General features: G+C 64.3%; 49 protein-coding genes and 4 pseudogenes (1 of these 53 running past the window's edge). 30 read left to right on the forward strand and 23 right to left on the reverse strand.

Annotation, left to right across the window (positions count from 1 at the left end; genetic code table 11):
• The 10 genes from EAX62_RS16160 to EAX62_RS16205 all read left to right on the forward strand — a co-directional run.
• On the forward strand, positions 1-659 hold a 659-nt coding region (locus EAX62_RS16160; protein WP_199711353.1), incomplete at its 5' end, for an ATPase, T2SS/T4P/T4SS family.
• Entirely contained in the window at positions 656-1,504 is an 849-nt protein-coding gene (locus EAX62_RS16165; RefSeq protein WP_121902774.1) for a type II secretion system F family protein, read from the forward strand. The genes EAX62_RS16160 and EAX62_RS16165, both read left to right, overlap by 4 nt.
• Entirely contained in the window at positions 1,501-2,400 is a 900-nt protein-coding gene (locus tag EAX62_RS16170; RefSeq protein ID WP_158600715.1) for a type II secretion system F family protein, read from the forward strand. The genes EAX62_RS16165 and EAX62_RS16170 overlap by 4 nt, the downstream gene beginning before the upstream one ends.
• A 20-nt stretch (positions 2,401-2,420) precedes the next feature.
• On the forward strand, positions 2,421-2,597 hold the full coding sequence (locus EAX62_RS16990) for a hypothetical protein (protein WP_199711354.1): 177 nt from the start codon (positions 2,421-2,423) through the stop codon (positions 2,595-2,597).
• 25 nt (positions 2,598-2,622) lie between these two features.
• Complete coding sequence (locus EAX62_RS16175) at positions 2,623-2,970, forward strand: TadE/TadG family type IV pilus assembly protein (protein ID WP_158600716.1); 348 nt, start codon at positions 2,623-2,625, stop codon at positions 2,968-2,970.
• A gap of 26 nt (positions 2,971-2,996) precedes the next feature.
• Entirely contained in the window at positions 2,997-3,629 is a 633-nt protein-coding gene (locus tag EAX62_RS16790) for a hypothetical protein (protein WP_158600717.1), read from the forward strand.
• A 530-nt stretch (positions 3,630-4,159) separates the two neighbouring features.
• Entirely contained in the window at positions 4,160-4,525 is a 366-nt protein-coding gene (locus tag EAX62_RS16190; protein WP_147454156.1) for a hypothetical protein, read from the forward strand.
• A gap of 14 nt (positions 4,526-4,539) precedes the next feature.
• Positions 4,540-4,965: a TadE/TadG family type IV pilus assembly protein gene (locus EAX62_RS16195; RefSeq protein WP_121902780.1), complete on the forward strand. Its 426-nt coding sequence runs from the start codon at positions 4,540-4,542 to the stop codon at positions 4,963-4,965.
• A gap of 124 nt (positions 4,966-5,089) precedes the next feature.
• Positions 5,090-5,443 carry a pilus assembly protein gene (locus EAX62_RS16200; RefSeq protein ID WP_147454157.1) on the forward strand — a complete coding sequence of 118 codons (354 nt, stop codon included), beginning with the start codon at positions 5,090-5,092 and terminating at the stop codon, positions 5,441-5,443.
• Positions 5,440-8,607: a LysM peptidoglycan-binding domain-containing protein gene (locus EAX62_RS16205; RefSeq protein WP_147454158.1), complete on the forward strand. Its 3,168-nt coding sequence runs from the start codon at positions 5,440-5,442 to the stop codon at positions 8,605-8,607. Before EAX62_RS16200 ends, EAX62_RS16205 begins: the two co-directional genes overlap by 4 nt.
• Before the next feature lie 379 nt (positions 8,608-8,986).
• Here EAX62_RS16205 and EAX62_RS16210 read toward each other — a convergent pair whose 3' ends face one another.
• A complete protein-coding gene (locus EAX62_RS16210; RefSeq protein ID WP_121902783.1) occupies positions 8,987-11,152 on the reverse strand; it encodes a heavy metal translocating P-type ATPase in 2,166 nt (721 codons plus the stop codon).
• A 270-nt stretch (positions 11,153-11,422) separates the two neighbouring features.
• On the opposite strand from EAX62_RS16210, the gene EAX62_RS16215 reads away from it, so the two are divergent.
• Positions 11,423-11,677, forward strand: a complete 255-nt coding sequence (locus tag EAX62_RS16215; RefSeq protein ID WP_121902820.1) for an SHOCT domain-containing protein — start codon at positions 11,423-11,425, stop codon at positions 11,675-11,677.
• Positions 11,678-11,856: 179 nt separating this feature from the next.
• Positions 11,857-13,143: a multicopper oxidase family protein gene (locus EAX62_RS16220; protein ID WP_199711355.1), complete on the forward strand. Its 1,287-nt coding sequence runs from the start codon at positions 11,857-11,859 to the stop codon at positions 13,141-13,143.
• A 5-nt stretch (positions 13,144-13,148) separates the two neighbouring features.
• Here EAX62_RS16220 and EAX62_RS16225 read toward each other — a convergent pair whose 3' ends face one another.
• Complete coding sequence (locus EAX62_RS16225; protein WP_121902785.1) at positions 13,149-13,673, reverse strand: DUF2127 domain-containing protein; 525 nt, start codon at positions 13,671-13,673, stop codon at positions 13,149-13,151.
• 110 nt (positions 13,674-13,783) lie between these two features.
• Here EAX62_RS16225 and EAX62_RS16230 point away from each other — a divergent pair, with 110 nt between their 5' ends.
• From EAX62_RS16230 to EAX62_RS16245, 4 genes are all read left to right on the forward strand, one after another.
• Positions 13,784-14,305 carry a Chromate resistance protein ChrB gene (locus EAX62_RS16230; RefSeq protein WP_325048844.1) on the forward strand — a complete coding sequence of 174 codons (522 nt, stop codon included), beginning with the start codon at positions 13,784-13,786 and terminating at the stop codon, positions 14,303-14,305.
• Positions 14,298-15,494 carry an MFS transporter gene (locus tag EAX62_RS16235; protein ID WP_121902787.1) on the forward strand — a complete coding sequence of 399 codons (1,197 nt, stop codon included), beginning with the start codon at positions 14,298-14,300 and terminating at the stop codon, positions 15,492-15,494. The genes EAX62_RS16230 and EAX62_RS16235 overlap by 8 nt, the downstream gene beginning before the upstream one ends.
• Before the next feature lie 102 nt (positions 15,495-15,596).
• Positions 15,597-16,835 (forward strand): MFS transporter, encoded by a 1,239-nt coding sequence (locus EAX62_RS16240; RefSeq protein WP_121902788.1) that lies wholly within the window; start codon positions 15,597-15,599, stop codon positions 16,833-16,835.
• Positions 16,832-17,176, forward strand: a complete 345-nt coding sequence (locus EAX62_RS16245; protein ID WP_121902789.1) for an ArsR/SmtB family transcription factor — start codon at positions 16,832-16,834, stop codon at positions 17,174-17,176. Before EAX62_RS16240 ends, EAX62_RS16245 begins: the two co-directional genes overlap by 4 nt.
• A 45-nt stretch (positions 17,177-17,221) precedes the next feature.
• Here the strand turns inward: EAX62_RS16245 and EAX62_RS16250 are convergent, their stop codons facing one another.
• Both EAX62_RS16250 and efeU read right to left on the reverse strand, forming a co-directional pair.
• Positions 17,222-17,617 (reverse strand): cupredoxin domain-containing protein, encoded by a 396-nt coding sequence (locus EAX62_RS16250; RefSeq protein ID WP_121902790.1) that lies wholly within the window; start codon positions 17,615-17,617, stop codon positions 17,222-17,224.
• Between the two features lie 29 nt (positions 17,618-17,646).
• Positions 17,647-18,510: an iron uptake transporter permease EfeU gene (gene efeU / locus EAX62_RS16255; protein WP_121902791.1), complete on the reverse strand. Its 864-nt coding sequence runs from the start codon at positions 18,508-18,510 to the stop codon at positions 17,647-17,649.
• Between the two features lie 422 nt (positions 18,511-18,932).
• On the opposite strand from efeU, the gene EAX62_RS16260 reads away from it, so the two are divergent.
• A complete protein-coding gene (locus EAX62_RS16260) occupies positions 18,933-19,583 on the forward strand; it encodes a vitamin K epoxide reductase family protein (RefSeq protein WP_121902792.1) in 651 nt (216 codons plus the stop codon).
• Positions 19,584-20,163: 580 nt separating this feature from the next.
• On the opposite strand, the gene EAX62_RS16265 is transcribed toward EAX62_RS16260, so the two are convergent.
• Complete coding sequence (locus tag EAX62_RS16265) at positions 20,164-20,961, reverse strand: DsbA family protein (protein ID WP_121902793.1); 798 nt, start codon at positions 20,959-20,961, stop codon at positions 20,164-20,166.
• Between the two features lie 472 nt (positions 20,962-21,433).
• Here EAX62_RS16265 and EAX62_RS16270 point away from each other — a divergent pair, with 472 nt between their 5' ends.
• The 5 genes from EAX62_RS16270 (at position 21,434) to EAX62_RS16290 (ending at position 25,475) form a co-directional block, all read left to right on the forward strand.
• Complete coding sequence (locus EAX62_RS16270; protein ID WP_121902794.1) at positions 21,434-22,132, forward strand: response regulator transcription factor; 699 nt, start codon at positions 21,434-21,436, stop codon at positions 22,130-22,132.
• Positions 22,129-23,247: a HAMP domain-containing sensor histidine kinase gene (locus EAX62_RS16275; protein ID WP_121902795.1), complete on the forward strand. Its 1,119-nt coding sequence runs from the start codon at positions 22,129-22,131 to the stop codon at positions 23,245-23,247. Before EAX62_RS16270 ends, EAX62_RS16275 begins: the two co-directional genes overlap by 4 nt.
• Before the next feature lie 65 nt (positions 23,248-23,312).
• Positions 23,313-23,936 (forward strand): DUF305 domain-containing protein, encoded by a 624-nt coding sequence (locus tag EAX62_RS16280; protein ID WP_121902796.1) that lies wholly within the window; start codon positions 23,313-23,315, stop codon positions 23,934-23,936.
• A 32-nt stretch (positions 23,937-23,968) separates the two neighbouring features.
• Positions 23,969-24,568, forward strand: a complete 600-nt coding sequence (locus EAX62_RS16285; RefSeq protein WP_199711356.1) for a CueP family metal-binding protein — start codon at positions 23,969-23,971, stop codon at positions 24,566-24,568.
• Between the two features lie 199 nt (positions 24,569-24,767).
• Positions 24,768-25,475 (forward strand): response regulator transcription factor, encoded by a 708-nt coding sequence (locus EAX62_RS16290; protein ID WP_121902797.1) that lies wholly within the window; start codon positions 24,768-24,770, stop codon positions 25,473-25,475.
• Positions 25,476-25,507: 32 nt separating this feature from the next.
• On the opposite strand, the gene EAX62_RS16295 is transcribed toward EAX62_RS16290, so the two are convergent.
• Genes EAX62_RS16295 through EAX62_RS16995 form a run of 4 tightly spaced genes read right to left on the reverse strand, consistent with a single transcriptional unit; the run spans position 25,508 to position 29,905 of the window.
• Positions 25,508-28,177, reverse strand: coding sequence for an ABC transporter permease (locus EAX62_RS16295; protein WP_199711357.1), 2,670 nt, complete (start codon positions 28,175-28,177; stop codon positions 25,508-25,510).
• Positions 28,178-28,182: 5 nt separating this feature from the next.
• A complete protein-coding gene (locus tag EAX62_RS16300; RefSeq protein WP_199711358.1) occupies positions 28,183-28,878 on the reverse strand; it encodes an ABC transporter ATP-binding protein in 696 nt (231 codons plus the stop codon).
• A complete protein-coding gene (locus EAX62_RS16305; protein ID WP_233558023.1) occupies positions 28,875-29,615 on the reverse strand; it encodes an ABC transporter ATP-binding protein in 741 nt (246 codons plus the stop codon). The genes EAX62_RS16300 and EAX62_RS16305 overlap by 4 nt, the downstream gene beginning before the upstream one ends.
• Positions 29,579-29,905: a hypothetical protein gene (locus tag EAX62_RS16995; RefSeq protein ID WP_199711359.1), complete on the reverse strand. Its 327-nt coding sequence runs from the start codon at positions 29,903-29,905 to the stop codon at positions 29,579-29,581. The genes EAX62_RS16305 and EAX62_RS16995 overlap by 37 nt, the downstream gene beginning before the upstream one ends.
• 178 nt (positions 29,906-30,083) lie before the next feature.
• Here EAX62_RS16995 and EAX62_RS17000 point away from each other — a divergent pair, with 178 nt between their 5' ends.
• The gene (locus tag EAX62_RS17000) at positions 30,084-30,365 is read left to right on the forward strand and encodes a hypothetical protein (protein ID WP_199711360.1); all 282 of its coding nucleotides are present in this window, start codon (positions 30,084-30,086) and stop codon (positions 30,363-30,365) included.
• Between the two features lie 99 nt (positions 30,366-30,464).
• Positions 30,465-31,805, forward strand: coding sequence for a sensor histidine kinase (locus tag EAX62_RS16315; RefSeq protein WP_147454159.1), 1,341 nt, complete (start codon positions 30,465-30,467; stop codon positions 31,803-31,805).
• Between the two features lie 226 nt (positions 31,806-32,031).
• Here the strand turns inward: EAX62_RS16315 and EAX62_RS16320 are convergent, their stop codons facing one another.
• Genes EAX62_RS16320 through EAX62_RS16330 form a run of 3 tightly spaced genes read right to left on the reverse strand, consistent with a single transcriptional unit; the run spans position 32,032 to position 35,286 of the window.
• Complete coding sequence (locus EAX62_RS16320) at positions 32,032-33,303, reverse strand: sensor histidine kinase (RefSeq protein WP_158600718.1); 1,272 nt, start codon at positions 33,301-33,303, stop codon at positions 32,032-32,034.
• Positions 33,300-33,977, reverse strand: a complete 678-nt coding sequence (locus tag EAX62_RS16325) for a response regulator (protein ID WP_121902803.1) — start codon at positions 33,975-33,977, stop codon at positions 33,300-33,302. Before EAX62_RS16325 ends, EAX62_RS16320 begins: the two co-directional genes overlap by 4 nt.
• A 37-nt stretch (positions 33,978-34,014) precedes the next feature.
• On the reverse strand, positions 34,015-35,286 hold the full coding sequence (locus tag EAX62_RS16330; protein WP_233558024.1) for a COG4705 family protein: 1,272 nt from the start codon (positions 35,284-35,286) through the stop codon (positions 34,015-34,017).
• A 517-nt stretch (positions 35,287-35,803) separates the two neighbouring features.
• Here EAX62_RS16330 and mobF point away from each other — a divergent pair.
• The gene (gene mobF, locus EAX62_RS16335) at positions 35,804-41,197 is read left to right on the forward strand and encodes a MobF family relaxase (protein WP_147454160.1); all 5,394 of its coding nucleotides are present in this window, start codon (positions 35,804-35,806) and stop codon (positions 41,195-41,197) included.
• Positions 41,198-41,287: 90 nt separating this feature from the next.
• On the opposite strand, the pseudogene EAX62_RS16340 reads toward mobF, so the two are convergent.
• A pseudogene (locus EAX62_RS16340) lies at positions 41,288-41,557 on the reverse strand (IS3 family transposase); the annotation flags it as partial.
• A 67-nt stretch (positions 41,558-41,624) separates the two neighbouring features.
• Here EAX62_RS16340 and EAX62_RS16345 point away from each other — a divergent pair.
• Positions 41,625-42,473 (forward strand): annotated as a pseudogene (locus tag EAX62_RS16345) (transposase); the annotation flags it as partial.
• Positions 42,474-42,487: 14 nt separating this feature from the next.
• On the opposite strand, the gene EAX62_RS16350 reads toward EAX62_RS16345, so the two are convergent.
• Positions 42,488-43,693 (reverse strand): IS110 family RNA-guided transposase, encoded by a 1,206-nt coding sequence (locus EAX62_RS16350; RefSeq protein ID WP_121902824.1) that lies wholly within the window; start codon positions 43,691-43,693, stop codon positions 42,488-42,490.
• 243 nt (positions 43,694-43,936) lie between these two features.
• Between EAX62_RS16350 and EAX62_RS16355 the strand changes: the two are divergent.
• A pseudogene (locus EAX62_RS16355) lies at positions 43,937-44,464 on the forward strand (IS30 family transposase); the annotation flags it as partial.
• A 7-nt stretch (positions 44,465-44,471) separates the two neighbouring features.
• Here the strand turns inward: EAX62_RS16355 and EAX62_RS17260 are convergent.
• Positions 44,472-45,345, reverse strand: a pseudogene (locus EAX62_RS17260) (IS3 family transposase); the annotation flags it as partial.
• A gap of 569 nt (positions 45,346-45,914) precedes the next feature.
• Here EAX62_RS17260 and EAX62_RS16380 point away from each other — a divergent pair.
• A complete protein-coding gene (locus EAX62_RS16380) occupies positions 45,915-46,166 on the forward strand; it encodes a hypothetical protein (RefSeq protein ID WP_121902808.1) in 252 nt (83 codons plus the stop codon).
• Positions 46,167-46,518: 352 nt separating this feature from the next.
• On the opposite strand, the gene EAX62_RS16385 is transcribed toward EAX62_RS16380, so the two are convergent.
• Positions 46,519-46,800 (reverse strand): winged helix-turn-helix transcriptional regulator, encoded by a 282-nt coding sequence (locus EAX62_RS16385; RefSeq protein ID WP_121902809.1) that lies wholly within the window; start codon positions 46,798-46,800, stop codon positions 46,519-46,521.
• Positions 46,797-47,201: a VOC family protein gene (locus tag EAX62_RS16390; protein WP_121902810.1), complete on the reverse strand. Its 405-nt coding sequence runs from the start codon at positions 47,199-47,201 to the stop codon at positions 46,797-46,799. The genes EAX62_RS16385 and EAX62_RS16390 overlap by 4 nt, the downstream gene beginning before the upstream one ends.
• 420 nt (positions 47,202-47,621) lie before the next feature.
• Between EAX62_RS16390 and EAX62_RS16395 the strand changes: the two genes are divergently transcribed.
• On the forward strand, positions 47,622-48,281 hold the full coding sequence (locus tag EAX62_RS16395) for a Type 1 glutamine amidotransferase-like domain-containing protein (RefSeq protein WP_121902811.1): 660 nt from the start codon (positions 47,622-47,624) through the stop codon (positions 48,279-48,281).
• A gap of 606 nt (positions 48,282-48,887) precedes the next feature.
• Here EAX62_RS16395 and EAX62_RS16400 read toward each other — a convergent pair.
• A complete protein-coding gene (locus EAX62_RS16400) occupies positions 48,888-49,277 on the reverse strand; it encodes a MerR family transcriptional regulator (protein ID WP_199711362.1) in 390 nt (129 codons plus the stop codon).
• Between the two features lie 191 nt (positions 49,278-49,468).
• Between EAX62_RS16400 and EAX62_RS16405 the strand changes: the two genes are divergently transcribed.
• On the forward strand, positions 49,469-50,992 hold the full coding sequence (locus EAX62_RS16405; protein WP_121902812.1) for a SulP family inorganic anion transporter: 1,524 nt from the start codon (positions 49,469-49,471) through the stop codon (positions 50,990-50,992).
• A gap of 746 nt (positions 50,993-51,738) precedes the next feature.
• On the opposite strand, the gene EAX62_RS16590 is transcribed toward EAX62_RS16405, so the two are convergent.
• The 5 genes from EAX62_RS16590 to EAX62_RS16440 all read right to left on the reverse strand — a co-directional run.
• Positions 51,739-52,863, reverse strand: coding sequence for a hypothetical protein (locus EAX62_RS16590; protein ID WP_147454161.1), 1,125 nt, complete (start codon positions 52,861-52,863; stop codon positions 51,739-51,741).
• A gap of 186 nt (positions 52,864-53,049) precedes the next feature.
• Positions 53,050-54,108 (reverse strand): PDDEXK nuclease domain-containing protein, encoded by a 1,059-nt coding sequence (locus EAX62_RS16415; protein ID WP_121902814.1) that lies wholly within the window; start codon positions 54,106-54,108, stop codon positions 53,050-53,052.
• A gap of 1,649 nt (positions 54,109-55,757) precedes the next feature.
• Entirely contained in the window at positions 55,758-56,216 is a 459-nt protein-coding gene (locus EAX62_RS16430) for a hypothetical protein (RefSeq protein ID WP_121902817.1), read from the reverse strand.
• A 317-nt stretch (positions 56,217-56,533) separates the two neighbouring features.
• Complete coding sequence (locus EAX62_RS16435; protein WP_121902818.1) at positions 56,534-57,145, reverse strand: recombinase family protein; 612 nt, start codon at positions 57,143-57,145, stop codon at positions 56,534-56,536.
• A 41-nt stretch (positions 57,146-57,186) separates the two neighbouring features.
• On the reverse strand, positions 57,187-57,671 hold part of the coding region annotated (locus tag EAX62_RS16440; protein ID WP_121902819.1) for an IS3 family transposase (this coding region is incomplete at its 5' end). 288 nt of the annotated region lie beyond the right edge of the window; 485 of 773 annotated nt are visible.

Here is a 57,671-nt window from a genome sequence, read left to right on the forward strand (position 1 = left end):
GGGCACTTGCCCACGAGTTACCTGCCCATGTGCAGATCGGCACCATCGAAACCGAGTTCGAGCTGTTCCTGCGCGATACCGGCCACCATCAGGTGGTTCACGAGTGGCAGGCCAACCCCGGCACCGGCGAGTTGGGCCCCACAGGGCGCAGGGCGGGGGAGTACACCGTCCGTGACGCCCTGGAGGACTCGCTGCGGGCGAACCTGGCCTACACCATCGTGGGGGAGGTCCGCGGCGACGAAGTGGTGACCATGTTCAAGTGCATGCAATCCGGATCCGGATCGATGTCGACCACCCACGCGAAAACCGCTGAAGGTGCCATCCGGAAACTTGTCACCTGCGCAACCCAGGCCGGAGCCAACATCACCCGCGACTATGCCCTCAACGTCATCGCCGAAGACATCGACATCATCATCCAACTCCAGGTCGAATCCGAACCCATGCCGGATGGGTCCTGGCGCAAACACCGCTGGGTCTCCGAAATCATCGCCGTCGAGGCCGGTGAACAGGCCAAGGGCTACGCCACCACTACCCTCTTCACCACGGCACCCGGCAGTCGCTACGCCATGGCCCAGCAACTGCCCACCCGGCTACACGACCTGACCCGGTACGGCTTTGATCTCGACGCCTTCAACGCCGAGCGGGGGGCCACGCCATGATGCTTGTCGCAGCCTTGGCCGGCGCCCTCCTGGCCGCCGGAATCGTCACCGCGGTCTGGGCGTTCCAACCGGCCCCACTCACGGTGCGGCGGCCCCGCAAGGTGTGGGGGGTGAAGGCCAGAACCCGGGTTTTGCTGATGGTTGGCGGCGCAGCAGGTGCCGGCATCGCCGCCACCACCGGATGGCTGGTCGCCATCGTCGCCATCCCCGCCGGATTGGTGATGGGGGACAGGTTGCTGCGGCGCCGCACACGCCCGGTGATTGCCCGTCTCGACGCCTTGGCCGAGTTCGCACGTGGCATCGCCGGGGTGCTCGGTGCGGGCCGGGGTATTGAGCAGGCAATCCTCCAGGCCTCCCGCTCCACACCAAAAGCCATCGAACCCGAGGTGGCGAAGCTGGCTGCCCGACTCCGCGCGAACTTCGACATTGCCCGTGCGCTACGTCTTTTTGCTGATGAATTCGACGATGCCACCGCCGACCTGTTCGTCGCCACCCTCCTCCTCGCATCACAACGAAGAGGCCCAGGCCTGGCATCGGTGATGACGGACATGGCCGCCTCTGTTGACGCTGAAGTCAGAGCCCGCCGCGCGGTGGATGCCGAGCAGCAGAAACCCCGCACAGCCGCCCGCATCATCACCGCCATCACCGCCGCTCTCCTGGCGGGGCTGGCCCTGTCTGGGGACTACATTGCCCCCTACACAACCCCGATCGGGCAGGTCCTGCTGACCGCCTACCTGACCGCATGGGCACTGATCTTGTGGTGGATGGCACGCATGACCAAAGACCAACCCATCCCACGCTTCATCGGCACCACCACCACACCCGAGACGGGAGTGTCGTCATGATGACCGGGCTGCAGCTGGCTATCCTCTCCGGCGCCATGATGGCTACCGGTATCTCGGTGCTGGTGTGGCGGCTCGCCCCAGCCCCCACCCACCTGGGAGACGCCATCGCCAGGCTGAGGCCCGGGACTGCAGAGATCACCACCACAGGCCAATTCCACCGGCCCGACACTGAAACCCGTGTCGGGGCCTGGGCACAGAAACACCTCCCCGCCGGGGTGTGGGGGACACCGCCCGAGCATGATCTGGCGATCCTGCAACGCACCCGCACATCCTTCTACGGCTCCAAAATCATCGCCGCCACCATCGGCCTGATCATCGGCCCCCTCCTCACACTCACCGCCATGGCCCTGGGTGTCAGTGTTCCGTTCGCCATCCCCGTCATCGGATCCATCGGGCTCGGTGCGGTCCTGTGGCTGATGCCCGGCGCCGAAGTCAAAGACAAAGCCCGCCGCGCCCGCGCCGAGTTCTCCTACGCCCTCGGCGCGTTCGTCGAAATGGTCGCCCTCGAACGCCTCTCCGGCTCCGGAGTCCCCCAAGCACTGCAACGGGCCGCCGACATCGGCGACTCATGGGCCTTCCAACGCATCTCAGCCACCCTGAAACGCACCGAATACACCGGCCACAACCCCTGGGACGCCCTCGAAGACCTCGGCAACGAACTCAACCTCACAGACCTAGTCGACCTGGCCGACATCATGCGACTGGCCGGCGCCGACGGCACCCAGATCTACAACTCACTCAGAGCCAGGGCCGCCACCATGCGCAACGCACTCCTGACCAACCACATCGCCGCAGCCAACCGCACAGGCGAACGCATCGCCATCCCCGTCGGCCTACTCGTCATCGTCTTGGCCATCACCCTCATCACACCCGCATTCCTACGAATGCTCACCTAACACCCAGCAAGGAGACAATCATGACAACCATCATCACCACCCTCCTGACAGCACTCCTCACCCCACCCCCACGCAGGGATGAGCGAGGCCTGTCGCAATCCGTCGAAAACGCCATCCTGCTGGCCGGTGCCGTCGTCATCGCCGGAATCGTCATCGCTGTCATCACCGCCTATGTCCGCGCCAACCTGCCCACCTAACCCCCGCCGACACGGGGAGAGGGGGATGAGCAACACCATCCAGATGACACTGCTGTTCCCCCTGGTCTTTGCGGTCCTGCTGTCCACGTTGCAGTGGGCCATGGTGTCCTGGGCTGATGCCACGGCGTTGGCCGCCGCCCAAGACGCAGCCCGCATCACCGCCGCACACAACTCCACCACCGCCGCCGGCAACACAGCTGCCACCAGCGCCGCAGGCAACGGTTCCATCACCGGCATCCAGATCAGCATCCAGCGCGGGGCTACCGCTACCACGGCTACCGTCACTGGAACCGCTCTCACCGTCATCCCCGGCTTTCACCACACCATAACCAAGACCGCACAAGCCCCCACCCAACGCATCACGCAGTCCTAAAATCCCGACCGGCAGGAGCACCCATCATGAGAACCACCACCACCGCCATCACTGTGCTGGCGCTCGGACTGGGAGCCCTCAACGCCTGCACCACCACCCAACCCGAACCCAGCCCAACCCCGACAACCGTGATAACCACGCCAACGCCGTCGCCCACACCCAGCCCGACGCAGACCGCCCAGTCTCCAACACCGACCACCGCCTCGCCTTCGCACACGCCAACACAAACACTGGACGCGGATCAGAGCGCGGCCCGCGATGTGGTGCTTCATCTGTATCAACTTCAAAACAGGTTCAGCATGGACGACTCACTCAAGGACCTGACACCGCTGACAGACATCACGACCGGGGCAGCTCAACAGCAGGTCGTAGCGGCACTGGATGACTACCGGGCACTTGGCGCCACCCAGACAGCGCCCGTGGCAGTCAGCGTCGAAAAGGTCGGGTCGCTAGCCATAGGCGCCCCGGGCACAAGAATGATCGAGGTTGTTGCGTGCGTCGACGCCACCGGCGTTGACATGGTTAACAAAAAGACTGGGAAATCGGTCTTGGCCGGAGAACGAAACCAGGTGAACCTTTTCACCTTGGAAGTTGTCAATGAGGACAACAGCTGGCTCGTCAGTGACATTGCTGCCAAGCCAACGAAGGCATGTTCATGAAGGTCCAACAGCGTTTAGCCTTCATGACTTGCCTGTCCATGCTCCTGGCCACAACCGTGTTCTCCGGCACCGCGCGGGCAGACTGCGAAGGCGGAGTGACGATTCAGTCTTCTGACTGGCTGGGAACGGTTCGTACCATCGTGCAATGTCCCAGCAGCTCAGGTACGCCGTCGAAACGGACAGAAAGTCGAACGTGCAACAGTCCGGCCGGTGCCACTATCCCCTGTCGAACCGGACAAGGTAGCTGGAATGCTGATAAGTCCTGCTATAGCCAACAAACCTCTCCCGACGTTCTCGTCCCAGATGATCCATCGGGCGACCGCGCAGGCATTGTGATGCTCTGCACAACCTTGGCCGGCAGCACCTTCAACTATCTGGCACCCCCGGGACAACCTCAACCCCCGGACCCTCGACAGCTGGCACAGACCGCGATCGATCGGATGAATCTGCATGCCATTCGGATTGGGTCGTTCCCTCACACGGTGGAGAAGTCTCCGATGTCGCTCGGGGTCGTTGGGTGGAATGTGTGGATGTGGGTTGATGCCGCCTCCGCCACCACCTACGGCCCGGTCGCCAAATCTGTGTCTGCTGGCGGCTACACCGTCACCGCCACCGCCGAGGTGGCCGAGGTTGTGTGGGACATGGGCAACGGCGACACCATCAGCTGCGGCAAGGGCACCCCCTATCCAGCCACTACAGAGAAGGACCCGGAATCCCCGGACTGCGGCTACCACTACACCCACGACGGCCGATACACGATCACCGCCACCACCCACTGGAACATCACCTGGACCGGGATCGGACAATCCGGGGTGATCCCCATGGAACTCACCGCTACCGGGCACCTGGCGATCGCCGAGATCCAGGTACTCAACATCCCTGTCGAACAACACTGAGGGGGAGGCAGACCATGCGGCCGACGAGCGATGAGCGGGGGTACATGGTGGCGATCGAAGCCGCACTGCTGTTGCCTGTGTTGCTGCTCGTGGTCGGGCTGGTGATCGTGCTCGGACGTAGCGCCCTGGCTGAGCAGGCAGTCGGGGCAGCTGCTGCGAATGCAGCCCGAGCCGCCTCCATGGAGCGCACCATCCCCGGCGCAACTGCGTCAGCCACCACCACTGCCCGGGTGTCGCTGGGGGAGTCCTCCATCACCTGCGCCCACCAGTCCGTATCGGTCAACGCGGCAGGTCTTGCATCCGCGCCCGGGGTGCCAGCGTCGGTGTCGGTAACCGTGACCTGCCAAGTCATCTTCAAGCTGTCTCTGCCCGGATTCCCTTCCCAGAGCGACGTAAGTGCCACCCGTTCCTCGCCCGTCGACACGTTTCGGAGCCGATGACATGACATCGTCAGACACCCGGGATACAGGGTCCGACCGGCAGGCCATCCCACCGCGCAGGTCGTGGAGGAGTGGGGGTGGTGGTGAGCGTGGCGCGATCAGTGTGTGGGTCAGCATCTCCTTGGTGGCGTTCATGATCTGCGTCGGGATCGGTGTCGACTTCGCGGGCCACGCCACTGCCGAACAACACGCCCGCGCAGTGGCAGCAGAAGCCGCCCGCGCCGGGGGCCAATTCCTGCAGGTCCAACCCGGACTGCGACCCCGACCCGATGTGTACGCAGCAACCCAAGCCGCACAGGCCTACGTTGCCCGCTCCAACTTCACCGGTGCCGCCACCGTCCAAGCCGGGACGATTCGGGTCAGCGTTACCGGTACCTACCGGTGCCAATTCCTCGGGATCATCGGCATCAACACCCTGCCCCTCCACGGGGACGGGGCCGCGACAGTGACACCCGTCATCGCAGGGGAGGAAGCATGAGAACTCTCCAACGGCTCCAAGGGCTCGCCGCCACCCTTCTCCTGCTGGCCATTCTGGCTGGCGTCCCGGTAGTGCTCATAGGTTTGGCAACGAGGCCAGGTTTCCTTCCGACTTGGCTGCGACTCACGTCGGTCCTGACCGCACCTGATGACGGTCGGCTGCTGGTCGTGGTGATTTGGGCCGCTGCATGGGTTGTTTGGACGATGACGGCGTGGCTGATCCTCCGCGAGATCGCCGCCACCATCCGCGGCATCCAGACTCCACACCTGCCCGCCGTCTCCCTACCCCAAGGTGCGGCCAAACACCTCGTCGCTGCTGCGGCGTTGCTTTTCATCGCACTGCCCACCGCCCCGGCCCCTCAAATCGCCCACGCCGACCCCGGGCCCGTCGCCACCGACACCACGCCGCCGACCGCCCCCGCTGATATCCACACCCCCCGATCGCCGGCGATGAACCAAGCCGAGGTGGTCGTCGGCCCCGGTGACACCTTGTGGAGGTACGCGAAGACCTACCTGGGGGATGGGACCCGGTGGCCCGAGATCTACCAAGCGAATCGTGGAGTACCCCAGACGGACGGGGCCAGCCTCACCCACCCAGATCTGATCCTTGATGGCTGGCACCTCACCATCCCGACCGGGTCGCCTATCCCCACCCCGCCAACGGCCACGGCCACCATGCAGGAGGTCATCGTCGGACCCGGCGACACCTTGTGGGGCTACGCGAAGACCTACCTGGGAGATGGGAACCGGTGGCCCGAGATTTACCACGCCAACCAGGGCCTACCCCAAGAGGAGGGGGGTGCGCTCACCAACCCAGACCTGATCCTCGATGGCTGGCACCTCACCATCCCCACCGGGTCGCCTACCCCCACTCCCACAACGCACGATACCCAGCCCGCCACACCTACACCCGCTCCACCTACCCCCCTACCCCTGGCCGGTGACGACACCCCACCCGGTCCAGATTCGGCTACCCCCACGAGCCTGTCCGGCCAGGAACCCACCCAGAATCCTCCGGCGGTGGTTATCCCCCCGACACCACCACTCGCCTCCCCCTCACCGACGCCGATCGTGACAGCCGTCCCCACGACCGCCGAGCCACCTGTTGTGGGGGAGAACGCGGAGGGTGTGGGGGAGTCGGAGTCGTCGCCGGTGTGGCAGGTCGCAGGGCTGGCCGGGGCGGGACTCTTCCTCGGCGCCGGGGTGTTCGCGGTGCTGCGCCGACGACGCCGCGATCAGTTCCGGCACCGCCAACCTGGGCTGATGATCACCATCCCCGACCCGATCGTGGCCCCGATAGAGATGACGGCCACCCTGGCCGCCGACCTGTCAGCCCGTCTGCTGGCCCGTATCGATGACGTGCTGCGCATCACTGTCGCAACGCTCATCGACGTCCCTGAGATTTCAGCGGTCGGGGTCGGCGGGGACGGCACCATCACCCTTCACACCTCCACCGAACTGCCCGAGCCCTGGCAGCCTGTAAGTGGCGGCTGTTCCCTGCCCGCCGGGACCACACCGGAGCCGGTTGGCCCCCGCAACCCCGGTACGCCGGCCCCGTACCCGCTGTTGGTCACCATCGGCGTCGACGACACCGGCACCACGTGGCTGCTGAACCTGGAGCATCAAGGCACGCTGACGGTCGGCGGGGATGAGGTGATGCGCGACGACTTCCTCCGCTACGTGGCGGCTGAACTAGCCGTCAACCCCTGGTCCCGCGACGTCCGTATCGCCTGCCTCGGCATCGCCGCCGAAACCCTGCCCATGGCACCGGACAAGTTCGACGCAACGGATGAACGTGTCACCGCGCTGGCCACGAGCAATGTGGAGCGTGCTTCACGCTCCCGCACCACCGCCGCCACCGGCCGCCTCCACCAACTCGAGGACGAAGCGTGGCCGGCCGTCGCGGCAATGATTGCCGCCAACACCACCGCTGCACAGGAACTGCAGCACCTCATCGAAGTCCACCCCCACCGCAGCGGAGCGGCCCTGCTGCGCTGCACCACCATCGGGGATCTGAATCTCACCACGGGGGGTCGGCTCACCGGGTACGGGTTCGATCTGGTCCCCGTCGGCCTCACCGCCGACGAAGCTGCAGGGTGTGCCGCCCTCCTTAGGGCAGCAAACGACACCGGCCCCGGCCAACCAGCCCAGCCGGCCGACACCATCACCGACAAGACCGGCAACCTCCTGCCCAGTACCAGCGTTGATCGGAACGACAACCACACGCCGGCCGCCGAGCCGATCCTCGCAGCACCCGACGTCGAGTACATCGAGGTTGCCCCCGTCACCCCTGTAGACCTGCAGCTCCTCGCACCGAGGGTCCGCGATGGGATTGCGGACCAGCTCCTGGCCGCCGACCCTGGCTTGGACCGCGACGTCGCCGCGTGGTTCTCTTCACGCTGCCCACAGCCGCGACTGACGTGGCTCGGGCCGGTCACCGCACGCTGCCACGGCACACCCCCCGCGAAGTCCAAGGGTTACTACGTTGAAGTCCTGTCCTTCCTCGCCGCCCATCCCAACGGGGTCACCAACGACCAACTCGTAGAAGCGTTCACCATCACCCGCGAACGGGTACACACCATCATCTCCAACCTTCGGCAATGGGTCGGCGTCAACCCCGCCACCCAACAACCCCATATCCCGGAGGCCAAAGGCTCTCTCCAAGCTGCCGCCCGCGGTGTTGGCCTCTACCTCGTCGAGAGCCTCCTCGTGGACGCCGACCTCTTCCGGAGACTCCGCACCCGCGCCCACGCCAAAGGGGCAGATGGCATTCAGGATTTAGAAACCGCACTCACCCTGGTCACTGGACGCCCCTTCGACCAACTCCGCCCCACAGGGTGGTCATGGCTCGCCCACGGTGACCGCATCGACCACCACATGACCTGCGCCATCGGTGACGTCGCCCACACCCTCGTTACCCACCACCTGCACGCCGGCGACCTTCCCGCCGCCCGGAAAGCAGCGGAAGCCGGGCTTACAGTGTGCCCGGAATCTGAAACTGCATGCATGGATCTGGCGCACATCATGGTCAACGAAGGCAACACCCAAGCAGCCCATCAACTCCTCACCGACGCACTCGCCGATGGCTCCGAAGGAGACCCCATCGACCCCAGCGACCGCGCCAGCCAGATTTTCCTTAACAAGCACTTCCGCCAAACCGCCTGACCGAAGGTTGGTACCCGATTAATGCGTGCCGCCTTCGATTAAAGCCTCGACAGCGGCGGATTCAAGTCCCTTCTTCGGCACGTAGAAGTATCCCTTTGACTAGGTGTTTTGTTACCAGTGTCAATTCCTTACGCCTCTTCGTGCGTCTTGCGTGCAACAGTGCGGTACTCACGTTGGTGACGCCGTTGTCTTCATTGATCCCGGCCAGCATGGGCCCCATGATCCGATCCGCGCCTCCCGCCGTGTCTCCACGGGGAGCACTTGAACGAATCTCGTAGCGGCTCTGGCTCCGCACGGTGGCAGATATGACACGGTCTGGTCGCAATCCCTCCCGTTCTCGATAGCGGCGTGTCATCCATTCGCGGAGATCTGTTGAGGGCTATTTGATGTCTTGGCGACCCAGGATCCTTGCTGTGCTGGCTGCGGGAGTCAGGTCGAGGCGTCGGAGCAGTTGTGCGTTGAGGGCCACTACGACAGTGGATGCGGACATGAGGAGTGCGCCAACGCTCATGGGCAGAACGAACCCGATTGGTGCCAGTACGCCAGCGGCCAGGGGCACCGCGAGGAGGTTGTAGCCCGCAGCCCACCACAGATTCTGTTTCATCTTGCGGTAGGAGGCGCGTGAAAGGACGATGACCGAGAGCACGGAGCGTGGGTCCGAGCTGGCCAGGATCACACCGGCCGATCCGATCGCAACGTCCGTGCCAGCGCCGATCGCGATACCGACGTCGGCACGGGCAAGGGCGGGAGCGTCATTCACGCCGTCACCGACCATGGCCACCATAAGGCCCTCAGCTTGCAGTGCGGCGACCTTTGCTGCCTTGTCCTCAGGTCGAACGCCGGCGAAGACGCGGTCGATGCCCAGCTCGGCGGCGACGGTGTCGGCGACGGCTTGGGCATCGCCGGTGATCATCACAACCTGCACACCAGCCGCGTGCAGGGCGTCGACGGCATCGCGGGACTCGGGGCGGATTTCATCGGCGAGCCGCAGCGCGCCGATCACTGCACCATCTGCGAGAACATGCAGGATGATCGCCCCGTGTTTTCGCCAGTCATCGGCGACGGCCAACTCCTCAAGCCGGTGCTGTTCCAGCAAGTAGGGGCCCCCGACTTCCACCACTTCTCCGTCCACGGTTGCCTTGACGCCCACAGCGGGGGACGAGGAGAAGTCGGTGGAAGTGGGCACGTCCAGCCCACGGCTCCGTGCTGCGCCGACGATGGCCCTTGCGAGGGGGTGCTCACTGTCGGCCTCGGCCGCTGCGGCCAGAGCCAGCACCGAGTTTTCGTCGTGCCCGTCGATGGGGTCGATTCCGGTGACCGTGGGTTCGCCCTTGGTCAGGGTGCCCGTCTTGTCGAACAGCACCGCACCGACCTTGCGCATGGATTCCAGCGCGAGCCGGTCCTTGACCAGGACTCCGCCGCGCGCGGCACGCTCAGTGGCGATGGAGACCACCAGAGGGATGGCGAGGCCAAGGGCGTGGGGGCAGGCGATGACCAGCACGGTGATGGTTCGCACCACGGCCATGTCAGGAAGGCCGAGGAGTGACCAGACGACAGCCGTGATTGCTGCGGAGCCCAGAGCGAACCAGAACAACCAGGCTGCGGCTCTGTCGGCGATGAGTTGTGCACGGGAAGTGGATGCCTGGGCGTCGGCGACAAGTTTTTGGATCCCTGCCAGCGCAGTGTCATCGCCGATAGCGGTCACCTCGACGCGCAGGCCGGAATCGGTCGCGACGGTACCGGCGACCACATGGTCCCCGGTCTGGCGACGGACCGTTCGGGACTCGCCCGTGACCATCGATTCGTCCATGCTCGCGGAGCCATCGACGATTCTGCCGTCGGCAGGCACCGATGCTCCCGGACGGACGATGACCACGTCGCCGAGGATCAAATCCGCAGGGGAAACGGTGATCACGTCGTCACCGTCGACCTTCTCCGCCTCATCGGGGAGCAGTGCGGCGAGGGAGTCCAGGGCGGAGGTGGTTTGGGCGAGGGAACGCATCTCGATCCAGTGCCCCAGCAGCATGATCACCACGAGCAGGGCGAGTTCCCACCAGAAATTCAGTTCAGGATCGAGCACTTGCAGGCTTGAGCCCAGGGAGGAGGTGAACGCCACGGTGATAGCAAGGGCGATGAGCAGCATCATCCCCGGTTTGCGGGAGCGGAGCTCCGAGATCCCACCGGTCAGAAATGGTGAGCCGCCCCAGAAGTACATGATTGTGCCCAGAAGCGGTGAGACCCATCCCACCCACGCGGCATCGGGCAGCTGGTAGCCCACCAGGTGGGCGAACATGTCGTTGAATCCCACGACGGGGACCGCGAGAGCGAGCATGATCCAGAACAGGCGTCGGAACTGCCCGACGTGATCACCATGACCCGTGTGTCCGCCATGGCCGCCATGGGCAGGATCCCCACCGTGGTCGGTGTTCTCGCCCTGCTGTGGGGAGTTCACGTCGTGCCCGGCCTCGTGTGGCGCGACGTGCTCGTCGGGATGATCGTGCGTGCCAGATGCAGCCTCTGGGGTGTGCTCGTGATCGTGGCGCATTGTCTCATTCCTCTTTCTGGTGCCCCGTGTGGCCGACTTGCCCTCTTGTCTTGTGTATCAGCGTGGACGGTCGGGCCAGGAGTCTGGGACACCCCAGTGTGGATGGCGCTCAGGGTATGAAGTGAATTGAAGCAGTGCCGGCAGGTCCGTGCCCCGGTTCTTCATGAAGATCTGGTGAAGCTGCGCCGCGGGCCTTGTTCTGACGAAAATTGAGGCCTACTGTCGAAGGTGGGGATACCCACTGGGGTATCCGGGGCGGGGGAGTTGATCATGTTCGGTGGCTATGGAATGGGGGGCGGCATGGGTTGGGGGTGGTTGTTCCTTGTCATCCTTGTCGTGGGGGTGGTGGTGCTCGTGGTGCTGCTCGTGATGGTGGTGGTACGCGGTGCGAGTGGTGGGAGGGCGGAGCCACGATCGACGGGCCCGAGCCGTGCCCGGGAGATCCTTGACGAGCGGTATGCCCGGGGTGAGATTGATACTGCCGAGTACCAGGACCGTCTCCAGCAACTGGGCGAGCGCCGGTGAGCGGAGGGATCAATCGCCGCCAATCGCTACAGATGGGTGCCGTCGGGGTTGCCGGAACCATCATTGGTGGCGTGGGGCTGTCCCGGACTGGCCTTCCTTGGGCGGCCAGGTCGGTGGGGAGCAACACGGATCCAGGGCTGGAGTTGCGGCAGCCGGCAGCGCTACGGAGCCAGAATGGCGTGTTCCGGACCGAACTCGTTGTCGCGCGGACAGAGGTGGAAGTAGCCGGAATCAAGGCGCACATGCTGACCTACAACGGTTCGGTTCCAGGGCCGACGTGGCTGCTGCGGGCGGGGGACCGGCTCGAAATACGGCTGGTGAACAACCTCGTCGAGCCCACCAACCTGCACACGCACGGACTCGCTGTGTCGCCCGAGGGCAATGGGGACAATCCATTCCTCACCATCGGAGGTGGCGAGAGTTTTGACTACCGAATGGAGTTGCCGGAGGATCACCCCGCCGGAGTGTTCTGGTACCACCCGCACCATCACGGCATGGTGGCGGACCAGGTCTTCGGTGGACTGTACGGCGCCATCGTCGTTGAAGGTGACGACGAGATACCGGTGTCGCGAGACCGGGTGCTGGTCGTCTCCGACACCACCCTCATGACTGACGGGACTGTCGCCCAGGGCTCGCATAGCCAGGTCATGAACGGGAGGGAGGGCGAACTCCTGCTGGTGAATGGTCAGACGCAGCCTCTGTTTGCGGCCCGGCCGGGTGAGCGCGAACGGTGGCGGGTGGTGAACGCCTGCGCCTCCCGCTACCTGCGCTTGGCGCTCCCGGGACAAGACATGCTGCTTCTGGGCGTGGATGCGGGCCACGAGAGTCCACCTCGGGGAGTCGAGGATGTGCTGCTCATGCCGGGCAACCGTGCTGACCTGCTGGTGACCATGCGACGGGGGACCAGCACGTTCGTCTCCCTGGGGCACAACCGTGGGAGCGGGATGATGGGGATGATGGGCAACGCCGATCTGTCCGGCCCCGCCACCCTGGCGACGGTGGTGGTGGAGGGTGAGGAGACCCCCGCCGACGCAGGTGTCGTCCCTGACCGGGTGGCGGACCCGGACCTGCGTGATCGCGACCCGGGCAATCGGCGCGAGATGACCATGACGATGGGTATGGGAGGCATGGGCGGTGGCATGGCGTTTGGCTTCGACGATCGGCCCTTCGATGGCGAGCGCATCGATCAGAGCGTGACCACCGGCGCTGTGGAGGAGTGGACAATCCGCAACTCGACGACGATGGACCATCCATTCCACTTGCACGTCTGGCCGATGCAGGTTGTCGAGGAGAGTGGCACGCGTGTGGCGGAACCGATGTGGCGTGACGTCGTCAATGTGCCGGCAGGTGGATCGATCAAGGTGCTCGTGGACTTCGCCCGCCACCCTGGGCGCAGCGTGTATCACTGCCACATCCTCGACCATGAGGACGCCGGCATGATGGCCGTCGTCGACGTGGGTGGATGACAGGGCTAGCGGGATGGGGCCGAGGCCCTTCGGGCCTTGTGCGCTCGGTATTCATGGAGCGTGAGCCAGACAATGAAGATGTCGAAGGCCGTCAGCAGGGCCATCCCTATTGTGAAGCCAACCACCAGTTGGTAGCTCTGATAGGCGATGAAGACCAGCAGGAACGCCACCATCCACGGGTAGGCCCACAGCTTGTCCTTGAGCACCGCCCAGACCAACACGATCTTCACGAGCCCATGGAGAAGCAGGTACACGGCCCCGAACAGAGAGGCCGACACGCTCAGGGTGCTCGTGTAGTGCCGCAGGGCATTGGCAATGAGGTCCTTGGGATCCTCTGAGAGTTCGTGCTGTGTCAGGAACCGGATCAGGGAGTCCAGTCGGAATGGCGAGATCACGAGGAGCAGGACCCCGCCGATGAGTTCGAGGACCCCGTCCAGGCCCTTGAGAAGGAGGCTGATCTGAAACGTGCGGTCGAGCAGTGTGGGTGCGGCGTCGGCCCCGTGGGCCGGATCGCTTGCTGTTTGACTCATGCCACTCCCTATTCGTAACGGCTGTTACAGTTTGCATTGTGTCACACCGTTTTCCATGGGTCCTGATTGTCGTCCAGATCTCTTCTGAGCCCTCGCGCCACAGGGTGGCTGTGTGGCGGCAGTTGCGCAGGACGGGGGCCGTGCCTGTTTCCCCCGGTGTCTGGACTCTCCCGGCAGGTCCTGCGTTCGAGGCGGGACTCGATCGTGCCGGGCAGTTGTGCCGCAGGGGTGGCGGCGTCCTCGCCGTGATGGACGCGGCGCCGCGCGACGCGGACTCGGAAGCCGTGCTCCGGGATGCCTTCACGGCCGCCCGTGTTGACGAATGGGCAGAGTTCACAGCCGACTGCGGCAAGTTCGACGCCGAGATCGCCAAGGAGATCGGGAAGCGAAAGTTCACCTTTGCCGAACTGGAGGAGGAGGAGCAGAGCCTCGACCGGTTGCGGAGGTGGTACCGGGGCCTGAAGAAGCGCGATGTCCTGGAACTGCCCGAGGCACGGGACGCCGAACAGCGTCTCCGAGTGTGCGTCGCCGCTCTCGATCACTACTCCGACTTGGTGTACCGGGCCGTCCACGGACCGGAGGTGGGGGAGGCGGGGCCGCTCGACATTGCCGAGACGGACCGACATGTCTGAACTTCCTGTCGCCGTCGACGATGGGAGTCGTGCGGTGCGAATCCGTGGCCTGGCGCCCTTGTATTGCGCAGGCTTCACCACGGCCTTTGGTGCGCACAGTATCGCCGCTGGCATCGGGGCCGAGTCAAGTGACCTCGGCATCGCGCTCTTGACTTTCGGGGCGCTGCTGGCCGTCTACGACGTGGCCGAGATCGTCCTGAAGCCCCTCTTTGGATCGTTCAGCGACAGGGTGGGTGCCAAGCCCGTCATCGTCGGCGGCCTGCTCGCCTTCGCGTTCCTCTCGCTGCCTGGGGCGTTCGCCACCACTCCCACGGCGCTGGGTCTGGTCCGCCTGGGCCAGGGCGCCGCTGCGTCGGCGTTCTCCCCGGCGTCCTCGGCTGCCGTGGCCCGCATCGCCGGACCTGCGGTGGCGGGGCGGTACTTCGGCGCCTACGGATCCTGGAAAGCGCTGGGCTACATTCTGGGACCGCTGATCGGGGCCGGACTCATCCTGTGTGGCGGGTTGCCGGCCCTCTTCCTGACGCTGGCAGCTGTCTCGAGCGCGGGGGCGCTGTGGGTGTTCATGGCGATGCCGGAGCTGCCCGTGCTGCCACGCCCCCAGTACTCCATCGTCGACGTTGCCCGCCAGGTGTCCCAGCGAGGTTTTCTGGTCCCGACGATGGCGCTGGCGGGAGCCACCGGTGCCCTCGGTGTCGCCGTCGGATTCCTTCCACTGCTCGGCACCTCGCTGCACCTTCCTGTGCTCGCAAGCATGTCTGTTGTCGCGGTCCTGGCCCTTGCCTCCGCACTCACCCAGCCGTGGGTGGGTCGGCTCCGGGACGCAGGTCGCATCTCCACGGGCCTGGGCCTTGCCGTCGGCTTGGCACTGATTGCCGGGGGTGTCGCAGTGCTCGCCGTGGTGCCGACGCCCGCGACTCTCTACGCCGCCGCCGTCGTGCTCGGCGTCGGGATGGGTGTCACCACCCCGCTGGGCTTCGCCCACCTCGCAGCCACCACGCCGGCGCAACGCATTGGCAGGACCATGGGGGCTGCGGACGTGCTGCGGGAGATCGGGGACGCGGGCGGCCCGCTGCTGGTGGGCGGAGTCGCGGCCGCTGCCAGCCTGGCTGCGGGACTCGGCACCCTCGCGGGTCTCCTGGCCTGCATGGCCGTGCTGTGCGCTGTGGTCCTGCGTCACCCTGGATCCTGACCGTCACGAGCTCACCTTGTGGCGCTGGCCTCGCGATGCGCCACTTCCATCCAGGTTGATGCCTACTTGCGCAACTCTGCAAGTATAGGAGATCGTGGACACATGCTCCGTGTCCTGATCCACCCGGCCTATCGTCGCCTCTTCCTCGCCCAGATAGTTGCGTTGTCGGGGACCGGCCTGGCGACGGTGGCCCTGGGGCTGCTGGCCTACCAACTCGATCCGGGGAACGCGGGGGGTGTCCTGGGGACGGCCCTGGCTGTCAAGATGGTGGCCTACGTCTTCGTCGCCCCGTTGGCGGCCGCGGCCGTGGTGCGGTTGCCGCGCCGCGCGGTGATGGTGGGTGCGGACCTGGTGCGGTTGGTGGTGGCAGCGTCGTTGCCGTTCGTCGGGCAGGTGTGGCAGGTGTACGCGTTGATCTTTGTCATGCAGGCCGCTTCGGCCACGTTCACCCCCACGTTCCAGTCCGTGATCCCGGACATCCTGCCCGAGGAGGAGGACTACACGTCAGCCCTGTCGCTGTCCCGACTGGCTTATGACCTGGAGGCGGTCCTGTCCCCGATGCTCGCGGCGGCGCTGCTGCTGGTGGTGCCCTCAACGGCGTTGTTCTTCGGAACCGCCATCGGGTTCGCCGGCTCCGCGGCGCTCGTGGTGTCCACAGTGATACCTCTACGCGACACACCTGGGGACGGGGCGCCCGAGATGCCGTTCGGTCAGCGGGCACGTCACGGCATCGTGTTGTTCCTGCAGACCCCGGGGTTGCGTCCCGTCCTGGCGCTGAACCTGGTGGTGGCCGCGGCCGGGGCGTTCGTCCTGGTCCAGACCGTCGTGATCGCCCGCAGCACCTTTGGGCAGGGCGGTGCTGTTGTCGCGCTGCTGCTGGCCGCCAACGGTGCAGGGTCCATGAGTGCTGCGATCGCGCTGCCGCGTGTGTTGCGACGATGGTCGGAGCGGTGGGTGATGATCGGTGGTGCGGTGCTCCTGACACTGGCCACGGCAATGATCCCCGTCGCCCTGTCCGCGCCGACATCCACTGCGGGCCTCGTGGCGATCGCCGGGTTGTGGATCCTGGTGGGTATCGGCTGGGCCGCTGTCGAGACCCCTGTGGGTCGACTGATCCGACGCGGCGTCGAATCCCGTGACCTGGCGGCAGCGTTCGCGGCCCAGTTCTCCCTCTCTCACGCCTGCTGGTTGGTCACCTACCCCGTGGCGGGGTGGCTGGGTGGGATCAGCCTCAGCGGCACCGCCCTCGCGCTGGCCGGTGTCGCGGGTTCTGCCACGCTGCTGGCGGCGTGGCTGTGGCAGAGGACCCCGGTGGGCGAGCGTGGCAAGGTGGGGTCATGACATTCGTCGCCACACCACGGCAAGGGACCCCGCGCGATGCTGACCTCGATGTCGCCGTCGATGTCCTGCGTCTGCTCGCGGACCGGACGCGATTGGCGATTCTGGCCATGCTGGAGGGCAGCGAGATGTCCGTCACCGCCATTGCTGAAGCCCTGAACCGGCCCGGCCCTGCTGTGTCCCAGCACCTGGCGAAGCTGCGCACCGGCGGCCTCGTGGTGGCTCGCCGGGACGGCACCACCATCTATTACGGTCAGCCCGACGAACACGTCGCAGCGCTGGTTGCCAACGTCCTCCAGCACACCGAACACGTCCTCTACGACGCGCCGCCACACCACCGATGAACATCGACGCAGGGGCTGGCTGTCGGCTGCCGAAGGGTGCGTCGTTCAGGGTGATACCGGCTCGGTAACCGTGAACGTATTGCGGATGCCCTGGCCCACCATGCCGGGCTTGCAGGCAGTGACGTAGTCCCCGGCGATGACCTGCACGACGAGGTCGCGAGTCAGCCCGGGCCCGATATTCTCGACCTCGCCGACGGTGCGCAGCCCGTCGGATGCGTACAGGTAGAACTCAGTGGCCTCGGTGCCCTCGTTCTTCACCCGGAATGTCAGCGTTCCTGAACTGGCCTCGGTGGCGGACAGGGTGCAGGCGTCACTGGTGGAGGAGACGCTGATCTCCCCGTTCCCACCAGAGCTGACAGGGGTGGTGGTTTCAGTCAGACCACAGGCGCTGAGCGTCAGGGCAAAGGCGGAGCAGGCGAGGGCAAACAGGGGTGTCTTCATGGAAGGGTCCTTGCGTTGTAGCTGGGATGTCAGGCGGTGGCGGGGGATGGCACGCGAGCCACGCCGGCAGAGGCGGATGCGGGCCGGTGGATGTGACGGACGAAGAGGATGAGCGTCGGCACCACGTACAGGGTCCAGATGATCGCCTCCAACCAGGTGGTGGCCGGCGAGAAGTTGAAGACGCCCTTCAGGAGCGTGCCGTACCAGGAGGACGGCGGAATGGCGGCGCTGACGTCGAACGCCAGGTTGTTGAGGCCGGGCAGGATGCCCGCCTCCTGCAGATCATGGACCCCGTAGGCAAGCACACCCCCGGCCACAATGATCAGGATCACCCCTGTCCAGGTGAAGAACTTCGAGAGGTTGATCCGGAGGAAGCCCTTGTAGAAGGCGAAACCCATGGCGACTGATGTCAAGATCCCCAACAGCGCGCCGATGAGAGGTGCGACGGTGGATCCGGCTGATCCGGCAGCTGCCTGCGTGGCCGCCCAGAGGAACAGGGCGGTCTCGAGTCCTTCGCGGCCAACTGCCAGGAACGCGACGATCACCAGGCCAAGTCCACCTGCCTCGGCTGCAACATCGAGCCTGCCCCGCAACTCGGCGGAGAGCCCTCTGGCATGGCTGGCCATCCAGAACACCATCCACGTCACGAAGGCGACCGCGGCGATCGACAGGATCCCGCCGATGGCCTCCTGTGAATGGAAGGTCAACCGTCGGGGCCCCCATGTCAGGAGTGCCCCGAGGGCGAGCGACACGACAACGGCGCCAGCGACACCCACCCAAACCCGGGAGAGGAGGGCCCGACGTCCACTGCGGACCAGATACGCGCTGAGGATCACCACCATGAGGCTGGCTTCCAGGCCTTCACGCAGACCGATCAGGTAATTCGCGAACACGTCGCCTCCCTAATGTCTTAGGCATGCCTTACCTAACAAGTACACCTGTGTCGTGTAGTTTGTGCAAGCAGGGGACTGCTGCATCTCAGAACGTGGGCCCAGCCTTGTTGCGGCGTTCCTGCCGGATCCGAGGCCTGCGTCGCTTGAGAGACCGCGCGCATCCGTAGTCGCGCGGGCGGTTGGCGCGGTCATTGGGGGTCAGGGGTCTCCTTGACTGAATCTTCATGATGACGCCGCCACTCCGCGATTTCGTCTTGATATTCTCAAGGTCGCGAAGCGGTCCGAGTGGCTCGGGGTTCGCGACATCCTCCCAGTGCGCGGGTTGGCGCCAAGACTGTTCGCGGGCTGGAAACTGGCTGCTCATCGGGTGTGGGGTGTACATCCGCTCGGGGCCAAAGTGCCGCTTCATGGAGAGGAAATGAATGCAGGACATCGGTACGGCCACTGCTCAAGAAGAGGTCATCGAACCGGCGTCGACTCCCTCGCATCGCTCACGGCGGTGGCTGTTCGGCGAGATGCTGATTTTTGCGACGCTCAGTCTTGTCGCCTCTTTCGTCTTGTCCTGGGATGCGATCCTGATCGCCAAGAATCCCGATGTTGTCCTGAGCTGCTCTATCAACCCGATTCTGGATTGTGTGAAGGTGGGCTCCACCTGGCAAGCCAGCATCTTCGGCTTCCCCAACGCCTTCTTGGGGCTGATCTCCGAGCCGGTGGTCATGACGGTCGCGGTGGCGTCCTTGGCGGGGGTCAGGTTCCCGCGCTGGTTCATGTTCACCGCGAACGTGGTTTACCTGTTGGGTGTGATCTTTGCCTACTGGCTGCTCTTCCAGTCGACGTTCGTGATCGGCGCGCTGTGCCCGTGGTGTTTGCTGGTCACCGTGTCCACCACGTTTGTCTTCGTCTCGATGACGCAGTGGAACATTCTGGAGAACAACTTATTCCTCTCCCCGCGCCAACACCTCAGAGCGTTGGCCTTCGTTCGCGGCGGCTGGCTGACCATTTCGCTGGTGGTGTGGTTGACGGCCATTGCACTGATCGAGATCGTCAAGTGGGGCCCCAGACTGTTTGCCTGAGCTGAGGTAGTCGACGTGTCGTCGGGTTCAGTTGGTGCCGGGTGCCCAGTGGTTGGTTCCCGGGTAGCGGGATGGTGATGGTGGAACTCTGGCGCTGGCCGCGTGGATGTGGCCTCCGTGCCGCCTCGACGAGTGCCCGCGTCATGGCCAGCCCGATGCCGCTGCCGCCAACAGGCCTGGAGCGGCCTGAGTCGATGCGGTAGAACCGCTCAGCAGTCAGGCGGGCTGGCTCAGGTCAAGGTCACGCCGTGCTCCTGGAAGGACTAGGCAGCGGAGGACTCGGCAGTGATGAGTATCTCCTTGACGTGGACCCGCTGACGTCAGCGGGGTCCGGAGCTCGTGGGCCAGAACCTGCAATTTAATGCGCCCTCGGTGATGTTCGATGCCTCACGTGCCATAGCGGTGAGGGCCCACTTCGCGGCAGGTGATGCACCAGCTGACCGCTGGCCGACAGCAGAAATCCACGCATTTAAATTGCCAGAAACACAGTTTACGAGTCAGTCTCGACGAGTGGCAGCGCGGGAGACGGAGAAGACGGGCCCCCCGTAGTGGAGGCCCGTCTGCCGGAGGGGTCAGTGGATTACTTGTTGGCTTCGGTGATGGCGCGCAGCAGGTCCTTTGCCATCGGCTGTATGAGGATGTCTCCCTGTGCGGTGGCGAACTCCAGTTTGGTGGAACCCACCATGTAGGTGGGGGTGCCAGTGATGCCCTCGTCGCGGAAGGTTGTGTCGCCGACCTTCACGAAGTCCCTGAACGCCCCGGAGTCGTAGAGTTCTTGGAACTTGGTGAGGTCCTCTCCTGTGATGCCGGCTTGGGTGGGGAAGTCCACACGAAGTTGCTGGTCGGTGTAGCCGACGCCCTCTTGAGTGGGTTGGTTCTTGTAGATCACGGCGTGGTACTCCCGGTACTTACCGACCGCGTCTGCGGCAGCAGCGGCCATGGCTGCACGCTCGGAGGAGTCATTGCGCAGCATGTTGTCGAGGAAGAAGGCGGTGCGGATCTCCACCGTGATGTCGCCCTTGTCGATCAGTTCCAGAGTCGCGGCACCAAAGGCCGCCTCCCGGCTTGCGCACGCAGGACATTGGTAGTCCTCGTAGACGATCAGGTGTGGTATGTCGCCGGCAGGCTCAGCCCCTTGGCTGTTGATCATGAAACCACCCCGTTCGGTGGCGTTGGGAGGCGTCTGCTGATTGGCGCTGCTGGCCTGCTTGTCCCCGAGAGCCTGGACGATCACCACCGCCCCGATGGCGACGACGACCAGGGCCACGGCTGTCAGTGCCGCGAAAAGAATCCGGCGGTTGCGTTTCGCTGTCTCCTCCTCCCTCTCCTGTTGTTGACGAAGGACTTCTCGCCTGCTCATGCTGGACGTGTTCGCCATCTGGAAACTCCTCACGGGGCAGCGTCAGGTCTGAGTCCAAGTGACTGGACTCAGCACGCGCTGTGCTGGATCGATTCTCCGGTCCACTTCACGCAAGCCGGGCTGGAGATTGCCGTCGCCATGGTGCGCGACAGCTCGCGTCAGTTTAGGTTCGCGTTGTGAGTCCGACTCTCCGGTGGCAACGCCCGCCAGGGACGTATTCATGCCTCAGCCAGTTACTAGGATGCGGGGCAAATACGGCATGACAAGCGGTTCAAGGAGCACAATCCTGGCTCCAGGCCTGTGTGGTGCCAGCTCCCGTTCTTCACCGAACCTTGAGGAGGGAGACCAGATTCGGGCCACGGCATCGCCGAGCCCGGGTGCGTGCCGCTGCGCAACAAGCACCCGGGAATGGAGACAGGGTGGTCGAGAGTACGGGTCTTCGTGGTGTGGTGCGCCCCGGCTCCTTGTCGCGTTCGGCAAGAATGAACTCATGAACAACGACCCCACTCCTCCTCGCGTTCTGGTCGTGGAGGACGAACTCGTGCTTGCAGGCGTGGTGGTGAACTACCTGCTGCGAGCCGGATTCGACGCGCGCGCAGTGCATGAGGGTTCCAGGGCGGTCTCGGCGGTGCGGGAGTGGTCGCCTGACGTGGTGGTGCTGGACCTTGGACTCCCCGGGCTGGATGGCTTGGAAGTGTGCCGCCAGTTGCGCGTGTTCTCGGATTGCTACGTCATCATGCTCACGGCGAGAGCCGATGAGGAGGACACCCTGACGGGACTGTCGGTGGGGGCCGACGACTACATGACGAAGCCCTTCAGCGTCCGGGAGCTCGTAGCACGGGTCAGGACGCAGCTGCGACGCCCGCGGGGGACCACGGCAGGGGTCAGCCGGACGTTCGGTTTGCTCCTGGTCGACCCTGTGGCGCGACAGGTGTTGTTGGGGGATTGCGCAGTCGAGCTGACACCGACCGAGTTCGACGTCTTGGAGGCACTGTCAGCCCGACCCTCGATGGCTTTTTCCCGGCGTCAGCTCATCGATTCAGTCTGGGGCAGCCACTGGGTGGGCGATGAGCACCTCGTCGACGTGCACATCGGCAACTTGCGCCGGAAGCTGGGCGACTCGGCGACTGATCCTCGCTACGTCGTCACCGTCCGGGGGCACGGGTACCGCATGGGGCAGGGGTCATGAGACAGGGCCGAGGGTCCCTCGCGCGCCGGCTGCTGGTGGGCCAGACGCTGGTGGTGCTGGGAATGACAGTGAGCATTGTCGTCGTGGCGGCGCTGGTGGGGCCGGCGGTGTTCAACGATCACATGCGCCGGGCAGGTCACGGCGGTCAGCCCGACGTGCTGGAACATGCGCAGGAAGCCTTCTACTCAGCCGGGTTGCAGTCCATCGGGGTCGGGCTCCTCGTGGCCGCCGCCGGAGCCCTGCTGGTGAGTCTGGTCACCACACGTCGCCTCGGGAAATGGCTGGACGCGCTCAGCAGGGGCGCGGTACGCGTGTCTGCAGGCCGCTACGATCAGCCGGTGCAGCTCGCAGGGTCAAGCCCGGAACTGGAGCGCGTGGCCGACGCCTTCAACGGCATGGCCGCCCAGATCCAGACAACCGAAGCCCGACGTCGGACACTGCTCACCGACGTTGCGCACGAACTCCGGACCCCGATCGCCACCATCGACGTTACACTGGAGGCCCTCGAGGATGGCGTGCTCGCGCCCGGCCCCGACACCTATGCCACGCTGCGGGCGCAATCCGCTCGGCTAGCGCGGCTCGCCTCGGATATTCGTGACGTCAGCGCCGCAGAAGAGGGTCGTCTACGCCTGTCCACGGAGGTCACCAGCATCTGGGATGTGGTCGAGGCCTCTGCCAGCCAGTGGAGACAGCGCTTCGAGGAGGCAGGCGTGACGCTGATTCACACTGCCGGGCCGGACATTGCACTTCACGCGGACCGGGCCCGCATCGGACAAGCAATGGACAACCTCTTGGCCAACGCGCTGCGGCACACCCCGGCCGGGGGGCACGTCGAGATCCGGAGCTCCCATTCCCGTGGGCACGTCGCGATTGAGGTGGTTGACGACGGCGAGGGCATCGCCCCGGAGGCACTGCCCCATGTCATGGAGCGCTTCTACCGCGCCGACCCCGCACGGCCCCGCACCGACGGCTCCGGCACGGGTGTGGGACTCGCCATCGCGCACGCCGTCGCCCGAGCCCACGACGGCGACCTCCAGGCAGCCAGCCAAGGCCCCGGACGAGGCGCCACCTTCACCCTGTCCCTGCCTTCTTCACCAAACCTTCACCGTTCCTGACAAGGAGCCGACGCAGGGGTGGGCATGCTGGGGAACACCCAGTCATCCGCTCCGGAGGAATCCTTGTGAAGTCACCCACCCGTGTCGCCGCCGTGCTCGGCGGCACCCTGCTCGCCATCAGCCTGGCCGGATGCGCCGCCACAACTGCCTCCCCGGAGGCAACCACCAGCGCCCCGTCGACCGCGGTCGCCGCACCTTCTGATCCCGGCGTGGCCGCTGAGCACAATGACGCCGACGTCACGTTCGCGCAGATGATGACGGTTCATCACCAGGGAGCCCTGGAGATGTCGGAGTTGGCCGCTCAGCAGGCCACGTCGCCGGATGTGAAGGACGTCGCTGCGACGATCGAGGCGGCCCAGCTGCCGGAGATCCAGCTGATGGAGAGCTGGCTGACGGCGTGGGGTGAGCCGCTGCAGGCCAGCGACCACGCCGGTATGGACCATGGGGGCATGGACATGAACGGGATGTCCCAGGAGCAGGTCATGACCGAGCTGCGGAAGGGGACCGGCGCTGACTTTGACAACCAGTTCCTCACGGCCATGATTGCTCACCATGAGGGCGCCGTCGTGATGGCAGAGGAACAACTGAGGGACGGCAGCAACCCCGAAGCCCTCGATCTCGCGCAACGCATCATCGACGCCCAGAAGACCGAGATTCAGCAGATGCAGCAACTCCTGCAAGACCTGTGACCATGCAACGACCACGCAAGGACTTGAAAACAATGAACCGCGCACGCACCGCCCTCCTGACTGCTGTGTCCCTGCTCGCACTGGGAGGCCTTGCCGGGTGCTCCGCCGCGACCCAGTCGGCGCCGGTGGCGACCGCGACCCAGGCGGTGACTGGAGATGCCGAGGCTCTCCTGTCGGCCCACGGACTCGCGGGCAAGAGCCCACGCGAGGTCGTCGAAGCGCTCGACCAGGATCCGTCCGCCCGCCCGCTTCCCTTGAGGGCATCCGTCCGCTACGACGAGGTGATGCTTGACGACGGCACTACGCAGGCCTCCCTGCCACTCGGCGGGGACGAGTTCTACCTCTCGGTGGCGCCCTACGAGAACGGCACCCACGACTGCTACTTCCACAACCTGGGCACCTGCCAGGGCGAGCTGGCCCAGACCGACGTCCACATCACGGTCGTGTCCGAGGACGGCACGACGCTCGTGGACAAGGAAGCCACCACGTATGCCAACGGGTTCGTGGCGGTCTGGATCCCGAAGGACATCAAGGGCACTGTGACAGTCACCAAGGACGGCAGGACGGGCGAGGTGGCGTTCTCCTCCGACAAGGAAGGCGCCACCTGCGTCACCACACTGCAGATGGTCTGACTGCGGTCGACACTCGGTCCCACGTCCATGCGCGTAGCGTTGACGAGGTTCGGTCGACGAAACGCATCACGTCGGCAGGCATGTCAAAGACGTTGCCCGCCGGTCCGTCGGGCGTGTCTCGCAGTGGTCGGTGGCTTCTCAGGTTGTCCTCAGCGCATCGCCCGCAAAATGGTCGGGGACAGACAGAAAGGGCGGTCGGGTGGAAACACTCAAAGGAAGCCGACTGCTGCTGGTGGAAGACGACGTCCGGATCGGGTCGTTGTTGCGCTCGGAGTTGCAGGCCAAGGGCCTCGCAGTCACTTGGGCGCAAAACCTTGCAGAGGCGCGTGCAACAACGCACGATCAGTTTGATTTGGTCATGATCGACCTCGGGCTCCCGGATGGCGACGGAACTGAACTGGTCCGTGAGTGGCGCAACGCCCAGGCCGAGATTGTCATTGTGATCCTCACTGCACGTGGTGAGGAGATCGATGTTCTGGTTGGGCTGGACGCAGGCGCCGATGATTACTTGGTCAAGCCGGTACGCCTGGCGGAGCTGACGGCCCGTGTTCAGGCGCATCTGCGACGATCATCGGCTGCCTTGGGGCGTGGTGACTCGTTCCTTCGCGTGGGTGAACTGGGACTCGACCTTGCGGCGCGTCGGGTAAACCTCGGATCGAAGGAGCTGAAGCTGCGATCAAGGGAGTACGACCTGCTTGTTCGCCTCGCTGACGACTGTGGGGAGGCTGTGCGTCGCGAGACGTTGATGGATGACGTGTGGGATGTGAACTGGTTCGGGTCGACCAAAACACTCGATGTCCACATTGCCGCACTGCGCCGGGTCCTTGCTGAGGCGGCGCAGCAAACGCGGGTCGTGGCTCCGACCATTACTGCACTGCGCGGTTTCGGGTATCGACTGGATCCGTGACGCAATGCTGTGCCCGGATGCTGCACGGGTCGTCACAGCTCACGCAGGGCCGTCACGTCGACGGTCCGCAAACGGCGCATCATCCCGGCGACCACAACCAGTACCAGACCAAGGACCACGGCAGCCACAGCGGCCAGATAGCCCCACGGAACCGAGACCGCCGCGGGCGGTGGGTCGAAGACACCGGTGAGGACCTTGACAAGCATCCCGGTCAGCAGGCTGCCGATTGCAGCCCCGAAGGTGATCCCGGCGACCAGCACAACTGTGGCCTCAGCCACCAGAAATCCAGCCAGCTGGCCGGGTCTCGCTCCCAGCGCGACAGCGATCGCGAACGTGCGCCGTCGCTCTGCGAACCCCAGGGCCAGGAGCAGGCCGCTGGCTGCGGCAGCCAGTAGTCCTGCGAACCCCAGCTCGATCCGGGTGAGGCCGGCCAGATCGACGGAGGTCAGGCTGGAGCCGATGGCTGCGCGACTGGTGCCAATCTCGGACACCTTCGCCGTCGGCCCGACAACTCCGGACACCCCGGCCGCCACTGCGCCGGTGTTCGTCCCGCCGGTGTTCACCAGAAACGCTCCAACAGCGTCACTGCCGGTCTGCTGTGCCACGTAGTCGGCGTTCGCGACGAGGAAGCTGTCCCGGGGGGCGGTCGGGAACTCCCGAACGATGCCGGCGTAGTGGAACAGGACATTTGTGTATGCCTTGGTGCGGCCGTCCTGTAGGCGAAGGGACAGCTGGTCCCCGGGCTGCAGTTGGAAATCCTTGACCGTCTCTTCCGAGACCAGGATCGAATCGGGGCGGGCAGCGAGGGTGGCCATCAACTGATTCGTGGTGCCACCCCGAAAGTAGGCGTCCTGCAACGCGGTTGCCTTCGCGACCGTGCCCGGCCGCACACCGTAGAGATCCTGCAGGTCAGCGCCCACGTAGGCGTAGCGATGCTGGAGAGGTTCGACGGCGCGGACGCCGGGTACCTCGGCGATCTTCTGGGCCTGGTCGGGGCCGACCGCCGCCCCCGGTGACTCGGTCACCGCCACGTCAGCGCCGTTGGTAAGTACGGCGTCCACCTCGGCCTGGTGCCGGTAGGTCGCGTTGAACGAAGCGGTCGACGCCGCGAAGGCAACGGCGAGAGTGAGCATGACCACGGTGCCGGCGACGAGCCGCCGCTGTCGTCGCAGTGTGGCCACCACGGGTCCAGCCAGGGTTCCGGCCAGTGGGCGCGCCAACGTCGTCAGGATGCGCGTGCCTCGACGCAGGAGGAGGTCAGTCAGTCGCCACGTGAGCAGGGCGCAGCCAAGCCAGAGAAGGGCGGGCCCGGCGAACGCCCAGTAGCTCACGGACAGTGTCGGCACCCCCTCGGGGACCAGCACCAGGGTGTAGCCACTGCGGCTGGTGACCCAGAAGACGGCGCCGGAGACTGCCAGGACCAGAAAGTCCAGACCCCACCGGGCCCACAGGGGTGCCCGGTCCTGGCGCCGGACGCTCATCCTGGAGGCGGTGATCGCTTGGTCGGTCAGATCTCGGCGGGCTGGTAGGACAATGCTCAGCCCTGCCAGTAGGACGGCAAGAGCGGCGGCTCCCAGAACCCAGCCGAACGTCATGGATGGGCTTGAGGTGTTGCCTCCGAGTGGAGTCGTGGAAAGCAGCCAGGCTATCCCCAGGCCGAGCGTTGCGCCGACACCGGCTGCAGTGCCGGCTTCGGCGAAGGCCAGCCAGAGCACCTGTTTGCGTGTGGCGCCACGTGTGCGAAGCAGGGCCTGGTCCTGGCGGCGACGGGTCGCACCGGCACGCGCCACCGAGACGGTGAGCAGGCTGGCCAGCACGGCCCCGGGCAACCCGAGGAACAGGAACAGGATTTGGGCGTAGAGGGAGTCCTGCCGGGCCGCGTCCAGGGTGGCGCCCAGGTTGTCGCCGACCTGTCCTGCGCCCGCAAGGGTGACCTCCATGTTGCGGGCGGCACCAGCTTCCTGGGCGTAGGCCACCGACGGGTCGGGCGGTAGTTCGTGAGAGCGGATGGCGTGGACCTGGTGAATGACCGGGTTGTTTCCGGACGCGACGGCCGGGCCAATGATCTTGTCGAAGACGGAGGCGGGTAGCAGAATCACGTTGTCCGGAGGGGCGACGGGCTGGGACTGCGGTGGAGCCCCCACCTTCTGGAAAAAGGAGTCCGCCTGGGGAAGGTCTACCACGCCGTTGACCGTGACGTTCACAGGGGTGCCAGCAATGAGGATGGTGACGGTGTCCCCGACGGCAGCTCTCAGGTTTGCCGCGGTCTGCTGGGACAGGAGGACGCCTGCATCCGAGCCGACCAACGTGCGCAGGGATGCCGGGAAGGTGGACCGGTAATCAGTGGGCAGGCCGATGACCTGACCGGCCCCGGTCTTCTGCTGGGATCCGCCGGTGTTGGCGGAGAAGCCGTCGACGGTGGCGAAGGATACGGGCAGCGCCTTCACCGTACCGGGCTGCGCCCCCACCGCCTTCTCGACGGCGGCGCTGCTCGCCTCCGGTGCGGCTTGGACCTGCCAATCCACCGCGACGCTGGATGTGGCTCGATCCGTCATGGTGGCCTTCGACATGACCAGGAACGACCCGAGGCTGGCCAGCAGTGCGACTGCCAGCGCGATTCCGACGGTGACCCCGAGTAGCCGGCCGGGTCGTTGACGAACCAGGCCGTGTAGCCACAGGGTGGAGATGGGTGATCGGTGCATGGGTGTCACCTGTCCTGCTCGGGGGCGGTGTGGATCGTGGCGGCAGCGTCGGTGCGGAGGCGCCCGTCCTCGATGGACCAGCGGTGTGGGTAGCGGTCGGCGACGACCGGGTCATGCGTGGCCACCACCAGAGCGGCCCCACTGGAGTCAGCGGCGGCTTCAAGGATGTCCAACACGTGAGCAGCGGTGTCGCGATCCAGCTGGCCTGTGGGTTCGTCGGCCAGAATGAGGCGGGGTTCCCCGGCGAGGACCCTGGCGATTGCGACGCGCTGGGCCTGTCCACCAGACAGCTCTTCCGGCAGTTGGTCAGCCAGCGACATCAGACCCAAGATCGACAGGGCGGCGGTCGCCCGTGCACGTGCCTGGACGGGACTGACGCCCGCGATCAAGGAGACCAGTTCGACGTTCTCAACGACGTCGAGGGCAGGGATCAGGCTGGGGGACTGGAAGACCACGCCCACCAGGCCTGGGTGATGCTCTGGGTTGTCCAGCCCGGGCCAACTCAGGATCCCGGACGAGGGGCGGTCCAGACCTGCGACCAAGTGCAGCACGGTGGATTTGCCGGAGCCGGAGGGCCCGGTCAGGGCGATGCGCGCGCCCTGATGGATGGTCAGGTCGGTGTCGTGCAGGGCGACGAATGCCGTGGATCCTGTGCCGAAGCGACGCGCCAGTTTGGTGCCCTGAACAAGCGGCGAATTCACGATGCCTCCCTGGTGAGCCCGTGGACCGGACGGCCGTCGGCGAGATGCAGAACCCTGTCAGCCCAACGCAGCACTACCGGGGAGTGCGAGGCGACAACCACTGCGAGGCCTTCGGTTGCGCGTTGTCGCAGCAGGGCCAGAAGACGTTTCTCACTGCCGGAGTCCAACTCCCCGGTGGGCTCGTCGGCCAGAAGCACGCGCGGCTCGTTGACCACAGCCACGGCCACGCCCGCGCGGGCGGCCTCGCCGCCGGAGAGGTGCGCCGGCAGGGCGTGTGCTCGGTGACCGATACCAAGCTCATCCAGCAGTTGGGTCGGGTCGATGCCAGTGGTGCTGCCTGCAAGCCGCCGAACGAGCTCAAGATTGTCGATCACACTCAGATGCGGCAGCAGGTTTGAGGACTGATAGAGGATGCCCACGACCTCCCGGCGAAGCCGTGCCCTGATGGCTTCGGGCTGCCGTGACATCCGGGTGCCGTCGATGCGGACGGTGCCGCCGTCCGGGTCATCCAGACCTCCCAGGCAGGCGAGGAGGGTGGACTTGCCGGACCCGGAGGGTCCGGCGACGGCAACCACTTCACCTTTGCTGACAGTGAGACTGACCCCCTGCAGCGCGAGAACCTCCTCGTCGCCAGCATGGTAGAAGCGGTAGAGATTCTCGGCGATCATCACGGGGTCCGCCGCCCGTAGCCCAGAGGTGATCATGACCAGGAGAAACTGTCGGTGATCTTCTTCCACGGATCTACGTTGTCGGCACCCACCGGCCCGGAAAGGGTAAGGACCACCTCGGTGCCTGCTTTGTAATAGACATAGCGCTGTACGTCGTCGTGGACGGATTTTCCTGTGACCGGGTTTGGCGCCGAGTCCGCCTTGTAGGTCGTCAGGATCACCGGACCGCTGCTCCGCGTGACCTCGGTCGTTTCCCCCGCTTGGTAGCCGGGTGACGACGCCTGGACCTGCGCCATTTCGGCCTTTGTGACACTCGCGAGAGTCGGTGCCGTCGTGGCCTTCTTCGCCTCGATCGTCACCGAGTTGAGCTTGTCGGTGAAGGTGGTCAGGGTGGGAGCTCCCGTGCGTGCCCACCCCTCAGGGACCGAGACCGTGAAGGACTGTCCTTGCGGGGAGAATGGGACGAATGCCTGATTGTCCGGGATGTCCCCGGGCGGATTGATTTCGGGGCTGCCGGTGGTTGTGGGTGGTTGGCTGATGGATGTGCTCTGTGTCGGTGCGGGTGACGCTGGGGCCCCGTGGGTTTCGCTGGGCGTGGGTGAGTGGCTGATGGCAGAGCCCGGCGCCGGTATGGCTGACGTGGGGGGTTCCGGGTTGTCGACAGCGTTGGAGCACCCGGACAGTACGGCGACGCTCATGAGCACCCCGACGCTCGCCGTGAATATCCGGGACCGTGGGATTGTGGTCGTTCGCTTCATGGGGATGGGCTCCTACCGGGTTGATCCGGACCCGGTGTGGATCCGACTTCTCCGACGCTAGAAGCCGCAAGGCCAGCCCTTGGCCAGCCGTTGGTTAACGGACGGTAAGGGCATCGCGGACACCGTCCGTCGCATGGGGGTCTCGTGCCAAGCTGTGGTTGTGCGCACCAAAGATCTGGCCTTCCGTGTCCGTGAGGTTGCCCTGAGCACGGCGGTGGTGGCGGTGCTGTGCCTGGGGCTCCCTCTCGCCCTGACCATCAGGGTCTTGGTTTTCGACGACCAAGCCAAAGAGGTGGAGCAGATCGCTGTGACGACGGCGGCCAAGCTGTCCGTCGATCCCCCAACCGCACTGGACCGGCCCGAGCTCCCCAGGCAAGCCAGCCAGATTGACCTCGCCTTCTACGGACCCCAAGGCCAACGCATCGTCGGGACCGGCCCGAACGGTGCAGACCCGGTGGCGAAGAGGGCTGCCGGGGGCGTCGTCGCCACGCAGGGCGGGCCATGGACCTTGGCGCTGAGCGGCCCGGCAGTGATTGCGGCTGCGCCGGTCACTGATGGATCGACCGTGGTGGGTGTCGTCTGGGTCTCCTCGGATGCAGCTCCCATCTGGCTGCGCACACTGGGGGCCTGGGCGGCCTTGGTCTCCATCTGCCTGGTGGCCCTCGCTGCTTCCCTGGCTTTGGCCCGACGATCGGCCGCCAGACTCGGCGACTCCGTCGAGCGGTTGCGCGACACCGCTGTTGCCATCGGCGACGGCGACTTGTCTCGCTGCTCTCCGCCCAGCGGGATCCTGGAACTGGATGAGGTTGGCGAGGCACTCACCACGACGGCGATGCGGTTGAGTGAACTCCTGCACCGCGAACGCGCCCTCGGCGCCGCCGCCTCGCACCAGTTGCGCACACCGCTGATGCGACTGCAGCTCCTGCTCGACTCGGCGGACATCACTCTGGGTGGATCCGGACAGCCCGACCGGGCTGATCTCATTCGCGAGGCGGCCCATGAAGTCCAAACGCTAAGGACCCAACTCGAGGAACTGCTATCCCTCACACGGGAGCGATCTGAGAACGACCACGAACGACACGCACTGGACCTGGCGGCCGTGCTGGAGCAGGTGTGTCAACGGCACAACGCCATCGCCGCCGCTCACGAGCGCCGCCTCGTTGTGGGCCTCGACGAAGGCCTCCCAGCGGTCGTGGGCTCCACCTCAGCTGTCGGGCACGCGCTGGACGTGTTGGTGGACAACGCCGTGCAGCACGGGCAAGGGACCGTACGGGTGTGGGCACGGGAGACGGTGGGAACTGTGGCCATCGACGTCACCGACGAGGGGCAGGGTTTCGCCGCGAGGACGGACGACGAACAAACCGGCTCGCAGTCATCTGCCGGCTTGGGTTTGGGTCTGGCGGCGGCTCTGGTACAAGCGCAGTCCGGTCGACTTGTGCTACCCGGCGCCGGCCACGCTCCGTGCGTCAGTATCATCCTGAGCCCGTATTTGCAGGACTGAGTCGGTATTCATCAAGGTCCGACGTGTTTGACCAACAGCAGCAATTCTGGATGATTGATTTCCAAGCCCACGCACGGCCTTCCAACGCCCACGATTCCGGTTCCGCGCGCCTGGATCAAAGGACCGAGCCTCGACCAACTCACACTGTGACGCAGATCAATACACGCATGTGTGCTACCCCAAGGTCGAGGTGCGATACGGGTTCCAAAAGCGCCCGTGGCGCCACTTACAGCGTGATTCGGGCCTCGGTGCCGTGAGGGAACCGGGTGGTGGGTAGCAGTTCAAGCCGGCCATGGAGGTGGCGGACCTGTTCGGACACGATGGCCAGGCCGAGGCCGCTGCCTTGGGTGTCCTGCCCAGCCTCCCGAGCGAAAGGTCGCAGGACAGCCTCCGGGGAGGCGATGCCGGGGCCGTTGTCGTCGATGCTGATGGTCACTCGCCCGGCCACCAGGTGGGCGCTGAGGCGGATCTGAGTTCCGGTTCCGCTGTACCGCACGGCGTTGTCGAGGAGGTTACGAAGGATGGAAGTGGTGGCGGCCACAGGGAGATTTTCATGGGCAGCGTCGGTGAGGTCTACGTCAAGGTCCACCTGCGAGCCGTCCAGGAGTGGCAATATGTCGCCGGCCACGTGTCGCACGATGGTCTTCAGCGTCTGTTCAGGACGGGGGTCGGTGGTTCCGGCTTGTGCCTGGGCGAGGTCGAGCAACTGGTTGATCAGGTGTCGGGATCTCTCCATGCCCCCCTTGAGTTCGTCGAGTCTCTCGCGCACGTGGGAACTGTCGGGCGCGATCGCTGCACGCTCAAGCTGCAACGACATGGCAGTCAGGGGGGTGCGCAGTTCGTGGGCAGCTGCGGCTATGAACAGTCTTTCGTGGGTGACGGCGGCATCAACCCGGTCGAACTGCGAGTTGAGGGCGATAATGAATCCCCGCAGCTCGTCCGGAGCCTGCTGCACATCCAGGGGGCTGAGGTCGGTGGCGTCACGGCTGTTCACCTGCTTCGCGAGCTCATTGACGGGGCGCATGACATTCCTGACCACCAGGTAGATGGCCAGCAGGAGCGCGGGCAGGAGGAGCAGCAGGGGGAAGGTCGTGGCCAAGGCTGTTGTGCGGGCAATCTGATCACGCACCTCAACGGATTGGGACACGACCACCCGGGTGCCTGTGGAGGTGGTGACGACAAAGATCCGCCTGGGCTGGCCGCCGATCTGGGCCGTTCCGATGCCGTTGGGGGTTGAGCGGGGCAGTGCGGCCTTTGCGAGCGTAGTGACGTCTATGTCTGATGATGTGTCGCCGAGCGGGATCTCGTCGACGGGGATGGCACCGGGCGTGGTTGTTGCTGCGGCGATCGATGCCACTTGGGCCAGAACGTCGTCCTGCAGGTTCCTTGCCCCCTGCAGCGCTTGGACATATGCTCCGACACCAGCGGCGCTTGCCATGACGATGGTGACAAGGGCCACGAGCAGGCTCATTCTTCTGGTCAGGGAGCGCCGGGTCATGGCTTCCGGTCTTCTCTGGTCACGGTCCATCCGACTCCGCGGACGTTGCGTACGGCGTCGGCTCCGAGCTTGGCTCGTACCCGGTGGATCAGGTAGTCGATGGCGTTGCTCTCCACTTCGTTGCCCCACCCGTAGACGCGGTGTTCCAGTTCCTCACGGGACAGAATGATTCCTGGTCGGGTCATGAGGGCGCGGATGACGGCGAACTCGCGCCTGGAGAGTGCGACTTCCTCGCCGTCGGCGAGCCATGCACGGTGGGAAGCCACGTCGAGGCTGACCTGGCCGTTGGAGAGGACTGCATCCATGTGGTCGGCGCCCCTGCGGCGAAGGACGGCGCGGATTCGCGCCATCAACTCGTCAGCCTCGAAAGGCTTTACCAGGTAGTCGTCAGCGCCCAGGTCGAGGCCTGTGATCCTTGATTCCACCTCGGAGCGGGCGGTGACAACAAGGACGGGGGTGTCGTCGCCGCGGCCGCGCAATTTGGCGAGGAAGCCGGCGCCGTCGAGTCCGGGCAGCCCAAGGTCCAGCAGCACCACGTCGTAGGCATGGGTCAGCATGCTCTCCAGCCCCGGTTGGGCCCGGCGCACCCAGTCAACGGCGTAGGCGTCGTCCTCGAGACGTCCGACGAGCGCGGCCCCAACCATGAGATCATCCTCGACGAGAAGAATCCTCATGGTTGTTGCCGCATCGACTGCTCCCGGGGTGGTGTGGTTACTTCTTCTGATCAAGTGTGCCAATGACAGTCTGCAGGTTGGTGAGCGCTGACGTGACGTCGGACGCGGAAGGCTGTCCCGCCCTCAGTGATGTGAGGACGTCGTCTACCGCCGAATCCATGAGGTGCCAATCCTCGGGCGAAGCTGGCTTGATGGCCGCCTCCGCAGTGTCCCACGCGACCTCGAGATCTTTGACCCGTGCGGTTCCTCCGGGGATGTCACCTGCGCTGACTTTGACGGCCACGTCGTCCACGATGATTGCAAACGGCCGCAGATCGCCGAGGGGTGACGTGGCGTCGGCCTCGATCCCGGTCGCGGGCTTCCCAGCCGTCACTGGTCCCGATTGCGAGTCCGCCGGTGAGGTGGCCGCAGCGGCCGGATTGACCACAGGACCCAGCATGGCGGCAGCCACGGCCACTACAGCTGCGCCCGAAACAGCCCAGGCGTAGTCCCGGGCTGGCGCAACAGCAGGGGCTTGGCCCTTGGTCCGTACCCCGTGCCGGTTCGCATTGACTTGTTCCCGTACGACGATCCCCACGATGACAGCGAGGAAGAGCACACTCGTCAGTCCGGCGCCCAGCCCGATACCGCCGTAGGACGCGGCCTGGGTCAGCAGGTCTCCGAGAGATGCACCCAGCGGCCGGGTGAGGATGTAGGCGATCCAGAAGGTGAGGACGCTGTTGGCGCCTGCCCTGCGGGCTACCCAGACCACGAGGATGAGCCCGCCGAAGATCAGGACACCGGAGCGGAAGCCCAACGAGAGCGCCTCGGTGGCGAGATCGCCAGCAGCCGTGCCGAGAGCGAAGGTCGTCAGGATTGCGGCCCAGTAGAATCGCTCTCGCTTGGGCGTGTCGATGGCAGTGATTGCCAGGGTGCGCTCCTGCTGCCACCACACCGCGAACATGACCGCGAGCACGACGGCGAAGACCGCGGTGCTGACGTAGAGGCTGACGCCGAGGGTGTCGGTGAAGAAGTCGGTGATCTGGGTGCCGACGATGCTCACCAGCACCACGGTGAGCCAGTACAGCCAGGGCACGTGGTGGCGGGTCCGCAGCTGCGCAACCAGCGTGACCGCCAAGACTGCGATCATCGCGCCGTCGGTCACAGCCGTGCCCAGACCCACCTGCACGGCGAGGAAGTCGGCGAAGGTCTCGCCGATGGTGGTGGAAAGGATCTTGATCAGCCAGAACGTTGCGGTGACTGCGGGGACTTTGTTGAGGAAGTCCGCCGCCGAACTCTGGCGCGTGGTGATGTCTTGGGTTGTGTTCACCACGCCAGTCAAGGGCTCCAAACTTAGCTGGGCATTAGGCAAAGGAATTGATCAGGATGACCGCACCAGCGTCAGGGGCTGAGGGTCTGAACCATCAAGCACCCCACCCTGCGCGTCGAGCTCCCATGAGGCGCCAGTGCCTCTCGGCCGGGCGGGGGGATGACTCGGTGCGGGCACGGAGGCCTACCAAACGCTCGGCGTGAACCGTTAGGTCCGCGGAGAGAAGGTAGGTGATCCCGGTTTTTCAACTCGAAGGACGGGGGTTATCGAGATGGCAATTCCAGCGCCAGGTTTCATGCGGTGGTTGTCTTATCGACACGGCTAGAGATTCTTCGAGGATCATCCAGAGACCCCGGTCACCTCTCCCTACGAGCCGATCCCGCTCTACGCCGCACCAAAGACTTGCCTACCCCAGCCACCGTTGGTCATGATCAGTGACGACTATCTGGCACCTACCCGCGACGCAATGAAGTCCCACACACCTGGTGCATTCCGGATCTTTTCACTGTGACCTCTGTTGGGTGGGCTGTCTCTGGGTATGACGGCGTCGTTGCACAAGCTGACGGCTGGGTCTGGGTATGACTACCTGACCCGGCAGGTCGCTGCCCAGGACTCGACGGAGAAGGGACACGCCACCTTGGCGTCGTACTACTCCGAGAAGGGAGAAACCCCAGGTACCTGGTGGGGGAGTGGACTGGCCGGATTGGGCGATGTGGCCGTGGGGGATCAGGTTTCGGCGGAGCAGATGAAGGCCCTGTTCGGTGCTGGCCTGCATCCGAACATGGCCTCCCGGCTGGCCGCCTTGCCGATCGATGCGTCACCTACGGAGATTCGGGAGGCTTCGCGTTTGGGGGCGCCGTTCAAGGTGTTCTCCGGGGCAACAGGTTTTCAGAAAGAGGTGGCGATCCGCTGTGGCGTGTGGGAGGCGGCGCATCCGGGGGTGGGGGAGGTGCCGGTGGGGGTGAGGGCTGAGTTCCGCAACGACATTGTCCGGGAGGAGTTCGTCGAGCGGTTCGGTCGTGCGCCGAGCGTGTTGGAGTTGTCGTCTCAGGTGGCGCGGTTGTCGCGGGATCCGTCGACGGCGTGTGCCGGATTCGACCTCACGTTCACGCCGGTGAAGTCGGTCTCGGCGTTGTGGGCGGTGGCCCCGGTTCAGTTGGCGGCCCGGATCGAGGACGCCCACCATGCGGCTGTGGCGGATGCTTTGCGGTTTCTGGAGCAGCGGGCGTTGTTCACCCGCTGCGGGGCTGATGGGGTGCGGCAGGTCGACGTCACCGGCCTGGTGGCCGGGATGTTTGTGCATCGGGATTCCAGGGCGGGGGATCCGAACCTTCACACTCATGTCGCTGTGGCGAACAAGGTTCAAACCTTGGAGGGGAAGTGGTTGGCGATCGATGGCAGGTTGATCTTCAAGGCGAAGGTGGCTGTCAGTGAGACCTACAACACTCAACTCGAAGCACATCTCGCCAAGCTCGGGATCCGGTTCGCGGAGCGTGCCGACACGGAGCTGGGGAAGCGTCCGGTGCGGGAGGTGGTGGGTGTGCCGGGGGAGTTGTTGCAGCGGTGGTCGTCTCGGCGGGTGGCGATCGTGGCCAGGCAGGCGAAATTGGCGGCCAGGTTCCAGGACGAGCATGGGCGGCCGCCGACACCGGTGGAGGCGATCAAGTTGGCGCAGCAGGCCACGCTGGAGACCCGCGACGCCAAACACGAACCCCGAAGCCTCGATCAGCAGCGGGCCACGTGGCGGGCTGAGGCAGTCCAGGTGGTGGGGGAGGAGGGCATCAACGACTTGGTGGCGGCTGCCACCACACCGAACCAGGGGGTCCAGCCGATCACTTCGGAGTGGGTGTCGTCGACGGCCCGTGAGGTGGTCGCTGCTGTGGAGGGGTCCCGGGCGACGTGGCAGGTGTGGCATCTGCGTGCTGAGGCCTCCAGGCGTGTCCGGGAACGGGCCATCACCCCCGACACGGCGAGGGTGGTGACCGAGCAGCTGTTGCAGGAGGCGATCCGGCTGAGTGAACCTGTCGGTGACGCCGGCGGTGACGGAATTCACGAGCCCAATGTGCTGAGGCGTCGGGATGGGGCGTCGGTCTACACCGTGGCCGGGGCGCAGCTCTACACCTCCGAAACCATGCTCTCGGCCGAAAGCGACATTGTCGAGCTCGCCGGACAAACCGATGGGCGCCGGGTGGGAGAGATGGAGGTTTCACTGGCGCTGTTGGCTTCCACCGCCAACGGCATCACCCTCAATGCCGGTCAAACGAACTTGGTGCGGCAGATGGCAACCAGCGGGGTGAGGGTTCAACTTGCACTGGCGGCGGCGGGGTCGGGGAAGACCACCGCCTTGAAGGTGCTGGCGGATGCCTGGCGGGAGGGCGGCGGAACTGTTCTGGGGTTGGCGCCCTCCGCGGTGGCGGCCAGTGTGTTGCGGGACCAGACCGGGGATGCCACCACCATCGCCAAGTACGTCTGGGACCTGAACCACACCCATCAAGGCGCCATGGACGTAGGTGTCGGGGCGGACACGTTGGTGATCATCGACGAGGCGGGCATGGCCGACACCATCTCCCTGGCCACCGTGATCGGGCATGTCATCGGGCGGGGTGGCTCGGTCAGGTTGGTGGGGGATGACCAACAACTCGCCGCGATCAGCGCCGGTGGGGTTCTGCGTGACATCGCCGAGATCCACGGCGCTGTCGAACTGAACGACCTCCTGCGCTTCCGCGACCCGGCCGAGGCGGCTGCGTCGCTGGCGTTGCGGGATGGGCGTCTCGAAGCGTTGGGGTTCTACCTCGACACCGACCGCATCCATGCCGGCACCCGCGAATCCAGCCTCGAACAAGCGTTCAACGACTGGGCCAAGGACAGGGCTGCCGGGTTGGACAGTCTCATGTTGGCCGGAACCCGCGACACTGTCACTGATTTGAACCGCAGGGCCAGATCCCACCGCCTCACGGACTCAGCAGGGGGTGAGCTGGGGGAGGAGGTGGGGTTGGTGGATGCGAACTGGGCCTCGGCAGGGGATGTGATCGTCACCCGCCTCAACGATCGTCGGCTGGCGATCTCGGCGACGGACTGGGTCAAGAACGGTGACCGCTGGATGATCCAACACGTCACCCGGCAGGGCGTGGTGCGGGCCAGGCATTGTGACTCGGGCCTCATGGTGAGGTTGCCGCAGGACTATGTCGCCAGGTATGTGCAGCTGGGTTACGCCGTGACAGTGCACGCCGCCCAAGGACTGACAGTGGACGTCACACGGGGAGTTCTGACCGGTGATGAATCCCGGCAGCAGCTCTACGTCATGGCCACCCGCGGAAGACACGCCAACCACCTCTACATTCCCGTCGTCGGCGACGGTGATGAACACAGCCTCCTGCACCCCACCACCCTGCGACCCGAAACCGCAGTCGACGTCCTCCAGAGCGTCTTGGCCAGGGATGGTTCGCCACGCTCGGCCACCACGGAGGCCCGCGATCAGATGGCACCATCGATCAGACTCGGCCATGCCGCCGGCCGCTACGTTGATGCCCTCCACCTGGCCGCCGGAACCACCAACGATCCAGATGTTGTCACCGCCCTGGACATTGAAGCGGATCAGATCCTGGCAGGGTTGACGTCGTGCGCGGCATGGCCGGCCCTGCGCGCCACCCTCCTCCTGCATGCGGTCGACGGCCACGACCCAGTCACCGAACTTCGCACCGCGGCTACGGTCCGTGAACTGGGATCAGCGGATGACCCGGCAGCTGTCCTGACCTGGCGGATCAACATTCCCACGGACAAAGGTCCGTTGCCGTGGCTGCCGCCCATCCCCGAAGCCTTGACCCGGCACCCAGATTGGGGTCCCTACCTGGCCGCCAGAACACACCTGGTGACATCGGCCACCGAAGAAGTACGGGAAACAGCCACCCGCTTGGGTAGGCCGGGCTGGTCGCTGCCCGGACAACCACTGACCCCCTCCCTGATCGAAGACGTTGAGATTTGGCGCGCCGCGACCGCTGTGGAGGCTGGAGACAGGCGGATCCTTGGAGCGGTACAACTGGGCGCCGCAGCACGGTCCTGGCAGCGTCACCTCGAAAACAGACTCCAAGCCGACATCCCCAGGGTGTGGGCGGACATGCTGGAAGACCTCCACCCCGACATCCGCAACGACCCCTTCACCGGCCCGCTCACCCACCGCATCGCAGCACTCCACACCGCCGAAGTCCCTATTTCGGAGATGCTGGCCGAAGCCGCTGCCGACGGACCCCTCCCCGCGGAGCAACCCGCCGCAGCCCTGTGGTGGCGCCTCTCCCGCCACCTCACCCCCACCCACACCACCGCCACTGTTGACCCGGCCCCGATCAGCTGGGGCGCGGACCTGCAAACCTTGGTCGGCGTGGTCAAGGCAGTTGAGCTGGAAGGCAGTCGCTGGTGGCCCCTCCTGATCGAGGCGGTCAACGACGGCCTACATGCGGGACTGTCCTTGCGTGACTTGCTCGTCATCAATGATCGGGCTGATGTCTCACCTTTCGACGACGACTGCCACGCCCTGATGTGGCGGGCCCACCAGCTCACCACCACACCCCCCGAAGCGGAGGAGGAGCCGCCCCACCCCGACGACCTCCCACCAGAAGACCTTCACCACACCGACACCGATACCGATAGCGAAGAGGATCTCGACGAGGCACTCCGGCGCGCCGCCTGGGTGAAAGAGAACACTGAGCCGGACTTCACCGAGATCAAACTCCGCCGGGACTTCGCCTCCGCAGACCGTTGGGAGGCCACCCCCCACACCCCAGAGCGCCTGGCCCTGGTCAATGATCTGGCCGCAGACTTCTACACCCGCCAGCTACCCGGCTCGTGGGCACACCCCTACCTCACCCACCGCCTCGGTAATGACATCGCCGGGGACATCCGGTTCCGTGCTGGCTACGCACCCCAGGGCTGGACCCACCTTGTCACCCACCTCCGCAACCACGGCATCACCGATGACGAAATGCTCACCGCCGGTCTCGCCATCCGCACCCGCGACGGCCGACCCATCGACAAATTCCGCGACAGACTCACCTTCCCCATCACAGCCGATGGCACGGTGGTCGGTTTTGTTGGCCGCCGCAACCCTGCCCGTCTTGATGACGCGGCCGGGCCGAAGTACCTCAACACCGCCACCACACCCATGTTCAGCAAACGAGACGTCCTCTTCGGCCACGACCACCTCACCCCCGACACCGTCCCGGTCATCGTCGAAGGCCCCATCGACGCCATCGCCATCACGCTGGCCGGGCACGGTCACTACATCGGCGTCGCACCCCTGGGCACCGCCCTAACCCACGAACAAACCCTCACCCTCCCCCCAACACAGACCCCGATCATCGGCACCGACGCCGACAACGCCGGCACCCTGGCCGCCGAGAACATCTTCTGGATACTGGCCGCCCACCGCCTCGACCCCACCCGACTCGCCCTACCCGCTGGCAGCGACCCCGCCGACATCCTGCACACCCAAGGCCCGCAGCCCCTCCGTGACCTTCTCGAGTGTGCCTACCCCCAAGCCGACCACATGACCAACGAGCGCCTGATCCACCTCCCGCACCCGGAAGCACAATCCCAGCTCGCCAGCATCCTTGCAGCCCGCCCCGCTAATACCTGGCCCCAGCTCACCAACCTTGTCTCCGACGACACCAAGACTGTGAAGGGTGCGCTATTGGAGGCCGCCTCAGCCTGGACCACCGCCCCTGTGGAAAAAGCCGATGCTGCCCGAGAACAAACCCGACAACTACGCACCCGCCTACAGGAACTCGACGACTCCGACCAAACAACAACCCACATCCCGGGGCGGCCGCAGCAGGCCACACCCGCATTCCCCAACACACACGAGCGCTACCTCCGCCGCAGCCAACACCCACCCCGGAGTACCGGTCCACGTCGCTGAATCATAGGCGGGCGCCCCAGCCCACGCGCAAGACCATCGGGACTGCTGCACATCTTGGTGACAGGTTGGGTTAGGCGGCTGGAGGGCAGTTGTGGTCATGATGGTCTCGTACTCGACGGGGGTCAACCGGGCCAGACGTTGTTGACGTCGGCGACGGTGGTAAGTCCGCTCGATCCAGGTGATGATCGCCAGCCGGAGTTCGTTCCTGGTGGCCCAGCGTTGCCGGTCCAACACGTTCTTCTGGAGCAGAGCGAAAAACGATTCCATGGCCGCATTGTCACCGGCCGATGCGACTTGGCCCATCGAGCCGGCCAAGCGGTGGCGCCGGAGGGCGGCAAGAAACTTGCGGGATCGAAATTGACCGGGTTCAACCCGTGGAAGCAACACCTGGAGTCAGGAGGGTGTTGTGGCACGACCATCGGAGTGGATGCGAGAGGTGACAGGGCGAGCGCCGATGAAGTCGCCTGGCCATCCCGGGCATCAACGCTTGATAGAGCGGTTGTTCTGGGAACGGGTCAGTGCGGGTTTGCTGCCGTCGGAGGCCGGGGTCGTGGTGGGTGTGTCGGCGGTGGCTGGCTCGCGGTGGTTCCGCGATGCTGGCGGTATGTCGCCGTACTCGTGGGGGCCACCGTCGGGCCGGTACTTATCGTTTGCAGAGCGTGAGGAGATCGCGCTGCTGCGGGTTCAGGGAGTTGGGGTACGCAAGATCGCGGCGGCACTGGGACGTAGCCCATCGACGATCTCACGTGAGTTACGGCGCAACGCCGCCACCAGGGGCGGGAAACTCGATTACCGGGCATCAGTGGCGCAGTGGAAGGCCGAGCTATTCGCCAGGCGCCCGAAGACGGCCAAGCTGGCCGAGAATCCACGGCTGCGTGACTACGTTCAAGAGCGTCTAGCTGGGCAGATCAACGATCCAGATCACAACCCTGCAGGTCCGGCGACAGGGGCGTGGACCGGCCGAAACAAGCCGCATCGATCTGATCGGCAATGGGTACGGGCATGGAGTCCGGAGCAGATCTCCAAGCGCCTCAAGCTCGACTTCCCCGATGATGAGTCCATGCGCATCAGTCACGAGGCGATCTACCAAGCCCTATACATCGAGGGCCGAGGAGCGCTCAAGCGTGAGTTGATTCTGTGTCTACGCACCGGGCGGGCGCTGCGGATGCCCCGCGCGAGGTCCAAGCGCGTGACATGGGCCCACGTCACTCCCGAGGTACTGATCAGCCAACGCCCAGCAGAGGCCGATGACCGAGCTGTCCCTGGCCACTGGGAATCTCAATGAAGATGTCAAGCAGCAGTCTGGATGTTGGAGGCCACAGGTTCCATGTAGTGAGTGTTGTCGCGAAGGATCGCCCAGATCACGTTCATGCGCCGGCGGGCCAGGGCGATGAGCGCTTGCTTGTGTGACTTTCCCTCAGCTCGTTTGCGATCATAGAACGTTCTCGATGCTGGGCTGTTTTTGAGGCTTGATAGGGCGGCGAGGTAGCAGGTGCGCAGGAGTCGTCGGTTGAAGCGTCGTGGCCGGTGAAGGTTCCCACTGATGCGTCCAGAGTCTCTCGGGACGGGTGCGAGACCAGCGACGCAAGCAAGCCGGTCGACGTTGTCGAACGCGTCGAGGCTGCCGCCAATCTGCGCGAGGAACGTGGCAGCGAGAACGGGTCCGAACCCGGGCATGCTGAGCAGGTTCGTGGCGCCGTGATGCTGGGCGACTTGCTGCGTGATCTCAGCGTCGATGCCGGCGAGGTCGTCATCGATAGCGGCAATCTTCGCGGCGAGCTTGGATACCAGCGCCGACCCGACGGATTGGGCAGGCAGGTTGGTGCCCTGCGCGTGAGCGGCACCGACAGCTGCCTTCGCGACGCCAGCGCTATTGCGGCAGCCTCGCGCCTTCAACCACGCTGCGAGCCGGGTGACACCGATCCTACGGAGACTCTCTGGGGTCGCGTAGTGAGATAGCAGCACAAGGGCGGCCTTGTTCTTCGAGTAGTCGAACGCCCGCTCCAACGCAGGAAAGTACTCGAGCATCGTTGCGCGCAACCGGTTGATCGCGCGCACTCGATCATGGACGACATCTAACCGGTGAGAGGTCAGCAGACGCAGATCGACGGCGACTTGAGTGGCGATCCGGACAGGCTGAAGGTCGGTGCGCATGCGGGCCTGGTCGGCGATGATGCGGGCGTCCTTCGCGTCGGTCTTCCCGTCACCCCGATACGTCGCCGCAGCGTGATGCACGACCCTGCCAGGGATGTAGAGCAGCTGCTGCCCGTGAGCGGCGAGCAAAGCGATCAGCAAGGCGGCACCACCATCGGTGAGGTCCGTCGCCCAACAGATCTCGCCTTGACCGTCGAGGTCCATGACGGTGGAGATCAGGTCGAGCAGCGGAGTCTCGTCGTTGGTGACTTTCGTAGACAACAAGACAGTTCCGTAGCGGTCGATCACGACACAATGATGCGTTGTTTTGCCGGCGTCGATTCCGGCCCAAAGTGTCGGCATGGGGTTGTAGTCCTCTCGATCAGATGGGTGATTGTTCCCCTCGTCGATGACCACGCCGGCACGTCCTTACCCAACGATTACTGTCGCAATTCTCAATCAGCGGTCGAGTCATCAGCGGGCAGCGGGCGGCCATTCCCAGTGAGCCGTCCAGGCGGCAGGGAGACAAACTAAGCCATACCCGCTGCCCGAGGGTGACCGGAAACGCTACTCCAACTCGGATCCGGCCTCACCAAACAGCGTAAGGAGGGAGACCTCATCATCGGCACCGGCCGCTCCGCCATCGGCACCGTAGTGGAGCGCACCACCCGGTTCACCATGCTTGTCCACCTCCCTCGCGAGGAGGGCTGGGCCGCAACAGCTCCGGTCAAGAACGGCCCCGCACTCAGCGGCTACGGCGCCGTCTCGATGAACAAGGCACTGTCAGCCACTATGACGACCATGCCGGAGCAACTCCTGCGGTCGCTGACCTGGGACCGTGGCAAGGAACTCTCGGGCCATATGGCATTCAAGATGACCACCGGACTTCCGGTCTACTTCGCCGACCCTCATAGCCCCTGGCAGCGCGGGACGAACGAAAACACCAACGGGCTTCTTCGCCAATACTTCCCCAAAGGAACAGATCTATCTCGATGGGACGCCGGAGACCTCGCAGCGGTTGCCAACGCACTCAACACACGATCCCGCAAGACCCTCGGCTGGCGCACCCCCGCCGAAGCGATGGATCAGCATCTACGATTACTTCAAAGCAGCAGTGTTGCGACGACCAGTTGAATCCGCCTTGAGATCCTCGGTCAGAATGAACGATGCAACCGGCCACGTCACCGCGACGGGCAACGGCCATGTTCAGCGCGTCGACTGCCAGCTTGGCCTTCATCCGATCGGAGATGGAGTAGCCGACGATGCGGTTGGAGAAGACATCTTTGATCGCGCAGAGGTACAGCTTTCCGCTGCTGGCTGGGATGTTCCGTGATGTCGGTCAACCACAACTGGTTCGGCTTCTCCGCGGCGAATTTGCGCTCCACCAGGTCGTCATGGGCCGGTGGGCCGGGCCTCTTGCCGTTGGCGCCGCGCTTCTTCCCGAACACTGACCACCACCTGTTGTCCGCGCAGATCCGCCACACCGTGCGGTCGCAGCGTTGATGTCCGGTTGCGCGGAACTTCATCGGCCAGGAGCCGGTATCCGAACTCTGGATCATCACGATGCGCGTCGAACAGCGCGTTGGCAAGGTAGGCATCAGCGATTTCACGGGTACTGATCGGGGCGGCAAGCCAGCGGTAGTAGGGCTGGCGGGCGAGCTTGAGGACCCGGCACGAGACCGTGACGGGGATCCCGTCAGCGGCCAGCTCAGATACGAGCGGGTACATCATTTTGACGGCAGATTCGCCTGCGACAAATACGCCGCAGCCCGGCGCAGGACTTCATTCTCCTGCTCCAACAAGCGGTTGCGGCGCTTCAACTCCCGCAACTCTGCTGAGTCGGACTGGGTGACACCGGGACGGTTCCCGTCCTCGACATCAGCGATACGAAGCCACCGACGAAGACAGGACTCGGAGATCCCGAAGTCCTTGGCCAGTTGGGGGATCGGCGCATCGCCCTTGCGGGCAACGGCCACGACATCGTCGCGGAACTCCTTGGGATGGGCTTTCGGCATGACAGACATCCTTTCAGCAGGACCCCACGGCCCCACAGGTTAGGTGTCACCTACTCATGCAGCAGTCCCCCCCAACACCCCTCAACGACGCCGACGTTCGCGACAACCAAAAGACTGACACATCAGATGGGGACCGAGGCGGCATGAAACACAACATGTTGCGTAGGCGGCGTATGCGGAACACTAGGGGCGGTAGTTCCGTAAGTTTTTTGTCAGTGCTCTCCGGTAAGCTAAACCATGAAGCACACAGCCTCGGCAATCCGCCGAGGTGGCGGTGCCGAGGCTGGCTCTACTTGGACCGTAGACCTGCCACGTTACACCGCTTGAGGTGCTTCGACTTGATCGCTCGCAAGAGCAGGCAGGAGCCATAGATATGGCATCACGAAGTGCTAAGACCGGCCGTTACGTAAGTAAGGCCACGGCCAGGCGGAATCCCCGCACCACCGTTACTCACTCGGGGAAGTCGTCAGCGGCCACAGGAAATAGAAGCGCCATCACCGGTCGCTTCGTCACAGAGGCCACCGCGAAGCGTCACCCTGACACCACCATCACCGAAGGCGGTGCCTGAGATGGGTGGCTTCAAGCTCGACAAGCGGGCGTTGGACAAGCTGGCACAGTCCGCTGTCAAGGATGTCGTCCAGGACGCCCAGAAACAGCTCGACAAGGTGTACCACCAGCACAAGGGAGCATCCGTGTCAGTGATCGAGCCAGCGCTGCGCCGGGCGATGTCCTCAACCTCGATGCAGCTCGATAAGGCACAGCTCCGGGAATGGGCACAAATGATCGGCGACGGAAACCAGATCGAATTCCGTACCCGCTGACCAACGGACAGGGGCTGTGCCACCGTTTTCGCGGTGTCACAGCCCCTGCTTCATTTGCAGATGTGTGTTTGAAGGTTCTTCCTAACCGTAGGCCCGGACTGCGCGGATGGGGTACACCCCAGGTGCCCACTCTTCTACGTAGACCGGTGCGCTGGAGGCAGCGAGCATCTTGGGTCCCATCCGAGCGCTGTCGCAGATTTGTCCATGGCTCATGGACGTGAAGGAACAGACCGCGACCTGGACCTCAGGGACGGGGTCGCCGCTGGGGGAGCGGGTGTTGTATCGCATCGGATACTCGTCAGCGAGGATCCGAGACACGCTGCTGGAGTCGCAAAGCCACCCAGCGTCACACCTACGACTCACCGGCGCCCCAGCGTCCGAGCGCGACGATCGCCTCGCGCAAGGCGATCCCCCGGCCGGTCAGCGCGTAGGCACGGGTGTTGTGCCGCAGGGGAAGACGCGATAAAACATCGGCTGCCTCGAGTTCGCGCAGGCGAGTCGCGAGCATGTTCGTCGGCACTCCGAGGTCGCGTTGTAGATCGCCGTAGCGCTGCGGCCCATCGAGCAGCCGCTCCACCACGAGCAGCGCCCACCGCGCTCCGACGACATCGAGGGCCGCGGCGAGGTCGCTCACGCGGTCGGTTCGGCGTCCGGCTTCATCCAAAACGGCGAGTAGTGATAGCCGTCAAGGTCGTCGAACTGGCGCTGATACATGAAGGGGTAGTCGTCGGTGTCGCCGATCCGCCCGCCCGCGGCGCCGGCGCGCTCGACGAGCTCGTCGACGGCCTCGCGGTTGCCGAGGTCGAACGAGACCGTGACCTTCGAGGGGGTGTCAGGTCCGCCGACCAGCTCCCCGACGCCGCCGACGCTTGCGTACATCTCGTGGCTGCCGAGCATGACGTACTGCTCAGCTGCGATCGCGAAGCATGACACGTTGCGATCAGACATCTCGGCGTTGAGGGTCCAGCCGAGGGCGGTGTAGAAGGCAGTCGCGCGCTCGACGTTCTCGACCGGGCAAGTGATGAAAAGGCTCATGCAGTCAATACTTGCAAAATGCAAGTGCGACGTCAAGGCCCGGCTGCACTCCGCTCAGGCCGTTTCCACCGAGAGCTTCGATTCCGGCTCAGTGAGTCTTGAGGGTGACCCGGCAGGAGATCACTGAGGATGTGTGGTCCGTGATGTAACCGCCGATCCGCTCGTTGAGTTCTCGCCAGTGCGCGGCGCTCAGTCCGAGGTTCCTGATCCCGGGCCGCTCCTTCGATAGCTTCGGTGGACCGTCTGCATCTGCGACGGTCTCGAATCACATGCTTGATGCTCTAGGGCATCCTCCTCGCGTAAGGCACTCCCGCGATTGGACGATGAGCCTGACGCGAGATCGGGCAGACTGCATTCCTGGGGGACACCAAGGAGTTGATTCCGCACCCAGTCGCTTCAACCACCGCAGGAAGGGATGTAATGAAGCTTTTGCTCACCTCGGGGGGTATCACCAACACCAGCATCAGCGACGCGCTGATCGACATGCTGGGCAAGCCGGTCGCCGAGTCGACCGCGCTCTGCGTTCCGACGGCACGGTGGGGCTACCCCACCGACCGACCGCTCTCGGCGCGGGACTACATCAGTGGGCGTGCCTGGGGTGGCATGACAGCTCTCGGCTGGAAGTCGCTGGGAATCCTCGAGTTGACCGCGCTGCCCACGATCGGAGCGGAAACCTGGGTCCCCTGGGTCCGAGATGCCGACGTATTACTCGTCGCCGGTGGCGAAGCAACCTACCTGTGCCACTGGATGCGAGAGTCCGGGTTGGCCGATCTCCTGCCGTCACTGACTGACATGGTCTGGGTGGGCGTCAGCGCCGGCAGCATGGTGATGACCCCGCGCATCGGCACAGCCTTCGTTGAATGGCCGTCCGCGCCGGACGACCGCACCCTAGGCGTCGTGGACTTCTCGATCTTCCCCCACCTGGACGTCTTCCCCGAAAACACCCTGGCCGAAGCGGAGCGCTGGGCGGCCGACATCGGCGGACCCGCCTACGCCCTCGACGACCACAGCGCCATCACGGTGACCGACGGGACAATCGAGATCATCTCCGAAGGACAGTGGACGCACCTCTCCCCATAAGCGCCCCTCACACACTCGGCGCCGCAGCCCTTGTTGCATGCCGCACCACGCCCCCGCGAACCGCAGCCGGCTCACGTCGAATCGCAACCAGATCTCCAAGGTAAAAGTGACTCACCTGTTCGGCTGCTCGGCGCCGCACCCGTCACCGCGCGGCACTCGACGCCACGCCCGCCACACCGATTCGCGTCGAGAAGGAAATGACCCGGCAACGAACCGCGTCTCGGCTGCCTTGACACACTACGGAATCAAGGCGTCTCACCTTGCCCACGTCGACGACTCGACGGGGTTGTGTTGCATCCCATGGGTTTTAAGACACTTTAGTTACGAGACACCTTCACCTGTACCGATGCCGGATTCTGTCCCTCTGATCGAAATGCAGCGCAAATTGAACTTCTCCCACGCTTAGCACTTCGAACATATGGTCCGTTTCGTCGGCACCGGCCACCGGCGACGGCCCTGTTTGAAGCTCACCCCTCAGTTCGGAACAGCCCAAGCATCCTTCACGAAGGGGAACTCCTGGAGCGGGGCCATGCGGACTGCAGTTCGACGATCGTTCGGCGAGTAGGGAAGGCCGGGGTATCTATCCACCGGTTTCGGCCGGCGGGGCTATTTGCCTTGTAGGTCTTGGATGAAGGCGTCGGCCCGTCTGAGGTTCAGCGCCAGCTGCTCGCGCTTGGCGGTGGCTTGCTCAATGAAGGCTCCAAGCTTGGCCCGAGCCTCCGAGTCAGTCTTGTCCGCCGCCAGGGTATCGGCGGTGTCCAGCAGCTCGCCCATTTCCTCGAGGGTGAATCCCAGCGGCTTCATGGACCGGATCACTAGCATGCGCTGCAGGTCGGATTCGGTGTAGATCCGGAAGCCGCCTTCGCTTCGCGTGGTCGCAGGCAGGAGGCCCACTTCATCGTAGTGGCGGATAGTGCGCTGAGACAGGCTCGTGGCTTCGGCCAGATCCCCGATATGCATCGTCTGTCCGTTGGTGGGGGGTGGCGTTTTGTTCACGGGTTCTCCTTCTCCCTCGAATTTCAACCTTACCCTTACGTTAGGTTAAGGTTGAAGCTACTTGGTGCGTCGCAGCGGCCATTCCTCTCCGCAGCCAGCCATTGCCCAACGCGATGACGCACCGACCCACCCAACGACTCTATGTAACTGAGCGTCAGAGCGCTCTCACTCTCTTTCGAACGGAGCCATTGATGGCCACGAAAACAACGGCCGAGCACCCGGTTCCGACCCCGGACGAACGGCAATCGGTCCTGCGCACCCTCAGGTCCCCGCGACTGCTCAAGACCGAGGCCCTCGCCGGGCTGGTCGTGGCCCTGGCCTTGATCCCTGAGGCCATCGCCTTCTCCATCATTGCCGGTGTCGATCCGCGTGTCGGTCTCTTTGCTTCCTTCACCATGGCTGTATCCATTGCCTTCCTGGGCGGACGTCCGGCCATGATTTCCGCGGCCACCGGCGCCATCGCCCTGGTCATCGCGCCCTTGGTGAGAAGCCACGGCGTGGACTACTTCATTGCCGCGGTCATCCTGGCCGGGATCTTCCAGGTCATCCTGGCGCTGCTGGGCATGGCCAAGCTGATGCGGTTCATTCCCCGGCAGGTCATGGTTGGATTCGTCAACGCCCTGGCAATCCTGATCTTCATGTCCCAGGTCCCAGAACTGCTTGGCGTCCCGTGGATGGTCTACCCCCTAACAGTGCTGGGCCTGGTCATCGTCTTCGGTTTGCCCAAGATCACCACCGTGGTTCCCGCGCCGTTGATCGCCATCGTGGTCCTCACGCTCATCGCCGTTGCAGCATCCGTGGCCGTTCCCACCGTCGGGGACAAGGGGGAAATGCCCGATAGTCTGCCGAGCCTGTTCCTGCCGAACGTCCCGCTGAATCTCGAAACCCTGCAAATCCTGTTCCCCTACGCCCTGGCCTTGGCCTTCGTAGGTTTGCTGGAATCGCTGATGACCGCGAAACTCGTCGACGACGTCACCGATACCCGATCCAACAAGACCCGCGAATCCTGGGGCCAGGGCACCGCGAACATCATCACCGGCTTTTCTGGTGGCATGGGTGGGTGCGCGATGATCGGCCAGACCATGATCAACGTCAAGGCTTCCGGCGCCCGCACCCGGATCTCGACCTTCCTGGCCGGCGTTTTCCTGCTGATTTTGGTTGTGGCATTGGGCGACATTGTCGCGGTGATCCCGATGGCCGCGCTCGTGGCCGTGATGATCTTCGTTTCCGTGGCCACCTTCGACTGGCACAGCGTCAAGCCCTCCACCTTGCGCATGATGCCCAAGAGTGAAACCACCGTCATGCTCGCCACCGTGTTCGTCACCGTGTGGACACACAATCTGGCCATCGGCGTCGGCGTCGGGGTGCTGACTGCCATGGTCCTTTTCGCCAACAGGGTCGCCCACTTGGTCACCGTGGAGCGAACCATTGAGGACCACTTCGGGGTGCAATGCGCCAAGTACGTGGTCGACGGCGAATTGTTTTTCGCAGCGTCAAACGACCTCTACAGCCAGTTCAACTATGCGGATGATCCGGACCGCATCGTCATCGACCTGTACAACTCCCACCTGTGGGACGCCTCCACCATCGCCGCACTGGACGCCATCACCCACAAATACGAGAAATACGGCAAGGCCGTCGAAATTGAGGGGCTGAACACGGCCAGCCTCAAAATGCGCGAACGCATGGCCGGGAAACTCGGAGCCGGCCACTAACCAACTACCACTGTGCAGTAAGCACGTCGTGATTCCGGCCAAAAGACGTCATGGAACGCATCTGCACCGAAGCCATCACTTCAGCCCAACCGCCGCATCTACTCCGCCTCGACGGATCACGTGCTCCGTTGTGCCCGGCACATCAGGTTGACCCTCCCAGGCCACATCAGGCCGTGGCGGTGATGTGATGGCCCGCCTGCTGCTTCCAAGCAGCAAGCGTTGGCATCGCATAGGTGAATCAAGAGCGACGCCAGCGGGCGGTCAGGGCCGGACATGTCCGCTGAGACAGGCTGCTGCTGTAGCTACCATGTGTCGTATCTCTACGGAATCGAGACGTCTCTCCGTGCGCACGTCGACGGATCCGCGGGGTTGTGTTGCATCCCATGGGATACGAGGCACTTAGGTTACGAGACAGATTCACGCCGCAGATCGATCGCAGCGGGAGCGATCAGCGAAGCATCAAGATGGCGACTTGGTGAATTTTTTACCCTGGAAGCGGCTTCATCGAAGAGTCGAGTCCGCCAAAAATGAGGCGGCTGAGCGTTATCGTCGTATCGCTTCAGGCACTTGATAGCTCGTGAGAGTTCTGTATCTGATTTGCCTACTGTGGAGATGGCTGCTGTTGCCCTATCGAGACGCCGCCCAGATTGAACACTTCCTCGGGGTCTTTTGAACAAGCAGCCCGGATCGGTGGAAGCGTTCACAACGGCCCGCCCGGTTATCACGCTCAGCGGATTCTCGACGCGTCATGAATCCACCAGACGAACTGCTCCCAAAGGCAACAAGTCTTTGGGGCCGTCGACACGGATGCCGTCGACGGCTGCCACTTCGTCCCCGGTGGCGAGGTCGCGGCACCCGACAGTCCACCCCTTCACGGAGCGACCCACAGAAATCAGACCATTCTGAGTCAAGAAGAGCGTTCCGTGGCTGTCTGACGCTGCATCCGCGATGATGTCACTTTCACCGGTTAGGGCATCGGCTCGCCACAGCTTTGATCCCTGGAGCCAGTACAGGATTCCCTCAACGAGGACGGTATCAACAGGGAGGGAGTCTGTGTACCAGTCCGCCACGTCGAGGCGTGCGCCAGCGCCCCTCAAAGGGACGAGGTCTGTAAATCCAGTCTCGACATCGTGGGTCCACAGCTGCGCCACCCGGCCGCTCATTTTCGGAGCGTGAAGGATTTGGACACGTGCATTGTCGGTCACAAGGCGTCCGAATACGGATGAGCCATCTATCGAGGGGGCGAGCTTCTCTCCATCTGGTGCAGTGGAAAGGTCGGTAAAGGTGATCATGGGGTCGAACAAGGTCGAACTCGAGAACCCCACTGCTCGTCCGTCAACCCAAGCAACTCCTGCTCCCAGCCAGCCGTCGTGGGACCACACTTGTGGTGGTTGGTCCTTTGCGATTAGAGCTAGACCAGAAACATATCGATCGGCCGAGGGTGCACCACCGTCAATGACGACCAAAAAACCGCTATCGGTGGTGCTAATGCTGGTCAGCGAGGAACGTGGCTCAATGAAGCCATCTGTTGCCCATGTGGCAGCCATCTGCATCTCCTCTGACCAGATGTATGCCCCGTCGTCGCCCACCCAACTAAGAGCACCTTGATGCTCGACCAGACCGGGCTGGTCGATGGGCAGAAACGGAAACGTCTCCAGGACATCGCCGCCGAATCCAAGGAGTAATACTTGCCCTTCGCCGCTGCCATTAACTCGATGCCCGCCGAGAGTATTTTGGAACAGGAGTGCGAACTCGGGTTCTTCTACCGTTCCCGGCTGGGAAGGATCCTTCGAAGGCTTGTCAGCACCATGACATCCCACCGCAAGCACCGGCAGCAGAGGAGCAGCTGTCATAAGGGTACGGCGGCGCATCGGGATCCTTGGTTTGTGGAGAAAAAATGAAGATACAGAAAGAATGCCGAGCGGCTCAATCTAGGCCTTCACAACGATCTTAGGCGCCACGCACGCTTCGAGGCCTTCTGCACTGCCGACTGTCTTGCAACCCTAGGGATACAAGACGTCTCATCCATCACTGATCGCTGCGGTATCTCGCGCCATTTACCCGTTGCTGTGCGTGTCGTTGGGGGCATGCTCCAGTGCTGTGTGGGCTGCGTCTGCGAGTTGGGCTTCGTCGGGCAGGAGTTCTTGGATAGTCGCTGGGAGGGTGTCGTAGGTGTAATCGGCCACGGCCAGCGGCTGGGTGGTGCTGGCGAGGGAGTAGCGCACGACGCTGTCGTTGCGGCCGCTACACAGCAGGATCCCGACGGTGGGGAGGTGGCGGTCGTGGTCGCGGAGGTTGGCATCGACCCAGCTGACGTAGAAGCCGAGTTTGCCGAGGTGTTCGGGAGCGAAGTTGCCGATTTTGAGTTCGACGACGACGAAGCGTGATTGTGCCCAGTTGAAGAACAGCAGGTCGATATAGAAGTCGTCGCCCTCGACGGTGAAGTGGTACTGCCGTCCTACGAAGGCGAACCCGTGGCCGAGTTCGAGGAGGAAGTCTTGCAGGCGTGTCATCAGGGCCTGCTCGAGGTCGCGCTCAGCTGCCGGTTGGGTGAGGTCGAGGAAGTCCAGGACGTAGGGGTCGCGGGTCAGTTGTTGGGCGAGTTCAGAATCGGCTGCCGGGAGCTGGGTTGGGAAGTTCGACGGTGCCGCACCGGTGCGGGTGTGGAGGCGGTTCATGATCTGGTTGAGCAAGACGTTGCGTGTCCAGCCGTACTCAACGGCCGCGGCGGCGTACCAGTCCCGTTGCTGCAGATCGTCGAGTTTATCGAGCAACACCATGATGTGGCCCCACGGCAGTTTGGCAGCACTGCGCTGCCAAACCTCGCTGGATCCTGCGTTCGCGAACGTGCGCATGTATCGCAGATTGCGGGGACTGAAACCGCGAGTGCCGGGAAATGCGTCCTGCAAGTCTTGTGAGAGCCGGTTGATCACGGAGGTTCCATAGGCTTCGGTCTCCAGACGCTCCTGAATTGACATCCCAATCCGCCAGTACATCTCCACTAGTTCAGTGTTGATCCGGCGCTGCGCCTGCCACCGCGACCGGGCGACGGTGGTCTTGAGCTCCTCAAGGAGCTCTGCGTACCCCTGAGGCAGCGGCGACACCTGATCACTCACGACAACCTCCTCATGGGGCTCGGATGGGTTGCGTTGCGCGTGGCCATGGTCCCGAGTTTGTCAGAGATCACCCAGCTACCCGGCCAAGAACTCCTGAGCGTGTCCTCAGCCGCAAACGGGATACCTTCAGACGGGGAATCAGCTGAAGGCCTGGTCGTAGCCTCAAATGTCTCGTATCCATGTCTCGGACGTTCCCATGCTGATCCGGGTGCCCTGCGTTGGTTACGAGACAGGTGGAGGAGGTGTCACAGGTTCCTGAGCTCAGCTTCGAAGAGTCCGTAAACCATTCACCCGCCGATTTGTACAACGACTCCTCCATCGGCATCGGCCTCAGAGAGGAAAAACACATCGAACTCACTGCCTCCCAAGCGACATGTGGCATCGTCACCCGCGCGGGTTCACACCTGCCCGACAGCGCTGACATGAGGTCCGCCCACGAAATCTACAGCGTGAGAGTGGCGCAGAGGTGACCCGGATTCACAATCCGGTGTGCTGAGGTAGTCAACCTTGCCTGGGGTCACCTGAAATACGTCGACGATTGCGGCGTTCATTCTCGATTGCCCGGCAGCAGAACAACCCGCGTCCTGGATGCACCCGGTCAGGGAGGCCCCTGAGATGACGACCGCCACCCCGGCTGCTAAACCATGCCGCAGTTGTTTGCGCATGTGAACCTGCCTTGATTAAATGACCGCTTCTCCGACTTCCCAAAGTTCAGCACGTGAAATTACACGCCGGGGGCGTACTTCACTACCCGATGGCCAGCAACAGCGGTAATGAAGGCTGAGGTGGCCCGCAGTCGCCCGCGGCCTCCGCGATAGAGAGAGCTGCCTCAGAATGCCACTGATCCGCGGCGGCCTCCAACTATGACCCCACACTCAGGTCCGAAGAGCCCAGAATCGGCGCTTCCGTAGGCGAACATCGAGCACCAACCCCGCATTCGCTAATTCTCGGAGATCGTCTGCTCTGGGTAGTTAAGTCTCAAGCACTGGTATCCCTTGGCAATGGCAGCCCAGAGCCGTTGTTGGCCCTCTAGATCCCACTTCGCGTGAGGAAACCACTTCCACACGCCAGTGGGACGAGAAGACACCTGCCATCCCGATGCGATGAGCCATTCCGCTTGGGCGGGGTCATCGACGCTGCCCGCATTGGTGAGGCGGGCACGTGCGGTCTCACCGTCCGTGGTAGAGATTGTGACCCACCAGAGTTCGCCCGGGGTGAGTCCTTCACCGACGGGGACCTGCACCGCGTCTTGCCAGTCGACGGCGCCCCATCGCGACTCGTGGCTGAGCCGGGTGGCGTCGCTGATCGGTTCGCACTCCATGATCGCGACAAGCGCAGGGGCGGGAATAGGCTCCACCTCGACGTCGGGGTCACCGCGGACTGATTCCTGGACACTTGGTATGTCAATGGGGGACACCGAATCGTCCGTCGGAGATTTCGTGGGTGACGGTGTCTGACTGATCGCGCTGGAAGCAACAACACTGGGTGCGGGCCCGGGGACTGGTTCAAATACGGCGCAAGCTGGCAATACCAGCAAACTCAGCAGACCAATCCCAGCGATTGTGCGCACGGTGCTCCTCTTGCTTGCCATCCAACCAAACCCCAATTGTACCGGTCCCCGGCGGCAAGCAGGGCTCACCGGGTTGACCCTACGTGGGAAATGGGGAGTTCGACCGACAGCGACGAATAATGATCCAGGCCATTCCGGCCAAGCAGAGCAGGGTCATCAGTATCAGCGCCGCAATCGCGGGGTTCACCCAGGCCGGTACCAGGTCGTAGTATGCGTTACATTTCCCGGTGATTGGATACAGGCGTGCGTAGTCGTCGCGGTGTGTCTCGTAGTAGAGCTCGTCAAACAGCCAGCCACGGCGGCCACAGAAGGCATCGTATGTTTCGAAACCAACCGATGGTCGTGCCGAAGCACCTGCAATCCAGAACGCCACCCCAAGGTACGCCGACACGCAGACGCAGCGAAAAAACCACACTCCTCTTTTCCAGTTCTGGATCATGACGTCTCTCACGGAAAGCACGACGCCGATTGCAGGCAGCGCGAAAGCGACCAGGACACGCATCGTGACAAACAATAGAGTGGCTAGATCTTCCATCATCACTACAATCTCTCCGAACGTCCAAGGAACTCGTCCTGCCCAGCCACCGATAGGTACGACTTCTTAGGCGCCACCACGCTCATAAGAGCCTGCCCGATGAAGTCCGCGGAGCCGAAGTCACGCTCCGACGTTAGTCGCCCATGTCCCGTTCGGTTGGCACCCGACGATCTTGGAGGTGCTGGCGCCGCGCTACCGGGTGTCGGCCATGCAAGTGGATCTGGCGCCACGATCTCAGAACAGCAGCCCCGGTGCGGGGCAAGATGTCACGTGACGCGATCACGTGTAGGTGTCACCGGGATTGCTTTTGGGTCTACCCGTCAAGTGGTGGGGCTCTGCTGCTGGTCGACGGTTTGAGCGGCTGCCGCGCTTTGATGGCGGTACAGGGTGGCGCGTGACCATCCGACTAGCTCGGCTGCCTGGGTTGCGGTCTTGCCTTTGGCACGGGCCCCGGTGGCCATCTCAAGTTTCTCGGCGATGACGTCGGCTCGGACGGGGGGCCGGCCGAACCGGGTGCCGGAGGCTTTCGCTGCGGCGATGCCAGCATTGACCCGCTCGACGATGAGCTCGCGTTCGTACTCGGCCAGGGTGGCGAGCATGTTGAGCATCAACCGGCCGCTGGTGGTGGCGGGGTCGATCCCGTCTTGGACGGAGCGAACAGCGATTCCGGATTCGGTGAGGAGGTTGACGGTGTTCAACACATCGATCAGTGATCGACCCAAACGGTCGACCCGCCACACCACCACCGTGTCTCCGGGTGTGGCGTAGTCCAGGAGTCGGCGCATCCCCGGTCGTTGTGCTGCGGTCTTGCTGCCGGAGGTGACATCTGAGAACACGTCCCTGCTTTCGACGCCGGCACTGGCCAGTGCGTCGAGTTGCAGCTGCGCATCTTGGCTGGCGGTGCTGATCCGGGCGTATCCCAAAAGTCTCACAACGACAGTTTGAATCGCACTGGGTTTGCTGGAGACCCGGACTATTTGATTCCGGCCAGCTGGTTGCTGGTGGTTTCGTCAGCATAGATCGTGTTCTCGTGCTCGACAGGTGGGACGTCTCCGAGGTAGCCGTGGAGACGCTCGTGGTTGTGCCAGTACACCCACGTCAGGGTCCCCAGCTCTACTTCCTCGACCGTTTTCCACGGGCCCTTGTGGGTGGGTCCGTAGATGAGTTCGGCCTTGTAGTAGCCATTCACCGTCTCCGCGAGGGCATTATCGAAGCTATCCCCGACGGTTCCAATTGACGGGGTGGCCCCGATTTCGGCGAGTCGTTCGCCGTAGCGGATAGATGTAAATTGCGACCCCGCGTCGCTGTGACACCGCAACCCGTCGTGTTTCCGGCCTCGGGACCAGCGGGCCATCTCGATGGCATCGAGCACCATCGGGGTCCGCATGTTCGAGGCAACACGCCACCCCACGATCATCCGGGAGTAGGCATCCGTGATGAAACACACGTACGCCACCC

Origin of the sequence: Tessaracoccus antarcticus, assembly GCF_003688855.1 — a bacterium.
In the GTDB taxonomy this organism is placed as follows: Bacteria; Actinomycetota; Actinomycetes; order Propionibacteriales; family Propionibacteriaceae; genus Arachnia; species Arachnia antarctica.

What these genes read in the sequence shown, in the direction of transcription:
- EAX62_RS16165 (WP_121902774.1), top strand. Translation starts at nt 656, where the DNA reads ATGATGCTTGTCGCAGCCTTGGCCGGCGCCCTCCTGGCCGCCGGAATC.
- EAX62_RS16170 (WP_158600715.1), top strand. Translation starts at nt 1,501, where the DNA reads ATGATGACCGGGCTGCAGCTGGCTATCCTCTCCGGCGCCATGATGGCT.
- EAX62_RS16990 (WP_199711354.1), top strand. Translation starts at nt 2,421, where the DNA reads ATGACAACCATCATCACCACCCTCCTGACAGCACTCCTCACCCCACCC.
- EAX62_RS16175 (WP_158600716.1), top strand. Translation starts at nt 2,623, where the DNA reads ATGAGCAACACCATCCAGATGACACTGCTGTTCCCCCTGGTCTTTGCG.
- EAX62_RS16790 (WP_158600717.1), top strand. Translation starts at nt 2,997, where the DNA reads ATGAGAACCACCACCACCGCCATCACTGTGCTGGCGCTCGGACTGGGA.
- EAX62_RS16190 (WP_147454156.1), top strand. Translation starts at nt 4,160, where the DNA reads ATGTGGGTTGATGCCGCCTCCGCCACCACCTACGGCCCGGTCGCCAAA.
- EAX62_RS16195 (WP_121902780.1), top strand. Translation starts at nt 4,540, where the DNA reads ATGCGGCCGACGAGCGATGAGCGGGGGTACATGGTGGCGATCGAAGCC.
- EAX62_RS16205 (WP_147454158.1), top strand. Translation starts at nt 5,440, where the DNA reads ATGAGAACTCTCCAACGGCTCCAAGGGCTCGCCGCCACCCTTCTCCTG.
- EAX62_RS16210 (WP_121902783.1), bottom strand. Translation starts at nt 11,152, where the DNA reads ATGCGCCACGATCACGAGCACACCCCAGAGGCTGCATCTGGCACGCAC.
- EAX62_RS16215 (WP_121902820.1), top strand. Translation starts at nt 11,423, where the DNA reads ATGTTCGGTGGCTATGGAATGGGGGGCGGCATGGGTTGGGGGTGGTTG.
- EAX62_RS16225 (WP_121902785.1), bottom strand. Translation starts at nt 13,673, where the DNA reads ATGAGTCAAACAGCAAGCGATCCGGCCCACGGGGCCGACGCCGCACCC.
- EAX62_RS16235 (WP_121902787.1), top strand. Translation starts at nt 14,298, where the DNA reads ATGTCTGAACTTCCTGTCGCCGTCGACGATGGGAGTCGTGCGGTGCGA.
- EAX62_RS16240 (WP_121902788.1), top strand. Translation starts at nt 15,597, where the DNA reads ATGCTCCGTGTCCTGATCCACCCGGCCTATCGTCGCCTCTTCCTCGCC.
- EAX62_RS16245 (WP_121902789.1), top strand. Translation starts at nt 16,832, where the DNA reads ATGACATTCGTCGCCACACCACGGCAAGGGACCCCGCGCGATGCTGAC.
- EAX62_RS16250 (WP_121902790.1), bottom strand. Translation starts at nt 17,617, where the DNA reads ATGAAGACACCCCTGTTTGCCCTCGCCTGCTCCGCCTTTGCCCTGACG.
- EAX62_RS16260 (WP_121902792.1), top strand. Translation starts at nt 18,933, where the DNA reads ATGCAGGACATCGGTACGGCCACTGCTCAAGAAGAGGTCATCGAACCG.
- EAX62_RS16265 (WP_121902793.1), bottom strand. Translation starts at nt 20,961, where the DNA reads ATGGCGAACACGTCCAGCATGAGCAGGCGAGAAGTCCTTCGTCAACAA.
- EAX62_RS16270 (WP_121902794.1), top strand. Translation starts at nt 21,434, where the DNA reads ATGAACAACGACCCCACTCCTCCTCGCGTTCTGGTCGTGGAGGACGAA.
- EAX62_RS16275 (WP_121902795.1), top strand. Translation starts at nt 22,129, where the DNA reads ATGAGACAGGGCCGAGGGTCCCTCGCGCGCCGGCTGCTGGTGGGCCAG.
- EAX62_RS16285 (WP_199711356.1), top strand. Translation starts at nt 23,969, where the DNA reads ATGAACCGCGCACGCACCGCCCTCCTGACTGCTGTGTCCCTGCTCGCA.
- EAX62_RS16295 (WP_199711357.1), bottom strand. Translation starts at nt 28,177, where the DNA reads ATGCACCGATCACCCATCTCCACCCTGTGGCTACACGGCCTGGTTCGT.
- EAX62_RS17000 (WP_199711360.1), top strand. Translation starts at nt 30,084, where the DNA reads ATGGATGTGCTCTGTGTCGGTGCGGGTGACGCTGGGGCCCCGTGGGTT.
- EAX62_RS16320 (WP_158600718.1), bottom strand. Translation starts at nt 33,303, where the DNA reads ATGACCCGGCGCTCCCTGACCAGAAGAATGAGCCTGCTCGTGGCCCTT.
- EAX62_RS16325 (WP_121902803.1), bottom strand. Translation starts at nt 33,977, where the DNA reads ATGAGGATTCTTCTCGTCGAGGATGATCTCATGGTTGGGGCCGCGCTC.
- EAX62_RS16350 (WP_121902824.1), bottom strand. Translation starts at nt 43,693, where the DNA reads ATGCCGACACTTTGGGCCGGAATCGACGCCGGCAAAACAACGCATCAT.
- EAX62_RS16380 (WP_121902808.1), top strand. Translation starts at nt 45,915, where the DNA reads ATGGGTGGCTTCAAGCTCGACAAGCGGGCGTTGGACAAGCTGGCACAG.
- EAX62_RS16390 (WP_121902810.1), bottom strand. Translation starts at nt 47,201, where the DNA reads ATGAGCCTTTTCATCACTTGCCCGGTCGAGAACGTCGAGCGCGCGACT.
- EAX62_RS16395 (WP_121902811.1), top strand. Translation starts at nt 47,622, where the DNA reads ATGAAGCTTTTGCTCACCTCGGGGGGTATCACCAACACCAGCATCAGC.
- EAX62_RS16405 (WP_121902812.1), top strand. Translation starts at nt 49,469, where the DNA reads ATGGCCACGAAAACAACGGCCGAGCACCCGGTTCCGACCCCGGACGAA.
- EAX62_RS16590 (WP_147454161.1), bottom strand. Translation starts at nt 52,863, where the DNA reads ATGCGCCGCCGTACCCTTATGACAGCTGCTCCTCTGCTGCCGGTGCTT.
- EAX62_RS16430 (WP_121902817.1), bottom strand. Translation starts at nt 56,216, where the DNA reads ATGATGGAAGATCTAGCCACTCTATTGTTTGTCACGATGCGTGTCCTG.